This is a genomic window from Nonomuraea sp. NPDC049625 (genome assembly GCF_040675285.1).
In the GTDB taxonomy this organism is placed as follows: Bacteria; Actinomycetota; Actinomycetes; order Streptosporangiales; family Streptosporangiaceae; genus Nonomuraea; species Nonomuraea angiospora_A.
In genome coordinates, this window is the sequence record NZ_JBFAOQ010000002.1 from 960986 (window position 1) to 1018656 (window position 57671).

The 57671-nt window shown below is 70.0% G+C and carries 44 protein-coding genes (2 of these 44 running past the window's edge); 17 read left to right on the forward strand and 27 right to left on the reverse strand.

Annotation, left to right across the window (positions count from 1 at the left end):
* On the reverse strand, positions 1-333 hold the start of the coding sequence (locus AB0J87_RS11845; RefSeq protein WP_363964459.1) for a dihydroxyacetone kinase subunit DhaK. The gene continues 645 nt to the left of window position 1, outside the view; only the first 333 of its 978 coding nucleotides appear in the window; its start codon is at positions 331-333; its stop codon lies beyond the left edge, outside the window.
* 128 nt (positions 334-461) lie between these two features.
* Here AB0J87_RS11845 and AB0J87_RS11850 point away from each other — a divergent pair, with 128 nt between their 5' ends.
* The 9 genes from AB0J87_RS11850 (at position 462) to AB0J87_RS11890 (ending at position 8740) form a co-directional block, all read left to right on the forward strand.
* Positions 462-1349 carry a dihydrodipicolinate synthase family protein gene (locus AB0J87_RS11850; RefSeq protein ID WP_363964461.1) on the forward strand — a complete coding sequence of 296 codons (888 nt, stop codon included), beginning with the start codon at positions 462-464 and terminating at the stop codon, positions 1347-1349.
* 31 nt (positions 1350-1380) lie between these two features.
* On the forward strand, positions 1381-2118 hold the full coding sequence (locus AB0J87_RS11855; RefSeq protein WP_363964463.1) for a GntR family transcriptional regulator: 738 nt from the start codon (positions 1381-1383) through the stop codon (positions 2116-2118).
* 220 nt (positions 2119-2338) lie between these two features.
* Complete coding sequence (locus AB0J87_RS11860) at positions 2339-3280, forward strand: ABC transporter substrate-binding protein (protein WP_363964465.1); 942 nt, start codon at positions 2339-2341, stop codon at positions 3278-3280.
* A gap of 4 nt (positions 3281-3284) precedes the next feature.
* Positions 3285-4205 (forward strand): amino acid ABC transporter permease, encoded by a 921-nt coding sequence (locus tag AB0J87_RS11865; RefSeq protein WP_363964467.1) that lies wholly within the window; start codon positions 3285-3287, stop codon positions 4203-4205.
* 67 nt (positions 4206-4272) lie between these two features.
* On the forward strand, positions 4273-5040 hold the full coding sequence (locus AB0J87_RS11870) for an amino acid ABC transporter ATP-binding protein (protein WP_363964469.1): 768 nt from the start codon (positions 4273-4275) through the stop codon (positions 5038-5040).
* A gap of 34 nt (positions 5041-5074) precedes the next feature.
* A complete protein-coding gene (locus AB0J87_RS11875) occupies positions 5075-6241 on the forward strand; it encodes an aminotransferase class I/II-fold pyridoxal phosphate-dependent enzyme (RefSeq protein WP_363964471.1) in 1167 nt (388 codons plus the stop codon).
* 69 nt (positions 6242-6310) lie between these two features.
* Positions 6311-6973, forward strand: a complete 663-nt coding sequence (locus AB0J87_RS11880) for a GntR family transcriptional regulator (RefSeq protein WP_363964472.1) — start codon at positions 6311-6313, stop codon at positions 6971-6973.
* A 10-nt stretch (positions 6974-6983) separates the two neighbouring features.
* Entirely contained in the window at positions 6984-7991 is a 1008-nt protein-coding gene (locus AB0J87_RS11885) for a 1-aminocyclopropane-1-carboxylate deaminase (protein WP_363964474.1), read from the forward strand.
* Between the two features lie 161 nt (positions 7992-8152).
* Positions 8153-8740: an isochorismatase family protein gene (locus AB0J87_RS11890; protein ID WP_363964476.1), complete on the forward strand. Its 588-nt coding sequence runs from the start codon at positions 8153-8155 to the stop codon at positions 8738-8740.
* 2 nt (positions 8741-8742) lie between these two features.
* On the opposite strand, the gene AB0J87_RS11895 is transcribed toward AB0J87_RS11890, so the two are convergent.
* Positions 8743-9885, reverse strand: a complete 1143-nt coding sequence (locus AB0J87_RS11895) for an ATP-binding protein (protein WP_363964478.1) — start codon at positions 9883-9885, stop codon at positions 8743-8745.
* Positions 9882-10535, reverse strand: coding sequence for a response regulator transcription factor (locus AB0J87_RS11900; RefSeq protein ID WP_363964479.1), 654 nt, complete (start codon positions 10533-10535; stop codon positions 9882-9884). The genes AB0J87_RS11895 and AB0J87_RS11900 overlap by 4 nt, the downstream gene beginning before the upstream one ends.
* A gap of 87 nt (positions 10536-10622) precedes the next feature.
* Between AB0J87_RS11900 and AB0J87_RS11905 the strand changes: the two genes are divergently transcribed.
* Positions 10623-11939 (forward strand): S41 family peptidase, encoded by a 1317-nt coding sequence (locus tag AB0J87_RS11905; protein ID WP_363964480.1) that lies wholly within the window; start codon positions 10623-10625, stop codon positions 11937-11939.
* A 30-nt stretch (positions 11940-11969) separates the two neighbouring features.
* Here the strand turns inward: AB0J87_RS11905 and AB0J87_RS11910 are convergent, their stop codons facing one another.
* From AB0J87_RS11910 to AB0J87_RS11930, 5 genes are read right to left on the reverse strand one after another with little or no spacing between them, the layout of a single operon-like run.
* Positions 11970-14279, reverse strand: coding sequence for an SDR family NAD(P)-dependent oxidoreductase (locus AB0J87_RS11910; RefSeq protein ID WP_363964482.1), 2310 nt, complete (start codon positions 14277-14279; stop codon positions 11970-11972).
* The gene (locus AB0J87_RS11915) at positions 14276-15610 is read right to left on the reverse strand and encodes a cytochrome P450 (RefSeq protein WP_363964484.1); all 1335 of its coding nucleotides are present in this window, start codon (positions 15608-15610) and stop codon (positions 14276-14278) included. Before AB0J87_RS11915 ends, AB0J87_RS11910 begins: the two co-directional genes overlap by 4 nt.
* Positions 15607-18138, reverse strand: a complete 2532-nt coding sequence (locus tag AB0J87_RS11920; RefSeq protein WP_363964486.1) for a KR domain-containing protein — start codon at positions 18136-18138, stop codon at positions 15607-15609. The genes AB0J87_RS11915 and AB0J87_RS11920 overlap by 4 nt, the downstream gene beginning before the upstream one ends.
* Entirely contained in the window at positions 18135-21077 is a 2943-nt protein-coding gene (locus AB0J87_RS11925) for an SDR family oxidoreductase (protein ID WP_363964488.1), read from the reverse strand. The genes AB0J87_RS11920 and AB0J87_RS11925 overlap by 4 nt, the downstream gene beginning before the upstream one ends.
* Positions 21074-22627, reverse strand: coding sequence for an acyltransferase domain-containing protein (locus tag AB0J87_RS11930; RefSeq protein ID WP_363964490.1), 1554 nt, complete (start codon positions 22625-22627; stop codon positions 21074-21076). Before AB0J87_RS11930 ends, AB0J87_RS11925 begins: the two co-directional genes overlap by 4 nt.
* A gap of 356 nt (positions 22628-22983) precedes the next feature.
* Between AB0J87_RS11930 and AB0J87_RS11935 the strand changes: the two genes are divergently transcribed.
* Positions 22984-23703: a methyltransferase domain-containing protein gene (locus AB0J87_RS11935; protein WP_363964491.1), complete on the forward strand. Its 720-nt coding sequence runs from the start codon at positions 22984-22986 to the stop codon at positions 23701-23703.
* A 607-nt stretch (positions 23704-24310) separates the two neighbouring features.
* Here the strand turns inward: AB0J87_RS11935 and AB0J87_RS11940 are convergent.
* Positions 24311-25198 (reverse strand): hypothetical protein, encoded by an 888-nt coding sequence (locus AB0J87_RS11940; protein WP_363964493.1) that lies wholly within the window; start codon positions 25196-25198, stop codon positions 24311-24313.
* An 810-nt stretch (positions 25199-26008) separates the two neighbouring features.
* On the opposite strand from AB0J87_RS11940, the gene AB0J87_RS11945 reads away from it, so the two are divergent.
* The gene (locus AB0J87_RS11945; RefSeq protein ID WP_363964495.1) at positions 26009-26773 is read left to right on the forward strand and encodes a hypothetical protein; all 765 of its coding nucleotides are present in this window, start codon (positions 26009-26011) and stop codon (positions 26771-26773) included.
* Between the two features lie 186 nt (positions 26774-26959).
* Here the strand turns inward: AB0J87_RS11945 and AB0J87_RS11950 are convergent, their stop codons facing one another.
* The 4 genes from AB0J87_RS11950 to AB0J87_RS11965 form a co-directional block, all read right to left on the reverse strand.
* On the reverse strand, positions 26960-27760 hold the full coding sequence (locus AB0J87_RS11950; RefSeq protein WP_363964497.1) for an alpha/beta hydrolase: 801 nt from the start codon (positions 27758-27760) through the stop codon (positions 26960-26962).
* Between the two features lie 25 nt (positions 27761-27785).
* A complete protein-coding gene (locus AB0J87_RS11955) occupies positions 27786-28544 on the reverse strand; it encodes an alpha/beta hydrolase (protein WP_363964499.1) in 759 nt (252 codons plus the stop codon).
* A gap of 62 nt (positions 28545-28606) precedes the next feature.
* A complete protein-coding gene (locus tag AB0J87_RS11960) occupies positions 28607-31354 on the reverse strand; it encodes an AAA family ATPase (protein ID WP_363964501.1) in 2748 nt (915 codons plus the stop codon).
* Positions 31355-31473: 119 nt separating this feature from the next.
* Positions 31474-32307 carry an AraC family transcriptional regulator gene (locus tag AB0J87_RS11965; RefSeq protein WP_363964502.1) on the reverse strand — a complete coding sequence of 278 codons (834 nt, stop codon included), beginning with the start codon at positions 32305-32307 and terminating at the stop codon, positions 31474-31476.
* 80 nt (positions 32308-32387) lie between these two features.
* Here AB0J87_RS11965 and AB0J87_RS11970 point away from each other — a divergent pair, with 80 nt between their 5' ends.
* A complete protein-coding gene (locus AB0J87_RS11970; protein WP_363964504.1) occupies positions 32388-33206 on the forward strand; it encodes a phytanoyl-CoA dioxygenase family protein in 819 nt (272 codons plus the stop codon).
* A 36-nt stretch (positions 33207-33242) separates the two neighbouring features.
* Here AB0J87_RS11970 and AB0J87_RS11975 read toward each other — a convergent pair whose 3' ends face one another.
* The 6 genes from AB0J87_RS11975 to AB0J87_RS12000 form a co-directional block, all read right to left on the reverse strand.
* Entirely contained in the window at positions 33243-34067 is an 825-nt protein-coding gene (locus AB0J87_RS11975; protein ID WP_363964505.1) for a carbohydrate ABC transporter permease, read from the reverse strand.
* Complete coding sequence (locus tag AB0J87_RS11980; protein ID WP_350734863.1) at positions 34064-35044, reverse strand: sugar ABC transporter permease; 981 nt, start codon at positions 35042-35044, stop codon at positions 34064-34066. Before AB0J87_RS11980 ends, AB0J87_RS11975 begins: the two co-directional genes overlap by 4 nt.
* Positions 35045-35048: 4 nt before the next feature.
* Positions 35049-36509 (reverse strand): extracellular solute-binding protein, encoded by a 1461-nt coding sequence (locus AB0J87_RS11985; protein WP_363964508.1) that lies wholly within the window; start codon positions 36507-36509, stop codon positions 35049-35051.
* 38 nt (positions 36510-36547) lie between these two features.
* On the reverse strand, positions 36548-38359 hold the full coding sequence (locus AB0J87_RS11990; RefSeq protein WP_363964510.1) for an endo-1,4-beta-xylanase: 1812 nt from the start codon (positions 38357-38359) through the stop codon (positions 36548-36550).
* Between the two features lie 123 nt (positions 38360-38482).
* A complete protein-coding gene (locus AB0J87_RS11995; RefSeq protein WP_363964512.1) occupies positions 38483-39505 on the reverse strand; it encodes a LacI family DNA-binding transcriptional regulator in 1023 nt (340 codons plus the stop codon).
* A gap of 261 nt (positions 39506-39766) precedes the next feature.
* The gene (locus AB0J87_RS12000) at positions 39767-41749 is read right to left on the reverse strand and encodes a hypothetical protein (protein ID WP_363964513.1); all 1983 of its coding nucleotides are present in this window, start codon (positions 41747-41749) and stop codon (positions 39767-39769) included.
* A gap of 254 nt (positions 41750-42003) precedes the next feature.
* On the opposite strand from AB0J87_RS12000, the gene AB0J87_RS12005 reads away from it, so the two are divergent.
* Genes AB0J87_RS12005 through AB0J87_RS12015 form a run of 3 tightly spaced genes read left to right on the forward strand, consistent with a single transcriptional unit; the run spans position 42004 to position 44759 of the window.
* Positions 42004-42975 carry a Gfo/Idh/MocA family oxidoreductase gene (locus tag AB0J87_RS12005; protein WP_363964515.1) on the forward strand — a complete coding sequence of 324 codons (972 nt, stop codon included), beginning with the start codon at positions 42004-42006 and terminating at the stop codon, positions 42973-42975.
* Positions 42972-43961, forward strand: a complete 990-nt coding sequence (locus AB0J87_RS12010; protein WP_363964517.1) for a Gfo/Idh/MocA family oxidoreductase — start codon at positions 42972-42974, stop codon at positions 43959-43961. Before AB0J87_RS12005 ends, AB0J87_RS12010 begins: the two co-directional genes overlap by 4 nt.
* Before the next feature lie 30 nt (positions 43962-43991).
* Positions 43992-44759 (forward strand): phytanoyl-CoA dioxygenase family protein, encoded by a 768-nt coding sequence (locus tag AB0J87_RS12015; RefSeq protein WP_363964519.1) that lies wholly within the window; start codon positions 43992-43994, stop codon positions 44757-44759.
* 169 nt (positions 44760-44928) lie between these two features.
* Here the strand turns inward: AB0J87_RS12015 and AB0J87_RS12020 are convergent, their stop codons facing one another.
* From AB0J87_RS12020 to AB0J87_RS12055, 8 genes are all read right to left on the reverse strand, one after another.
* Positions 44929-46998: a CHAP domain-containing protein gene (locus tag AB0J87_RS12020; RefSeq protein WP_363964521.1), complete on the reverse strand. Its 2070-nt coding sequence runs from the start codon at positions 46996-46998 to the stop codon at positions 44929-44931.
* Positions 46999-47590: 592 nt separating this feature from the next.
* On the reverse strand, positions 47591-49192 hold the full coding sequence (locus AB0J87_RS12025) for an FAD-dependent oxidoreductase (protein ID WP_363964522.1): 1602 nt from the start codon (positions 49190-49192) through the stop codon (positions 47591-47593).
* 21 nt (positions 49193-49213) lie between these two features.
* Positions 49214-50239: a LacI family DNA-binding transcriptional regulator gene (locus AB0J87_RS12030; RefSeq protein WP_350734880.1), complete on the reverse strand. Its 1026-nt coding sequence runs from the start codon at positions 50237-50239 to the stop codon at positions 49214-49216.
* Positions 50240-50264: 25 nt separating this feature from the next.
* Complete coding sequence (locus AB0J87_RS12035; protein ID WP_363964525.1) at positions 50265-51515, reverse strand: enolase C-terminal domain-like protein; 1251 nt, start codon at positions 51513-51515, stop codon at positions 50265-50267.
* A gap of 2 nt (positions 51516-51517) precedes the next feature.
* Entirely contained in the window at positions 51518-52366 is an 849-nt protein-coding gene (locus AB0J87_RS12040) for an NAD(P)-dependent oxidoreductase (protein WP_363964527.1), read from the reverse strand.
* On the reverse strand, positions 52363-53208 hold the full coding sequence (locus tag AB0J87_RS12045; protein ID WP_350734886.1) for a carbohydrate ABC transporter permease: 846 nt from the start codon (positions 53206-53208) through the stop codon (positions 52363-52365). Before AB0J87_RS12045 ends, AB0J87_RS12040 begins: the two co-directional genes overlap by 4 nt.
* Before the next feature lie 5 nt (positions 53209-53213).
* Positions 53214-54080, reverse strand: a complete 867-nt coding sequence (locus AB0J87_RS12050; protein WP_363964529.1) for a sugar ABC transporter permease — start codon at positions 54078-54080, stop codon at positions 53214-53216.
* Positions 54077-55441 (reverse strand): extracellular solute-binding protein, encoded by a 1365-nt coding sequence (locus AB0J87_RS12055; RefSeq protein WP_363964531.1) that lies wholly within the window; start codon positions 55439-55441, stop codon positions 54077-54079. Before AB0J87_RS12055 ends, AB0J87_RS12050 begins: the two co-directional genes overlap by 4 nt.
* A 172-nt stretch (positions 55442-55613) precedes the next feature.
* Here AB0J87_RS12055 and AB0J87_RS12060 point away from each other — a divergent pair, with 172 nt between their 5' ends.
* Positions 55614-57671 carry the 5' portion of a hypothetical protein gene (locus tag AB0J87_RS12060; protein WP_363964533.1) on the forward strand. The gene runs 231 nt beyond the window's last position, so 2058 of the gene's 2289 nt are visible here — the first part of the coding sequence; the start codon lies at positions 55614-55616; its stop codon lies off the right edge, out of view.

Sequence of the window (57671 nt, forward strand, 5' to 3'; positions counted from 1 at the left end):
GTCGCCGGTGTAGTTCTTCACGATGTGCAGCACGCCGGCCTCCTTGGCCGCCGCGCGTGACGCCTCGTAGATCTGCCGGTTGTGCGGCGAGGCGAAGATCTCACCGGGGACGGCGGCGTCCAGCAGGCCGCGGCCGACCAGGCCGCCGTGCATCGGCTCGTGGCCGGAGCCGCCGCCGGAGACCAGGCCGACCCGGCGTCCCGGGGCGGGGTCGGTGGCGAGCAGGTAACGCGGGTCCGTGCTCAGCCGTACCGTTCCGGCCCGGGCGGCGGCCAGCCCTCGCAGGCTGTCCGCCACCAGATCGTCGGCTGAACGCATGAAGTAGGGGGCCATCGCCGCTCCGTTCGACTTGAAGTACAAACTGGCATTCCACATGCCACGTGCCAGATGCTAGATTCTCAGCCCGGTGGTCGTCCACCCTCCCCCATCCGCCCCGAGTGCCCAGGAAGAAGAGGCGACTCATGAAGTCAGTCAACCTGCGCGGAATCATCTCCACGGTCGTCACCCCGTTCGACGACAACGATCAGGTCGACTACGACCTGCTGCGCTCCGACGTCCGGTACCTGCTCGACTCCGGTGTGCACGGCATCTGCGCGTGCGGCAGCACCGGTGAGGGGCAGACGTTGTCCGCCGAGGAGAGCGCGGAGATCTGCCGGGTCGTCGTCGACGAGGTCGGCGGTGCCGTGCCGGTGGTTGGCGGCATCATCCGCAACTCCACCGCCGAGGTGCTCACGTACGCGCGTGCGCTCAAGGCGGCCGGCGTCGACGCGCTGCAGATCACCCCGGTCCACTACGTCTTCGCGCCGTCCGACGACCAGACCGTCGAGTACTACCGCACCATCGGCGCCGAGATCGGCCTGCCGATCGTCGTCTACAACGTGGTGCCGTGGGCGCTGGTCCGCACGCCGGTGCTGCGCCGGTTGATCGAGATCCCCGAGGTCGTGGCGATCAAGCAGTCGGGTGGCGACATGCACCTTCTCGCCGACATCCTGGCCTTCTACCGCGACGACATCACCGTGCTGGCCGCGCTCGACGACCTGCACTATCCCGCGTTCGCGCTGGGCGCGCACGGAGCGCTGGCCGCCATCCCGACCGTCACGCCCAGGCTCAGCGTCGAGCTGTGGGACGCGGTGCAGGCCGGCGACCACGGGCGGGCCCGCGAGCTGCACGAGGTCATCCTGAGGGTGTGGCGTGAGCTCGACGGCCCCGACCTGCCCGAGCGGCTGAAGGCGGCGCTGAACCTGCAGGGCCGCAAGGTCGGCAACCCGCGGCGCCCCTTCACCCCCGCCGCACCGGACACTGTCGAACGGATCAGGACGGCCCTGGACGCGGCCGGTCTCCTGACTTGAAATCTGGCATGCCAGACGGGAGGATGCGGCAATGGCCGCTGCCAAGCCCCCCAGGGCGCCCAAAGAGCCGAAGACCGTCCGCTTCTTGACGGGCGGCGCCTCCGAGGGTGGGATCGTGGTCGACAAGCTGCCGGACCAGCTCTATTGGGTGCTGCAGAAGCGCATCGTGCACGGCGAGATGCGGCCTGGTCAGCGGATCGACATCCAGGCGCTGATCGACGAGTTCGGCATCTCCAAGACCCCCGTGCGCGACGCGCTCAATCGCCTGGAGTACGACGGCCTGGTCCGCAGCAAGCAGCGCTCCGGCACCTACGTGGTCACCCCGACCATCGATGACGTGACCGAGTTCTGCCAGCTGCGCAAGGCCGTGGAATGGATCTGCACCGGGCTCGCCACCGAGACGATGCCCGAGTCGGTGCTGCGCGACCTGCGTGACGAGATCGTCGAGGCCGAGAATGCCACCAAGAAGGGCGATCTGCAGCCCTTCCTGGACAGCGACTTCCGGCTGCACCGCACGATCATCGCGTGGGCGGGCAACGAGAGGCTGATGCGCGTCCGGCTGTCCGTGGAGCCGTTCCTGAAATGGATCCAGGTGCTCGGCGCCACCGGCATCGACCGGGCGGCGCTGTCCACCAAACGGCACCTGGAGATCGTCGACGCGATGCTCGACCGCGACGCCGAGGCCGCCAGCGCGTTCGCGGCCCTGCACGTCGACGAGGTCGAGACCGCGACCAAGGAGGATCTCCCCAAGGTTCTCGGCGAGCGCTGACCGTCGCTCGTCGATCACGGCCGTGCCGGGCCTCCCGGCCGGTCCGCTCTGTCTGCCTGCGTGAATACGCCTGAAACCGCGGGTTTCTCGCTCGCCGGGAAAACCGCCTTCCTCCCTGGACATGCCTCGCCGGCCGGGTCTAGCATCTGGCCCTAAATATCTGGCATGCCAGATCCTCGAACCTCTCCCCATCCCTCGCCCTCAACGCCCGGAGACCCAGATGAAGAAAACTTGGCAGCTCGCCACTCTGGCCACCGCGGCCTGCCTCGGACTGTCCGCGTGCAGTGGTGGTACGGCAGGCGCCGGCGCGACTGCGCAGGCGGGCGCCGAGGGCGGTCCGCAGGACGTGACCGCGCCGATCGTCAAGGCCGTCACCAAGGACGACAAGCTCGCCGGAAAGGTCGCCGACCTGCAGGGCAAGCCGGTCGTGGTCGGGGCCAACCTGCAGACCCCGCCGAACGGGTTCCTCGCCGCGGACGCCCGTACGCCGATCGGCTTCGAGATCGACCTGATCACCGCGATCAACAAGAAGCTGGGCCTGGAGACCCAGATCCAGAACCTGCCGTTCGACACGCTGATCACCAGCCTGCAGAGCAAGCGGGTCAGCATGACCATCTCGTCGATGAACGACAACGCGACCCGGCAGCAGAAGATCGACTTCGTCGACTACTTCAACTCCGGCATCACGCTGATGGTCAAGAAGGGCAACCCGTCAGGGATCAAGAGCCCCGAGGATCTGTGCGGCAAGAAGGCCAGCACCGCCCCCGGCTCCTCGCAGGAGGAGTGGATGGAGAAGGTCGGCCCGTCGATGTGCCAGGCCAAGGGCAAGCCCGCGATCCAGATCGTCACCAGCAATCTGGACCAGCAGCGGCTCAACGACCTGAAGTCGGGACGCAACGACACCGAGGTCAACGACCTCCCGTACGTGAGCTACGCGACCACCAACTCCGGCAAGGGCCAGGACTTCGAGGCCGTTCCCGGCAAGCCGATCCTCGCCACGCCGTACGGCATCGGCCTCCACAAGGACACCTCCGAGCTGCGTGACGCGGTCCGCGACGCACTGCAGGAGCTGATCGACGACGGCACGTACGGCAAGATTCTCAAGGCCTGGAACGTTTCGAACGGGGCGATCGCGAAGACGGTCGTCAACGGCGGGAAGTAACCCCATGTCCACACCAACCACCGCCCGCCCCGACCTCGCCGGCCCGGTGATGCGCAAACGCAGCCACCCGCTGCGCTGGGTGGCCGGAGTCCTGATCGTCGCCCTGGTCGCCGGGATCGTCTACGCCATGGCCCAGGCGAAGATCATCTGGCCGGACGTCGCGAACTACATCGTCTCGCCGAACATGCTCCAGGCGGTCTGGAAGACGGTGCTGCTCGCGGTGATCTCCCAGGTCATCGCGGTCGTGCTGGGCGTGATCGTGGCCGTGCTGCGCATCTCGGCCAACCCGGTGGCGAACAAGGCGGCCTGGGTCTACATCTGGCTGTTCCGCGGCGTGCCGGTGCTGCTGCAGATCCTCATCTGGTACAACCTGTCGATGGTCGTGGACCGGATCACGATTCCCAGCCCGTTCGGTGGCGCGCTCTACAGCACCACCACCAACGATCTGATGACGCCGTTCATGGCGGCGCTGCTCGGCCTGGCGCTGAACGAGTCCGCCTACATGGCGGAGATCATCCGCGGCGGCATCAAGAGCGTGGACCACGGCCAGGTCGAGGCGGCCGGCGCGCTCGGCATGTCGCCGGCCCGCACCATGTGGAAGATCGTGCTGCCCCAGGCGATGCGGGTCATCATCCCGCCGACCGGCAACGACTTCATCAACATGCTGAAGACCACGTCGCTCGCCTCGGTCATCACGTACGAGGAGCTGCTGCGCGCCGCGCAGAACATCTCCAGCCGCAACCTCCAGGTCATGGAGACGCTGTTCGCCGCGGGCTTCTGGTACATGGTCGTGGTCAGCGTCACCAGCGTCGGCCAGTACTACCTGGAGCGGGCCTACGACGTGTCGGCACCGGGCGCGAGGTCGGGGAGCGCCTCGATCCTGCGTACGATCCTGCGGCCCCCGATGAGGAGGTCCAAGGCATGAGCGAGCGAAGCGAGCGACCAAATGAACACGGCCGTCTGTCGCTCATGCGACCGACGCAGGAGGGCGCATGAGCGACGATCCGATCATCAAGGCCGTCGGCGTGCGCAAGTCGTTCGGCCCGCTTGAGGTCCTGTCCGGCATCGACCTGGAGGTGAACCGCGGCGAGGTGGTGTGCCTGCTCGGCGCCTCCGGCGCCGGCAAGAGCACGTTCCTGCGCGCGATCAACCGGCTGGAGACCATCGACGGCGGCCAGATCTGGGTGGGGGAGCAGCTCATCGGGTACGAGCCGCGCGGCGACCACTACCGGGAGATGACCCCCAAGCAGGTCGCCAGGCAGCGGGTGCCGATCGGCATGGTGTTCCAGCGGTTCAACCTGTTCGCTCACCTGACCGTGCTGCAGAACATCATCGAGGCGCCGCGCGGCGTGCTCGGCCGGCCCAAGGCCGAGGCGAAGCGGCGTGCCGTCGAGCTGCTGGACAGCGTCGGCCTGTCCGACAAGGCGGGCCACTATCCGGCGCAGCTCTCCGGCGGGCAACAGCAGCGCGTGGCGATCGCCCGCGCGCTGGCCATGGACCCCAAGGTGATGCTGTTCGACGAGCCGACGTCGGCGCTCGACCCCGAGCTGGTCGGCGAGGTGCTCAAGGTGATGACCGACCTCGCCAGAGGCGGCATGACCATGGTCGTCGTGACGCACGAGATGGGGTTCGCCCGCCAGGCCGCCGACAGGGTCGTGTTCATGCACCAGGGGTGCATCGTCGAGTCGGCCTCGCCGGAGGAGTTCTTCGACCACCCCCGGCACGAGCGCACCAAGCAGTTCCTCCGCAGCATTCACTGACCGCCGGACGCGGTCCTCCAGGAAAGAGCCAAGCATGCGCGCTGCCCCCGCCGTCGCAGGCATGAAGCACAACGGCATCCGTACGATCATGGATCTGGCGATGTCCGGCACCCGCCCGGACCTGATCCGGCTGGAGATCGGCGAGCCCGGCTTCCCGACGCCCGCGCACGTGGTGCGCGCGGCCGACGAGGCCGCGGCGGCGGGGCGGACCAAGTACACGGCCAACGCCGGGATCCCCGAACTGCGGGCGGCGCTCAGCGACAAGATCAAGCGGGTCAACGGGTTCGACGCCCGCCCCGAGGACATCGTGGTCACGGCCGGCGGGGTGCAGGCGCTGTTCGCCACGCTCACCGCGCTGGTCGAGCCGGGCGACGACATCCTGATCCCGGACCCGGCCTGGCCCAACTACATCGCGTTCGGGAAGATCCTCGGCGCCTCCACCACGGCCTACTCCCTGGCGCCCGAGACCGGGTTCCTCCCCGACCTCGCCGAGCTGGAACGGCTCGTGACGCCGCGCACCAAGGTGCTGATGCTGAACTCGCCGTCCAACCCCGTGGGGTCGGTGTTCCCGGCCGGGACCCTCGCGGAGCTGATCGCCTTCGCCGAGCGGAACGACCTGTGGATCGTCTCCGACGAGTGCTACGACCAGGTCGTGTTCGACGACACCTTCGCCTCCACGGCGGCCGTCGGCGGCGCGGAGCGGACGATCTCGGTGTTCACCTTCTCCAAGACGTACGCGATGACCGGCTGGCGCATCGGCTACCTGGCGGCGCCGCCGTCGCTCGCGGAGATCATCACGCGGTTGCAGGAGCCGATGGTCTCCTGCATCAGCACACCGGGTCAGTACGCGGCACTGGCCGCGCTCACCGGGCCGCAAGACGAGCAGCGCGCGATGGTCGAGACCTACCGGGCCAACCGCGACCTCGCCGTCGGGGAGTTCGCCGCCCACGGATTCGACGTCTACCGGCCGCAGGGCGCCTTCTACCTGTGGATGCGCACCGGCAACCGGGATCTCGACGGCATGGAGATCGCCAAGAGACTGATCACCGAGCACGGCGTCGCGGTCGGCCCCGGCCCGGCCTTCGGCGAACGCTCGGGCGAGTACATCCGCCTGTCGCTCGCGGCCTCCGCCGACGACCTGCGTGAAGGCATCCGCCGCATCTGCGCCAGCGGCCTCCTTCACCCCGCCGGGCGTTCCTGAGACGGGGGCTTGACTCCTCGCGACATGCGTCATGCAATATATTGCATGCCGGTTCCACAGAGCCGAGGAGTGGTCGCCAGGTCGCTTCTCCGGGAGAACGCCTATCGCGCCATCCGAGACGCCATCGTCGACGGCACGCTCGCCCCGGGCGAACGTCTCAACGACGGCGATCTGGCACAGTGGCTGGGCGTGAGCCGCACTCCCGTCCGGGAGGCGCTGACGCGTCTGGAGCAGGCCGGGCTGGTGCGGACCAAGCCCGGCCGTTACACCATCGTCAGCACGGTGGACGTCCGGTCCGTGCGCGCCGCCCAGTCGGTGACGGCCGCCATGCACGAGCTCGCCGTACGGGAGGCGCTGCCGAATCTGTCCGCCGGCGAACTCGACGCCATGCGCGAGGCCAACGCGCGTTTCGCCGATGCCTTGCGCCGCGACGACGCGGACGCGGCGCTCGCCGCCGATGACGCCTTCCACGGCATCCCGGTGATCGCGTCCGCCAATCATGCGATACGCGCCGTTCTCGACCAGTTCACGCCGGTGCTGCGGCGCGTGGAGCGGATGCGGTTCTCCTCCCTGAGCGGCCGGGGCTCGGTCGCGCAACACGAACGGATCATCGCGTTGTGCGCGGCCGGAGACGTGGAGGGGGCGGCGCTCGCCGTGCGTGCCAACTGGGGGACCCTGGTCCCACTCCTCGATGCCATGCCCGCCGCTTCCGAGAACGAGCCTTCAATCTGAGGAGCCGTACATGTCCATCGACGATTTCGAGCGCTATCCGCTGCTCTTCGGTCCCAGCCCCGTCCACTGCCTCGACCGGCTCAGCGACCACCTCGGCGGAGCCCGCGTCTGGGCCAAGCGGGAGGACTGCAACAGCGGGCTGGCGTTCGGCGGGAACAAGACCCGCAAGCTGGAGTACCTGATCCCCGACGCCCTCGCCCAGGGCGCGGACACCCTGGTCAGCATCGGGGGAGTGCAGTCCAACCACACCCGGCAGGTGGCCGCGGTCGCCGCCAAGGTCGGGCTGAAGGCCGTACTCGTGCAGGAGAGCTGGGTGGACTGGCCGGACGCGGTCAACGACAAGGTCGGCAACATCCTGCTGTCGCGCATCATGGGCGCGGACGTCCGCCTGGTCCAGGCCGATTTCGGGATCGGGCTCAAGGACAGCTGGCACGAAGCCCTGGAGGGGGTCACGGCCGCCGGTGGCCGCCCGTACGCGATCCCCGCCGGAGCGTCCGACCATCCGCTGGGCGGTCTCGGCTTCGTCAACTGGGCGTACGAAGTGCAGCGGCAGGAACGCGAGCTCGGCGTCTTCTTCGACACCGTCGTGGTGTGCAGCGTCACCGGGAGCACTCAGGCAGGCATGATCGCCGGCTTCGCGGGCCAGGATCGTCCCCGGCGCGTGCTGGGCATCGACGGCTCGGCCAAGCTCGCCGAGACGCGTGCCCAGGTGGCGAAGATCGCCCGCGCCACGGCCGAGCTCATCGGCCTGGGCCGGGACCTGCACGAGGAGGAGATCACGGTGCTGGAAGGCTGGGCCGGCGACAGGTACGGCATCCCCGTGCAGTCCACCCTCGACGCCATCAGGCTCACCGGACGGCTGGAAGGCATGATCATCGACCCTGTCTACGAGGGCAAGTCGATGGCCGGGCTCATCGACCTGGTCCGCAGCGGCGAGATTCCCCAGGACTCCAACGTCCTGTACGCCCACCTCGGCGGCCAGCCCGCCCTCAACGCCTACAGCGGCGTCTTCCGCTGAGCGTTGGGCCGAGCCGAACGCCATCGGCTGCTCGAACGGCAGGTTGCGGCCCGCGCGGGAGACGGGCGAACGAGCGGCGCGCTCCCTTCTGCCCCCTAACATGAACACGTATAGTGAGATTGGTTGCACTCAATGTCACAATTGGAGGAAAGGGGATTTCCGTGAGTCGTGCACTGATCATCGTCGATGTGCAGAAGGACTTCTGCGAGGGCGGCAGCGTTCCGGTGAAGGGCGGCGCGGATCGAGCCGCCGCCATCGCCGAGCTGGTCCGGCGCGCCGATGGGCAGTATGCCTTCGTCCTCGCCACCCGTGACCACCACATCGATCCGGGCGCCCACTTCTCCGACAACCCCGACTTCCAGCACTCATTCCCCGTGCATTGCGTCGTCGGTAGTGAGGGAGGCGAGTTCCATCCGAATTTCGCGCCCGCCGTCGACTCCGGGCACGTCGACGAGGTCTTCTACAAGGGCGCTCACTCCGCCTCCAAGAGCGGTTTCGAGGGCTCGGCCCAGGACGGCACGACACTGTCCGCCTGGCTGAAGGCCCGTGACATCGCCGAACTCGACGTCGTCGGCATCGCGACCGATCACTGCGTGAAGGCCACGGCACTGGACGGGGCGCGCGCGGGCTTCACGGTGCGGGTCCTGCTCGACTACACGGCCGGCGTCGCCGCCGACACCACGCGTACCGCACTGGACGAAATGCGCCGGGCCGGTGTCGCCCTGACCGGCGAACCTGTCGTCGCCTGAACTCAGGCGCCACGCCCACCATCAGGCTCCACGTTCGGGGGCCGGCACTGGCTGCGGTCGTCCGCGGCAGGCACCGCATCCTCGGATTCCGCGAAGATCACGACGAGCTCCAACCCGCCCCCCGGGTTGGGGCTCGCTCGCACGTCGGCTCCGTGAGCCTTCGCGATCGACGCGACGATCGACAACCCGAGCCCGGCGCCCTGTCCACGGGTCGTCTGCAGCCGCCGGAAGGGCTCGAAGAGATCGCCGAAGCGTTCCTGGGGCACGTGCGGGCCGGTGTTCCGGACCGTCAAGACTCCACGGGAGAGCGTCACCTCGACGGTTCCGCCGGGATGGTTGTAGCGAACCGCGTTGTCGACGAGGTTCGTGACGAGCCGGCTCAGCAGGATCGGATCCCCGTCGACGACCAACGGTTCGATCCGCGTCGTCACGGTGACCTCGTCCGAGCCGCCTTCGGCCAGGACGAGCAGCACCACCTCGTCCAGGGCCACCGGTGTCCTCTTCTCAAGGCCGTGCTCCGCCTGGGCCAGGACCAGCAGGGCGTCGATGAGGCTCTCGGTGCGGTGGTTGTGGAACAGGAGCTTGTCGCGGATCTCACCGACGTCTTCAGGAAGGCCGATCTCGATCGCCGCTCGCTGGACGGCCAAGGGGGTCCGCAGCTCGTGGGACGCGTTCGCGATGAACCGCCGCTGCCCCTCGACGGAGCGTTGGAGGCGGTCGAGCATCGCGTCGAACGTATCGGCCAGTTCCTTCAGCTCGTCCTTCGGCCCGCTGAGCGCGATGCGTTCGTGCAGGGTCGACATGGACAGCCGCTGCGCCGTGGCGGTGATCCGGTGGACGGGCCGCAGGATCCGCCCGGCGACCAGCCAGCCGACGATCACTGATACCAGTGTCAGGATTCCGACCGTCGCCACGGTCACCCCCCACTGGTAGTCGATCACCTCGTCCACCAGATCGGGCAGCGTCGGCAGCTGATGGTCCGCGAGGTCCGGCGCCGCCGGCGCCACCGGGACCGGCCCGATCCGCCCGATCCTCCTGTCCAGCGCGTGGCGCAGCAGCAGGTTGACCGTGACCAGCAGCACGGTCGAGGTCAGCAGGAACAATCCGGAGTAGATCAGGGTGAGTCGTACCCGGACCGTCGTCACAGCACGTATCCCGCGCCGGGAACCGTCTGGATGCAGGGCGGATCGCCCAGCTTCGCGCGTAAGCGGCTGACCACGACCCGCACCACCGTCGTGAACGGGTCGACGTTCTCGTCCCATGCCTCTTCGAGCAGCCGTTCGGAGCTCACGACCGCGCCGTCCGCCCTCATCAGCACCTCAAGGACGGCGAACTCCTTGAGCGACAGATGCAGGTGCCGCCCGTCCCGCGACGCCTGCAGACGGTGGGTGTCGAGCACGATCCCGTGCCGCGTCAGCACCGGCGGCACCTGCGCCTGGCTGCGCCGCCCCAGCGCCTGCACCCGTGCGACCAGCTCGGCGTAGTCGAACGGCTTGGGCAGGTAGTCGTCGGCCCCCATCCCGAGGCCGGCCACCCGCTCCGGCACCGCCGCGGCCGCCGTCATCATCAGGATCCGCGTACGGCTCCCGCGCGCCACCAGCTCACGGCACACGAGGTCGCCGTGCATCTCGGGCAGGTCCCGGTCCAGTACGAGAACGTCGTAGTCGCTCACCGCCAGCCGCTCCGACGCGGCGAGCCCGTCGTACACCACGTCGACGGCCATGGCGTGGCGGCGCAACCCCACCGCCACGAGATCGGCCAGGTCTCGTTCGTCTTCGGCCACCAGAACCCGCATAGCGATGTTCGTACCCGAATCGGGGTAACAGCGGCGTTAACGGATCCGTTCACAGCCGAGCAACCCGCTTCCGGCCACGCTGGCGGCATGATCAAATCCCTCTGCGCCGCCATCCTGATGGCGGCCTGCTCCCTGTCCGCACCCGCCTCCGCGCCTGCCGAGCGCTGCACCGCCCTCACCGGGCCACCGCCGGAGTCGGCGCCGCCGACCTCGGTGAACACGCTCCGGCAGGCGTACTTCTGCGTGCTGGACAACTATTACAGCGGTCCGGCCATGGATGCGAAGGCGCTGCTGAAGAGCGCCTTCGCCGCCTACACCCAGGACCTGATGCGGCGCGGCGCCGATCGGCCCGACCTCCAGCTGCCCGAACTGACCGGGAACCGCGACACCGACTGGGCCGCCTTCGCGAAAGCCCTCGGCGACGGCGACCCCGCCGCCCTGCGCGCCGCGATCACCGGCATGGTCGCCGGACTGCACGACAACCACGCCCGCGCGGTCAGGCCGACTCCTCCACCGGAAGGCGGGCCGGTCGGGACGGGCATCGTGGGTGTGTCGGCCCAGCAGGGCCCGCAACTCGACCCGGCGGCCAAGCCGCCGTTGTTCATCACCCGCGTCCTGCCCGGCAGCCCCGCCGCCAAGGCCGACATCAGGCCCGGCGACATCATCGTCAAGGCCAACGGCATACCGCCGTTCATCGGGGACACCGTGAACCAGAGCATCGTCCAAGCCTTCGCCGCCGGCACGGTGACGCTCACGCTCAAGCGCCCCACGACGGGACGGACCCGCACCGTCGAGCTCAGAGAGGGCCCCGTCACGCAGCAGCCTCCGGCGGTGACGTCGAAGAAGCTCGCCGACGGCGTCACGTACGTCCAACTGCCCGGATTCTACGAAGGCGCCGCCGACCAGGTCATCGCCAAGCTGAAGGACAAGCCGAAGGCGGTGGTCCTCGATCTGCGCGGCAACGGCGGCGGGTCGCCTCGCGAGGTGACGCGGCTGCTCGGCGCGTTCGCGCACGGCAAGGTCACCAGCTACTTCTGCCCGCTCAAGGGCGACTGCGTGCCCAACCGGACCGACGACAGCATCCCGCTGCTCGGCTCGCGCCTGGTCGTCCTCACCGACCGCGGATGCGCCTCGGCCTGCGAGGACTTCAGCGGGGCCGTCAAGGACAACGACCTGGGTACTCTCATCGGGACCCGCACCGCCGGGGCCGTCTCCGGCCCCAGCGACGGATACCTTCTCGACGACGGCAGCATCCTGCTCCTGCCCAAGGTCCGGCACCTCGGGCCCGCCCGCGAGATCATCGACACGATCGGCGTCCCGGCCGACCACTACGCCCCCATGACCGCCCTGGACCTGGCCACCGGGCGCGACCCGGGCGTGGCCAAGGCACTGACGCTTCTTTGACGCGCTCGCCGCAACGGCCCTCGGGCGGGCTCAGGGAGCGGGCAGGGCGGGCCCGGCTGACACCCCCTCGATGGACAGGACCTGGCGGCCTGATCTCAGCCCGGCCCAGCCGCCGGCGACCGGCCGGAGCTCGTCGACCTGCTGCGCCCCTGGATACGGAACGACACGGGCGATCTCGACGACATCGCCCGTCACCGGCCCCGCTCGGCGCACCACGGCGTCGAGCGCGGCGGGGGCGATCCCGTGCTGCGGCGGGAACGGCGACGTCCACAGATCGGCGGCGGTCACGGCGGGCAGCCGGTCTCCCGCGCCGAGCACCAGCCCCGACCAGGCCAGCCGCCCGCCAGAAGCAGCCACGCCGCGCGTGACCGATGGCGGCACGGACGGCGGAGGCGCCGGCGGCGACGACCGGTAGAGCAGTCGCATCGACCCGGCCGTCTCCCCGGTCTCCGCCGTGATCGTGACCTGGACGCTCCAGCCTTCCTCCAGGGTCTCGCCCAGCGCCCGGGTGGTGAACCGGCTCCCGTCCGGGGCCAGGACCAGCGCGGACAGCCGGACCTGCACGTCCCGCACCTCGACCAGGTGCTGCGGCGGCCGGTCCGGCGGCACGACCCAGTCGGCGACCGAGCACGCCTGCTCGATCAGCACCGAGATCGGCAACGCGGCACGCCCGTCCACGGTGAACTCGTTCAGGCACGGATGAGAGCCCGGCGTGTGGATCACGCTGCTGTGGAGCCGGCGAGACGGTTCGAACAGCTCGACGGAGCCCAGGAAATGCGCGAGCCCGTGCAACCTGGGCAGATCCGGATGCCCGGTGAAGAGCCGGAAGCCGCGTAGCTGAGTGGGCACCAGCATGCTGCCGACCTGGCCGATGAACATGACCTCCCCGGTGTGGCCGGAGCGCAGCTCGCGGATCCACCGCCGGACTCCCTCGGCCGGATCGATGGTGGACACGTAGCGGACCGCCGCGTCGTAGTTGGCGATGACCCCGAGCCGCTCCCAGGTCGGCCAGCACAACGTCTGCGCGGGCAGCCCAAGCGTGTTGCGCGCCCAGAACCCGAGTCTGGACAGAGCCTCGTTACCCGCCGCGTAGTCGATCTGCCCGATCATGCCGCCCATGCGTCCGGCCAGCGAGCCGACGTTGCAGAACACCTTGAGCGTGTCCCGCCTCCCGGGAGTGTGGAGCACCGCGCGGGTGAGGTTGGCGAAGCCCGTCACCTTCACGTCGACCGTTCGCACCACGTCTTCCGGGGTCTTGTTGTCGAGCCTGGTCGGCACGTCGATGCCCGCGTTGTGGACGATCACGCTGGGATCGGGGATGCGGGCGAACAGCGCGTCGACCTGTTCCGGCCGCACGCAGTCGCACGGCTCGTACGTGATGCGCAGGCCGTCCCGCCGGGCCGCTGCCAGGTTCGCGCCGACCTGCCGCAGCTCGGCCTCGCGTTTGAGCGCGGCGCGTACGTCCCGGAGTTCCCTGGCGGTGCGGGCGGACCGCACTCTGGCCCGGCAGTAGTCGGAGTAGTCCGCGTCGTCCATGGTCAGCCAGCCGGCGTCGGCCGGAAGCTCGTCGCGGCCGGTCACCACGACCTGGCAGCCGACCTCCTCGGCGAGCCCGCGGGCCAGGGCGAAGCCGACGCCACGGGCGCCCCCCGAGATCAGCACCACGTCGTCGGACCCGAGCTCGACGCGGGGCGGCGGTTCCGGGCTCGGCCGCGCGTTCAAGGCGTGGCGGACTCCCTGCCGGTAGCCGATCTCGAACAGGTCCCAGGCCGCCAGCTCGGCCGTCAGCAGCTGGGCCAGGCGGGCCGGGTCGACGGCGTCGACGTCCAGGACTTTCACCGCGAGGTTGGGCAGCTCGCGGGGCAGGCACTTGGCGAAGCCGGCCCAGATTCCGCCCAGCGGGGAGTCGATCGCCCCGTCGTGGTAACCCATCAGCCCGCCCATGGCGGTGACGGCGACGTAGCAGTACCGGTCGGCGCGGGGGTCGGCTCCCCAGGCGCCGTATCTGCGCTGCACCATCCGGGTCGTCCTGGCCAGTGCGTCCCGCCATTCCCCGCCGTCGAACCGGTAGGGGACGCCCACGACGTTCAGGTCGATGATCCCGTCCCAGTCGTCCCGCTCGGGTTCGCGGCCGGGCACGCAGAGGTCCGCGCCGAGCGCGCGCGCCACCTCCGCGGCCAGCTCTGCGTCGGAGCCGATGACCAGCAGCCGCCGCGCCACAGGAGAGGGAGGCGGAAGTGGGTGGGGTACGGGATCCCAGATCATGCGACGGACCGGCCGGACGAAGGAGGTGGTGTCGAAGGACACCAGGTGCGGGCGGACCGGCGCGGCGGCCGTCATGTCCGCTCCTGCACGACCGCGGGGATCCCGCCGCTGGGGAACAGAGTCACGTAGTGTCCGCTGCGCACCGTGTGCGCACCCGACAGCCGCAGCCGGTAGCGCTGCGACAGGATGGCCACCGCGGTCACCAGCGTGGCCATCGCCAGCCCCTTGCCGATGCACATGCGCCGCCCGCCGCCGAACGGCAGGAAGGCGTACTTGTGCCGCTTGCCCTGGGTGTCGTCGAGGAAACGCCGGGGATCGTAGGCCTCCGGGTCGGACCAGTGCTCCGGTGAGCGGTGCGTGCCGTACACGCTGAGCAGGACCGTCGTCCCCGCCGGCACCGTGCGGCCGGCCAGGCAGTCCGGCTCGACGGCGTCGCGCGGGAACTGCCAGACCGGCGGGTGCAGCCGGAGCGCCTCGTTGATCGCGGCCGTGGTCTGCACCAGTTCGCCCAGCCGGTCGGGTGCGGGCGCCTGGCCCGCGAGCACCTCGTCGACCTCGCGCTCGACGGCGCGGCGGGCCTGCGGGTGCCTGGCCAGTTCGTACATGGTCCAGGCGAGCGCCTGGCCGGTGGTGTCGGAGCCGGCCAGCAGCAGGGTGCGGAGGTTGTCCGACACCTCCGCCTCGGAAAGGCCGGCGCCGAGCAGCTGCCCGGCGGCGTCGGAGCCGTACTCGCCGCTGGCGCGGCGCGAGCTGATCACCCGGTGGATGATGCCGTCGAGCACCCGGTCCGCCCACTTCCGGTCGCGGTGATACCGGGTCGGCACGAAGGAGGGGATCATGGCGGGCAGGCCCATGATCGTGCGGGTGAAGATGACCTTGTTGGCGATCGCGGCGGCTCGCGCGTAGTCGGTGCCCGACAGGTCCTGGCTGATCAGCGCCATGCCCAGGACCCTGGCGGCGATGTCCATCAGGTCGGGTGCCACGTCCACGACGTCGCCGGACTTCGCGTGCGCCGTCCAACGGCGGACGACCTCCTCGGTGGCGCCGACGGCCTCGCGCGCGTTGCTCCGCACGAGCTGCAGGCTGAACGCGGGCTGGACGGCCTTGCGCGGCGCGCGCCACTGGTCGGTGTCGAGCGTCAGCAGGCCGGAGCCCATGACGCCGGAGAATCCGCGGTAGAGCTTGCCCCGTACGTAGTTGTCCGGGTTGGTACGCAGCACCCGCTCGATCGCCTCCGGCTCGGTGACCTGCACGAACGGGATGGGCAGCTTGACCGACACCAGCGAGTCGCGTTCCTGCATGCGCAGGGTGTAGGCCAGCGGGTCCTTGAAGTAGGGGATGGCGTCACCGATCACCGGCAGCCCGGCCGGGCCGTGGGCGACAGGGCAGGTTCCTTGGCGGGTCATGAGCGCTCCTGGCGGTCGAATCGTTCCCTGTCGAGGTATTGGCCGGTCTCCTGGTCCACGTAGCCGACGATGGCGCCCGTGATGTCCTTCACCTGGAGCAGCACCTCGCCGTCGGCGGCCACCGCGATCGCCCGGTTCTCCGGCTCGGGATCCTCCAGGTCGAGGTCGACGGGGGTGACGTAGAGCTCGACCGGTTCGGTCAGCGCGGCGAGCGTCAGGTCGGTGTGGCCGCCGTACAGGTCGATCCGGCGGACCGTGCGCGGGATCGCGACGGGCGTCCAGCGGTCCGCGACGGTGTGGAGGACGGCCACGCGCACCAGACCGTCGAGCGTGACGGAGGGGACCAGCAGGTCGGGGAACCAGCGTCGCAGCGCTGGCGCGTCGAGCGCGAGCCGGCCTCGCCGTCCCAGCGGATGCTCCCGGGTGCCGGTGGTCGACCGGAACACCTCGCGCAGGAGCACGTCCGACCCGGGCGCGTGGTAGGGGTCGCGGAGGGGCCTGCTGCCGTGCTCGTCCCAGTGCGTCCACCTCGGGCCGGGCACGGGAGCGTCGCGCAGCCGTACGGTGACCGAGAAGTGCAGCTTGTCGCGGGCGATGGTCACGCCGTTCGGCGCCACCACGTCGCCCAGCACGCGGACGGCGACCACCGACTCGCGCTCGTCGGTGCGCAGCAGCGTGGCGGTGAGCCGTTTGACCTCGGGCCGGTCCTTCCGGTAGATCCGCAGGAACGACTCCAGCCGCAGGTCCTCGAAGACGACCGGGACCCGGTTCGGCACCAGCGAGACCGCGGCTTGCGCGGCCAGCTCGGGCACGAACGTGCCGGGCAGGGTCGGATAACCGCGTACCTGGTGAAACTCCAGATAACCGTCCCTGTCCAGGGTGAACGTGCGCTCCGCGACCAGCTCCGTGGCGTTGCGGCGCAGCACCGTGTCGATGTACGGCAGCGCGCGCGCCTCGCCCATGCAGAAGTCCAGGAACTCCGGCCGGATGCCCCTGACGAGCTCCCGTTCCTTGTCGCCCAGGAACACCGTGGCCGGCGCGTCCCGCACGGCGGTCAGCTCGGTGAGGAAATGGTCGACGCCTTCCTCGGTCGGCATCGGGGTGTACGCGTCGATCTCGGCGAGGAAGGCGCGCATCAGCGGGGTGGCACCGAGCCCGACGTCGCGCCAGAGCGTCCAGCCGATGGTGAACTCGTTCTCCGCGCTCATCGCGGCCATGTTGAGGAAGTCGTTGGCCGCGGCGTAGTCGGTCTCGCCGCGCTGGCCGGTCAGCCCGATGAACGAGCCGAAGTTGCACCAGCGGCGCGGCTCCCGCCCGCGCAGCGCCTCCTTGAGGTTCAGGTACGTGTGCACCTTGAGGTCACGCACCGTGCGGAAGTCGCCGACGGACTTCGCGGTGACGTCGGAGGCCCGGTTGGTGCCGGCGATGTTGAGCAGGAGGTCGATGGGGCCGTCCACGGAGTCGACGGCGTGCCTGACGGCGTCCGGGTCCCGGAGGTCGCAGCGCAGGTAGCGGACCCGCCCGGGCCCGGACAGCCGCTCCAGCTCGGTGAGCGTGTCCCGGACCTGCCGCTGCTCGCGCAGCCGGTCGAACCTGGCGTTCGCCTCGGCCACGCTGACCCGGTCCGGCCCGTTGAGCTGGGCCCTGATGAACGTGCTGCGCTCGGGCAGTTCCCCGGAGTCGCCGGGCAACCGGGAGCTGCCCAGGATCACGATGCGCGGGCGGTATCGCCCGGCCAGCGCCGTGAGGATGGGTGCGCCGATGCCGCGCGCCCCGCCCGCGGCCACCACCAAGGAGTCCTGGCCCAGCGCCGGCATCCCGTCCGGTGTGGCCTCGGCGGGCACCGCTCGCGGGGTGAGCCGGCGCCCGCCGACGTGATAGGTGACCGGGAGGAGCTGGCCGGCGCCCAGCTCGGCGCTCACCGTGGCCAGCACCTCCTCCAGCGGCGCCGCCGCATGCACGGTGGCGAGCACGTTCGTGTCGGGCAGCTCCAGCGCCAGGCTCTTGACCAGGCCCGTGAACAACCCGGTGACGGGCAGCGGCACCCCCGCCTCGGTGACGCCGCCCACCACGCTCACCACGAACGAGCCGCCCGCCAGGCGTGGCGCGCACTCCTTGGCCGTCATGAACGTGCGCTCGTGCAGCGCGAGCAGCTCGCGGACCGGGTCCGACCAGCGGGCCTCGCGCAGGCTGGGATCGGTGGCGTCCACCAGCACCCGTACGTGCCGGGGTGCCTGGCCGTCCTGGTGGGCCAGCGCGGTGCGGAACGCGGCGGAGTTGGTGAGCACGACGGAGTCCGCCGGGATCGCGGGCGGGGCGGAGCGGATGGGCCGGCGTGGGGCGGGTGCCAGCTCGATCACGTGGCGGTCCAGCAGATTGGCCGCTTTCGGCTGCCTGCTCAGCCGGATCACCCGCGGGCTCGCCTGCCGGTCGGCACTGAGCTCGACCGCCGTCCGGCTCTGCGCGCCGCTCAGGAAGGCGATCAGCTCGCGCCCGCCCTGCGCGCCCAGGAAGTTCGCGCGGGTCATGCGATGGCCTCCAGCATCTCTTCCACGGTGGACTCCACGGACACCTCGGCGAGCACCGGCAGGCCCTCGGCCAGCGCCAGCGACTTCCTGGTGATCGCGAACAGGAACGTCCCCTCGCCGATCTCCCCGCAGCCCAGCAGGCGGCCCCAGGACGTGAGACTGTTGCCGTTGCTCGCGGCGACCAGGACCGCGTCCACGTCGCCGAAGTCCAGGTAGCACTCGGCCACCTCGAAGGCGTCGGCGAGCGAGGCTCCGCCGCCGTCCACGGCGATGTTGAGCCCACGCAGGTCGAAGTAGCTGCACAGCCGGGCGGGGATGACGTTGGGCATCTCGCCGGGGAAGGAGTCCTCGTCCGGCGCGGCGATCAGTCCGGTCACGCGCTCGCGCAGCTCCTGCGCCTTGGGGACGGCCTGGCGGTCGAGCTCGTCGAGGTGGGCGCGGATCGCGTACAGGACCGCGTTCCTGGTGGGCCCGGTGTGGCCCACCACCACTCCGGTGGTACGGCTGTGCCGTTGGCAGAATTCGCGGATCCGGGGGTCCATCCGGTGCATGCACTCGATGATCATGAGCTGGGTGCGGTCGGTCGCCCGGATCGTGGAGGCCGGCAGGCGCAGCCGGGCGAACGGCGGGCTCGGGTAGCCGTCGCCGAAGGAGTTCGGCAGGATGTGCCTGCCCTGTGCCCACTCCGCGATCTGCGCGTTGCTCTCGGCGCCGGGCACGTGCGCCGACCAGCCGACGATCACCATGGGCTCGCCGGTCCTGGCTCCGTAGCCGGCCTTGCCGCGACGGCCCGGCCGGAACTCCTGGATCAGCAGGTGCGCGTTGGTGCCGCCGAAACCGAAGCCGGACACGGCCACGGTGCGCGGCCGGTCCGGCCGCGCCGGCCAGGGCACGGGTCGCTCGGGGATCTCCAGATTGCACGACTCCAGGCCGAAGCTGTCCGGGGCCGCCGAGAAGCGGTGCTGAGCGGGAATGACCTCGTGCCGCAGCCCCAGAAGAGCGTGGATGACCGACACCACCCCGGCCGCCCAGCCCGTGTGGCCGATCAGGGACTTGTTCGAGGTCACCTGGACCGGATGCGTCCCGGCGTAGGCCGCGCGCAGGCTCAGGAACTCGGCCTCGTCGCCCGCCGGGGTTCCGGTGGCGTGCGCGATCACCCAGTCGACCTCGCCGGCTTCCACGCGCGACTTGTCCAGCGCGCGGGCGACGGCCAGTTCCTGGCCCGCGCTGGACGGCGCGTAGATGGCCTTGCCCTTGCCGTCCGCGGACAGGCCGACCCCGGCGACCAGGCCGTACACGGTGTCACCGTCGGCGAGCGCCCTGGACAGCCGCTTCAGTACCACGGCGCCCGCTCCGTCGGAGAACAGCACGCCGTCGGCGGTCCTGTCGAGCGCGCGCACCTCTCCGCTCCTGGACAACCCATACAGCTTGGAGAACAGCACCGACCCGCTGGGGACCAGCGCGAACGCCCCGCCGCACACGGCGACGTCGGCCCGGCCGGACAACAGGTCACGCAGTCCCAGGTCGATCGCGTACAACGAGGACGAGCACGCGGTGTCCACCATGAGCAGCCGGGTGTCCGCCGGCAACAGGCCCTCGATGGCGCTGGCGCCGATCCGGTGCGGGAACGGCTGCGATCGGGTGGCGTCACCGTGCCACAGCACGGAGTCGGGGACCTCGCCCAGCTCCTCGCGGATGAGCGCTTCCTGCAGGTGCTGGCTGCCGTCGGGGGTGAAGCCGAAACAGGCGGTGTACGTGTCCCCGTCCCGCCTGGCCACGCCCTCCAGCGCCTGGTGCACGCTGTGCCGCAGCCACACCGTGGTGAAGTCGAGCCCGTCGTCCGGCCGCTCGGCGGCCAGCTTGGGGTGCGGCGTGAAGCCGGTCATGAAGCCCGAGCGGCGCTGGTAGGTCTTGTCGGCGGCGCTCGAGTCGTCGTCGTGGAAGCCCGCCATCGACCAGCGATCCGCCGGGACGTCGACGAACAGCTCCGCGCCCTCCATGAGCAGCGACCAGAAGCCGTCCGGATCGCTGGCCCCCGGAACGGCCAGCCCCATGCCGACCACCGCGACAGGATCCACGTCTTGATCGGAATACGTCTCCAGCCCTGGCTCAGGCTCCGGGTCTGGCTTCGGCTCCGGTTCTGGTTGCGGCGCCGGCTCTGGTTGCTGCTCCGGGTCTGGGGACGTGGCGCGGCGCTGCAACGACATGCCGCCGTCCGCCACCACGGTCTGCCCGGTGATCCATCCCGCGCCGGGAGAGGCCAGCAGCAGGACCAGGTCGGCCAGGTCGTCCGGGGTGGCCAGCCGCCCCAGCGGGGTGGCCGCCACCAGGTTGGCGCTCACCGACTCGAACCCCGGGAACATGCGGCCGACCGGATTGTCCATGAGCGCGACGGAGGCGGTGTTCACCCGGATGCCGTCCGGGGCGAACTCCGCCGCCAGGTAGCGGGTCAGCGCCTCCAGAGCCGCCTTGGACAGCCCGATCGGCAGGTAGTTGGCCGGGGCGTAAGACGCGCCGAGCGAGGAGACGTTGACGATGCAGCCCGCGCCGGATCGGGCCAGCAGCGGGCGGGCCGCCCTTGCGCACCAGAGCGCGCCCTTGACGTTGACCTCGAACGCCTGGTCCAGGTGCTCCTCCGCGAGCTCGTCCCAGGCGGTGAACGTCCCGCCCGCGGCGTTGTTCACCAGCAGGTCCAGCCGTCCGTGGGTGGCGCTGACCTGGTCGAACATGCGTCGTACCTGATCCGGCTTGGCCACTGACGCCCTGATCACCTCGACGCCGTCGCCCAGCTCGGCCGCGAGGGTCCTGGCCTCGTCGTAGGAGTGGAAGCAGTTGATGATCACCCTGGCGCCGGACTCGGCGAGCGAGCGTACGATGCGCGCGCCCACGCTGCCCGCGCCGCCGGTGACGAGGGCGACGCGGCCCTGGAAGCCCGTCATGTCGTGCCCGCCCTGGCCAGCGAGTCGAGGACGAAGTCCACCACCTGGCCGAACGTCCGGTAATCGGCCATCCGCATGTCGTCAGGCGGCGGGCCCAGCTCGAACAGCACGCCGAGCCTGCCCATCAGCTCCACCCGCTTGACCGAGTCGACGCCGAGGTCGGCCTCCAACTCGGCGCCGTCCTCGAAGACCTCCTCCGGGTACTCCAGCGTGGTGGCGTAGAGGTCACGCACCCGGACGGCGACCGTCTCCCTCGACGTGGGCCCTGCGGGTGTCTCCGCCGGCGGCGTCGGCGCAGAGGGCGCGCTCGTGTCCTGCGGCGGGACCGGGGCGGGAGACGTGCCCGGCTCCGGTGTCACTGCGGGAGGCGTGCTCGGCTCCGGTGTCACTGCGGGAGGCGTGCTCGGCTCCGGTGCCATGGCGGCGGGCGCGGGCGGGTATGCCATGGTCGTGCCGGTGTGCCGGACCGTTCGTGGCTCGGCGGCGGGAGCCAGGAACTGGCCGGTCTCGCGGAGCGTGTCCAGGTCCGGCAGCAGCGGCGTGTGCACGGAGGCGGACGACTCGATCGAGCGGACCCGGGACGTCAGCGCGCGTCCCGCGCCCACCTCCACCCATACGCCGGCGCCCGAGCGATGCAGCCGCTCCACGGCGGGTCCGAACCGCACCGGCGTGACGAGGTGGGAGGCGAGCAGTTCGCCGAGGTCGTCGGAATCACGGTAGTAGCGGCCGAGAACAGGGGAGAAGACGGGAATGCGCAGGCCCCTCCGGCCGTATCCGCTGAGCCGGCGGGCGAGCTCCTGCCGCGCCTGGGCGAGCAGCGGGCTGTGGAACGGATGCGGCGAGTGCAGTGTGGTCGACGGCAGCCCGATCGCGGTGGCGATCGTCGCCGTGCGGCGCAGCGCGTCCGCCCGCCCCGCGACCACCGTCTGCGCCGGTCCGTTGTCCACCGCGATCACGGCGCCGGAGGTCGGCAGCAGGTCGAGGATCTGCTGGGCCCGGTCGGGCTCGCAGCCCAGCGCCAGCAGCCCGCCGCCGCTGGTGTCGTGCTCGCGCAGCACGGTGATCCGGTGGCAGAGGATCTCCGCGCCCTCGGCGACGTCCAGCGCGCCACCGGCGACCAGCGCCGCGATTTCGCCGAGACTGTGCCCGACGAGCACGCTGAACCGCGCTCCCTGATCGGAGAGCGCACGAAAGGCGGCGACCGAAGTGGCGAAAACAGCCAGCTGGAGCACGTCCGGCGCCGCTTCGACCAATTGATCGACGGAATCATCGGAAAAGGCCCGGCTCAGGCCTTTTCCGAGAATGCCGTCGGCCACCGTGTCAATGGTTTCGATCACCTTGGCGGTGCCGGGATCATGTGCGCGTAGCCGTGGCAGAGCGCCCGGCAGATAGGCTCCCTGACCCGGGAAAAGACCCACAACAATTTCGACGGAGCTCAGCATTCCGGTCCCCCTCAGAGCACGGTGTCGGCAAAATTCCCATTCCTGGGATTCGCGTTGAATATTCCGCGTGCGAGCTCGATGAAGCCAAGGTAACCGCGTCACATGCATCGCGGACACCCCTAAAGCAAGTGTGAAGTCAGGGGTGATCGCAAAGCCGAGAAATGGACCTCGGGCCCACGAAGAGCCAACCTGCGGGTTTGGGGCGGCCCGCACGACTGCGGTGGCCGTCTCCTGGCCGATGGGGCGGATCTTGATGTCGGCCTTGCCCAGCCTGAGGATCTGTCGCGGAGCAGGGCAGTGGGGGAGGGGTTGTTGGTGATCCTTGAGGAATTGCCAAGGATCACGCGCCAGGCGATCATCGCTAGGCTGCGACGATGGAACGAGTAACCGACGTGCCCGAGAATGGCGCCATAGGGCATCCTTCCTGGGTTTCGCCCGCAACCCAGCCTGCGGATCCCGACCAGGTGAACGACTACGACGGTTTCGCGGAGGCGTACTCGGCGGAAACCGAGAACAACATCCTGAACGAGTACTGGGCGCGGTACTCGATCCTGGCCCTCGTCGGAGACGTGGCCGGCCGCCGGATCCTGGACGCCGGCTGCGGCTCAGGCCCTCTGGCCGCCGCACTACGCGACCGCGGTGCCGTCGTCACCGGCATCGACTCCAGCGCCGGGATGCTGGCGTTGGCTCGGCGGCGGCTCGGTGACGACGCGAACCTGCAGGTGGCCGACCTGAGCGATCCCCTGCCGTTCGCCGACGGCGCGTTCGACGACGTGGTCGCGTCGCTGGTGCTGCACTACCTGGAGGACTGGGGGCCGGCACTGGCCGAGATACGGCGAGTGCTCAGGCCCGGCGGCCGGCTGATCGCGTCGGTGAACCACCCTTTCGTGGAGCACGTGAGCCAGACTCCTCCTCGGCGCAGCTATTTCGCGACCACCAGCCATACCGACGAGTGGACGTTCGACGGGAAGTCCTTCCCGATGACCTTCTGGCGCAGGCCGTTGCACGCGATGACCGACGCCTTCACCGCCGCCGGCTTCCGCCTTGCCGTCATCAGCGAGCCGCAGCCCGACCCGGCCGCCCGTGAGCTGTTCCCGGACGATTTCCAGGACTTCGCGGACAAGCTTGCCTTCCTGGTCTTCGTCGTCGAGGCACCGCCATCGGATGCCGGCTCGGACGGCTAGTTGACCACGCCAAAAGAGTGAGCGTGTCCGAGTCGCTGTTGGTGACGTACGCGGTGGCCCCGTTCGGGGTGAGGGCGACGCCCCGAGGAACTTGCCGTCGGCGTCCCCGAGCGGGCGGAGGACCGCCCTCGGGCCGATCGCCAGGGAGGAAACGTCGCCGGAGGCCTTCGCGTCTGCGGCACGGAATCGGCGCGACCGGGGACGGCGCACGACGAGCGAAGGCTGCGACGTCGCCGGTACGGGCGGCAACGTCGTCGAAGACGGCCGGCCCCTCGTTTCCTCGACCGGCCCCGCACCGTTCAGGGCCTCGCGAGGCGGCCTGCCCGAGAACACAGCGTGGGCCCGCCGGCTGATGCCGGCGGGCCCACGGTGAATGTATGCGTACCGGTGTGCGTGTCGCCTCTCGGCGAAAGGCGCAACGCGGCTCCAGCCGAACGGTAGTCCGCGAAGGCAATAGGTGAGGCCCGGGGACACTGGGCACACCGGCCACGACAGATGTAACCATCCAGCGGCGCTGGATGTTCCCCTCCTTGCGAGGGGCACGGAGTCCCCTTCTTCGGGGATCAGGCAACGGCGCCATGATCCTGCTGTTCGGCGTCTTCCGCGGCTACCGGGTGTCGGTGAGGCGCAAGACGCCGAGCATGTCGGAGTAGCGCGGATCGCTGCCCGAAGGGTAGAAGGACGCCTCGGCGCCCACCCAGCCGTGGAAGCCGCCGTCGTCGTCGAGGATCTGCAGCAGCGGCTTGACGTGGGAGTTGCCGGTGTAGCAGAACTCGCCGCGCTCCCTGGCCAGGCACGTACACCAGTGCCAGAGCGTGTCGCGCCGGTCGTCGCTGGAGACCTTGACCAGGTAGTACTGGATCGAGCTGTCATTGGTGGCCGTGCCGCCGCCGTAGTTGGGGCAGCCGCCGCTCGCCTGGCACGCGCTCGCCGACGACGGCTGGGCGTAGGTCAGGCACCAGGTCGTCGTCACGCACGTGCGATAGGCCGTGTTGGTGAACACCTGCCCGGCCGAGGTGGTCACGTTCTCCTTCGTCCAGGACGCGAGATCCTGCTTGAGCGTCCCGGGGAAGGCTTGCACGGTGCTCATCGCCCGGCGCGTGGACAGCGCCGCGTTGCTGCCGTAGCCGTAGGCGTGGGTGGCGAAGGTGTTGTACTTGTTTTCCAGCCGGACGAGCGTGCCGTCGCTGTTGGGCCGCAGGTACCACTGTTCGGACCAGTCCTGGGCGAAGTTCCACGTGATGTTCAGGACATCGCCGGCGACGCCGAAGGTCCCGGTGCGCGACTCGGGCGGGGAGCTCATGAACCCGCCCGCCGTCAGAACCTCGCAGTGGCGGGCGCGGGTGTGGCCGACCGCGCCGCTGACGGTCGAGCAACTGTCGAGGTCGGGTGTGGTGCCGGTACCCTCGCGGGCGGCGGGCACGGTCTGCCGCCACAGGTACGTGCGCGCCGTGACGGTGCCGTCGGTCGCGAACTGGTACGTGCCCAGACGCACCCAGTTGTCCCGGACGTCGGCGCGCAGCCGGCCCAGGGTGACGACGTAGTTGGCCTTCCACCGGGGAGGTCAGTGGCGTAGGCAGGGGCCGGGAGCAGCGGTAACAGCAGCAGGACGACGGCAAGGAATCGCATCATGGGCTCCAGATTTCGGCCAAGTCCGAAATGCTCTCTTGAGGCAGAGAATAGCCTCTCCTTGACTTCCGGTCATGACCCTTATTTGCACCCTCCTTCCTGCAGGGCTCGTGGGTCTGCTCCCGCCGCTAATGTCATCGGCGCCTGGCCCGGGAAACCCCTCGTGGGGTTATCCGCGCATCAGCGAGGAGCCGGCGGCCGAGCTTGTCACACCTGTACGGCATGCTGTCCTTGATCATCAACTGCCGCTTGGACGAAGGAAGGGCACCATGGCGCGACTGCTCCGTAGCATCGAGGACGAGTTATACGTGGAGTACGGAGAACTCGGTCTCGCGGACATCGATCTTCCCGCGATCAGCAGCCCAGACCCGGAGGATTACCACAACATCGCCGCCGTCCGCATGGAGGCATGGGACGCCGAGCCACCAGGCGTCGATGACTCATGGACGCAAGTCGATCAGCCGACATTCGTGGCTGACAGCGGAGTGACCCACCTGGTTTCCATGATGGACGGGCGAGGCCACGACTTCCTCATCGGCCCGCCGTACTTCCAGTACGGACTGACCGCGCACATGCGAGCGGTCGACGCGCGGGGTGAGGACGCCCCGACCTGCGATGGCTGTTGCGGTTCTGGCCCATCCGCGATGTTTTCGACCCTCTCATTCATATGCGGGCGATGGAGCGCTTCATCCGGATGCCCAAGGAGTACGTGCCGTTGCCACTCCCGCCCGAGATGCTGCCTCCGCCGCTGGAGCCCCGCCAAGCACTCGTCCCCGTTTCCACGGCGCAGGAGTGGGCCGCCATGCAGCCCGGGGAGTTCGGTGACCGGCTTCGACGGTTGGAGGAACGGCTCGCCGAGACGGGCGTCACGGTCCACGACTGGCTTCGGGAGCAGGGCGCCGACGTCTCCGACGACACGCCCATCACCGAGGACGTCTTCGACGGCCTCAAGGACCGGCCGGGACGCTTCCGCGATCCCTACGTCGATCGCTACTTCGACCGGACTGGGCAGATGTTCGGGCTGCCGCACGGCTTCGACGGCTGGGAACCGCACGTCCAGGAGGAGCGCCTGCGCGAACTCGCCGACGACGAACGCATCGCCAAGGACCTGAACCCCCGACACGCCCGCGAGTTCTCCATGCCCTACCACCAGCGCGGAGTCGAGAGCCTCCAACCCGGGAGCACCCGGCGCCTCTGGCGATGGGAAGACGAGATCATCGACGGCCTGCCGTTCGACGAGAGCCTCGTGGTCGGCCGGCAGGTTCATGCCCGCGACCCCTACACCCGGCAGATCTACGCGTCGGGCATCGTCACGATTCTCCGCCCCGAACGGTACAACGGCCGGGCGAACTGGTACGTCGTGCGAGACGCGGAGCCGCACGAGGCCGCACGCGTCCTGTGCTCTGAGGCGACGTGGCTCGATCCAGACGGTCAACAGTGATCAAAGGCCCCATGGAAGAGGGAGCCGGCTCCTCGGGGAGTCGGCTCCGTTTCGGCCGGACGAATGCCAGGACGTACCCGACCGGTGCAGCAGGCATTCCCTTGCCGGCACCGGTCACCACCGCGATCCTGCCCTGCCGAGGCACGATCCGCGGCGTTGACCGGTGACGGCGATCAACGCTTTCGTCTAAAGGTCGTTCCTGGTGAGCCAGGTCAGGCAGGCGTCGGCGACCTCACGCCAGCCGTGGTCGATGGTCAGGGAGTGGCCGCGGTCGGGGAACTCCTGGAAGTCGGTGATCGCGGTGGAGTCCCGGTACTGCTTGAGGGTCGCCTTGGTGACGGTCTCGGGGACAGTGTGGTCCTTGCCGCCGGCGATCAGGAGCAGCGGCCCCCGGGCGTTGTTGCCGGTGTCGACCTTGGCGGGCGAGTGGGGGGAGAAGTTGGCGGCGGCGGCCTCGAACAGCGGCTTGCCCGGCGCGGGGATGGTCCAGCGTTCGTACAGTTCGGCGGCCTCCTCAGCCGGGATGGCGTTGCCGAACGCGTAGGTGAACTGGTCGAGGGTGAGGGAGACGGCCCGGTGCTTGTTGGCCGGGTTCTTGAACACCGGCAGGGTCGAGCGCAGCGCCGACAGCGGCAGCGGCAGCACTCCCTTGATCTGTGCGGCGTCGATCGCGATCGCGGCCCTGGCCAGGTCCTGCCCGAGCAGCTTCTCGGCGATCATGCCGCCGAAGGAGTGGCCGATCAGGATCGGCTTGACGTCCAGAGCGTTGATGATCTCCGTGTAGTGGGCGACGACGTCGTCGATGCCGTGGTCGGCGATGCTGTCGGGGTCCTTTCTGGACAGTTCGACGGTTTCGCTGTCCCCTGGCCAGCCGGGGGCCGTCGCGTCGTAGCCGGCGGTCGTGAACAGCTCCGTCCAGGAGGACCAGGAGGTGGCGTGTAGCCACAGGCCGTGGATGAAGATGACGGGAATGGTCGGTGCGGTCATCGGTTGCTCCTCAGGAACACGGCTGTCATGCCGGATGGGTGTGCTGGACGGCCTGGGTGACGGCGGCGCGGATGTGGCCGGCCACGGCTGCCGGTTGCGACAGCGCGATCGCGTGTGACGCGTCGACCTCGATGGTGTCGGCCCCGGCGCGTTGGGCCATGAAACGCTGTGCGGCGGGATGGATCGCCTGGTCGGCGGTCGCCACGACGTACCAGGACGGCAGGGTCTTCCAGCTCGCGGCGGGAGAGCTCTCCTCGAACGCCACGGCCGCGATGGGGCGCTGCGCGGCGGCCGCCACCGAGGTGAGGCGCCGGGGCAGGTCGGCGGCGAACACCGCGGGAAACTGGTCGTCCTTGAGATACAGCTCCACGGCCTCCTCTCCATCGCCCGTGCGGAAGACGGCCGGCCGCAGCGCCGGGCCCAGCAGGCTGTCGGGGAAGCGGCCCGTGACGTCCAGCACGCTCTCCCCTTCCTCCAGGGCGAAAGCGGTCACGTAGACCAGCCCGATCACGTTGCCCGGCTGGGCTCCCGCCCGGGTGATGACCACACCGCCGTAGGAGTGACCCACCAGCAGGACCGGACCGTCGATCGCGGCGACGACGCCGGCGAGGTAGGCGGCGTCGGTGGCCGGTCCGCGCAGCGGGTTGGCCACCGCGGTCACGGGGATCCCGGAAGCCTGGAGCTCGGCGATCACGCCCGCCCAGCTCGACGCGTCCGTGAAGGCGCCGTGAACCAGTACGACGGTCGGCGTGCTGCCGTTTCTGAAGGATCTCCCTGTGGTCATGGCCTCACCGTAGGAAGCCCCTTGCGCGCCTCGCGAGCGTCACATGACTGCGTCACCGAGCGTCACACGCGCAGGGCCGTGCTCAACGCCGAGCTCAACGCCGATCGAGAGGTGACCCCCAGCTTGGGGAAGATCCTGTAGAGGTGGGAGCTGACGGTTCGATGAGACAGATAGAGCTTCTCGCCGATCTCCCGGTTCGTCAGGCCGTCGGCCGCCATCTGGGCGATCTGGAGTTCCTGCGCGGTCAGCACGTCGCGCGCTTCGCTGCTGCGCCCGCGGCTGCTCTCGCCGGAGGCCCGCAACTCCTGGCGCGCTCGCTCGCTCCAGGGGATCACCCCCAAGGCGTCGAACGTCTCGCGAGCCGTACGCAAGGGCGCGCGCGACTCGGCCGTACGCCGCTGGCGCCGCAGCCATTCACCGTACGCCAGCTGCACCCGAGCCCGTACGAAGGGCCATCGCCGCAGGTCGGCCCCGAGCGCTGCATCGAAGAAGGGCTCTGCTGCCGCCTCATCGGCCAGGACGGCCCGGGCGCAGCGCAGGTCGGCGTGCAAGGACGGCGACGGCGTGGTGAGCGCCACCGCCTCCAACTCCTCGATGATGCCGGCCACCGCGCGACCTTGACCGCTGTGCACGGCCGCATCTGCGAGTTCGGCCAGGGAAAAGCAGCGCAGCGCCAGGTGGAAGGCTGGATCGGCGGGGTCGTGCATCCGTCGCAGATGGTCGAAGGCGTCGGCGTAACGTCCCTCGCCCAGCGCGGCGAGCCCACGCGCGAGCTGCACCGTGGCCAGCACGGGGCGGGCTCCGACGGGCAGGGCCACCTGCTCGGCCGCCACCGCGAGACTCTCCACGCGATCCTGCTCGCCGCGCAGCGCGGCGAGCACCGCGCCCGAGGCCTGAGCGATGGCGTGCATCAGCGGCTGGGACGTCTCGTGCGCCAGACGGGCGGCCTCCTCGGCCGCGGGGATGGCCACGCTCAGGTCGGCCAGCCGGGCCGCGCTCCACGCCTGTGCCCCGAGGTCTCGTGTCAGAAGGCTGAGCCGGCCCTGCGCGCGCAGGGCCGGCAGCGACGCGGCGCAGAACTCCTCCGACAGGTCGAACGCCCCCACCATCAACGCCGAACTGCCGAGCAGGCGGGCCGCCGGCCGCCCGCCGGTCGGGTGGGCGGCCAGATGGCGTAACCGCTCGATCACGACCTTGCCACGCTCGATCGGAGCCGCGAACGCCAGGACCGTCAGCAGCCGTCCGTCCAGATCGTCGACGGGCAGGCCCTCGGCCACGGTGACGACGCGTTGCCGCGACCGCTCGTCAGCATGAGCCCAGAAACATCGCAGGGACGCACTGGACAGGAGTTTCAGCGCGAGATCGACGTCCCCCTGCGCCGCCATCGTCTCGGCGAGATCGGCCAGAGAGTGCGCTGCCGCGCTGTCGTCCCGGATGCCGTCCTGGAAGCTCTCGCGGATCCACACGATACGGGCCTGCTGCTGGGCCGACAGCTGCAGCTGCTCGTCTTCTCCCAGCAGTCGCATGACGATGTCGCGCCGTCCCATCTCGGCCGCGTACTCGGCAGCTCGTACCAGCCGTTCACACCGGTGAGCGGGATTCTCGCTGAGCCTGACCGCGTGCTCCAGGGCCGCGACGGCCGACAACAGGTCGCCCCGACGTCGCACGCTCTTGGCCGTGGTCTCCAGCTCGACGGCGATGCTCTCATCCGGTCTGGGGGTGGATGCCGCGCGGTGCCAGAGGCGACGGTCCGGCCGGCCGGTGAGGACGTCGGCCAAGGCGGCGTGCGCCGCGTGCCTCTGGGAGATGCTCGCTCCCTGGTAGATCGCCGAGCGCATGAGCGGGTGCCGGAACGACACCGCGGCTTCGTGCACGTCGACCAGCCGTGCGGTGACGGCGGGAGCCAGATCTTCTGCCGTGATCGGTACACCGGTGATCAGCGCGGTGGCGTCGAGGGTCTCGGAAAGGGCGGTGCTGTCGTTGAGCGCGGCCACCAGCAGCACGGTCCGAAGGGTCGACGGCAACCCCGACATGCGGGCGGTGAAGGTCTGTTCCAGCCGGGTGGTCAGCGGGAGCCACCCCGGCGGCAGGGGCCCTTTCCTGTCCCGCGCGGCGATCGGCAGCTCGACGAGGGCCAAGGGGTTTCCCGCAGCCTCCCGCAGCACCCGTGTGCGCACCGCCGGCGTCAGGGTGGGGCTGCAGGAGTCCAGCAAGGCGGTCGCGGCGGTGTCATCGAGCCGATCGAGGAGCAACTCCGGCAGCCCTGCCCCGTCAAGGGGACTCTGGAAACCGTCGCGTATCGCGGCCAGCAGCACGATCGGTTCGGAGTCCAGCCGCCGCGCGACGAACGCGAGCACGTCGGCGCTCGCGCGGTCCAGCCGGTGAGCGTCCTCGACGAGGAGCAGGACGGGCGAGCGGGCGGCGGCCTCGCCCAGGAGGTTCAGCGCCGCCAGGGCGATGAGGAACGGGTCCGGCACCCGGGCGTCGGTCAACCCGAACGCCGCTCCCAGCGCGTCGCGCTGCGGAGCGGGCAGTTCCCCGATCTCGGTACGCAGCGGGAGCAACAGCTGATGCAGACCGGCGAAGGGCATGTGCGTCTCTGATTCCACACCGGCCGTCCGCAAGATGCGCATGCCACGCGCGGCCGCGACCCCCGCCGTGTCCAGCAGCAGGGCCGACTTCCCGATCCCGGCCTCGCCGCGCACCAGCATCGCCCCGCCGCTCTTGCGGACGCCGTCCACGAAATCGCCGAGACGCCGCTGTTCGGACTGCCGTCCGAAGAGTGCTATTCCTAGCTGGTTTGCTGGCATATGAAGCCATGGTCGCGTGCGCTCGGGCTCCCGTCCAGCAACGTGGCCTCCGGGTAGGACCGGACCGGTGAGCCGGGGTCAAGGCATCGCCGACGGAGCCGGCAGCCGTGGTCCCGTTGTCAGGTCCGCCAGAGCGCCCGGTACTCGCGTGGCGACATGCCTCTCAGCTCCCGGAAACGGCGGTTGAAGTTGGACAGGTTGGAGAAGCCGCAGTCGGCGGAGATGCCGGAGACGGTGCGGTCGGTCTCCCTCAGCAACCGGCAGGCGGCGTTGACCCGCAGCATGGTGAGGTAGCCGGTGATCGTGGCGCCGGTGGTGCGGCGGAAGAACCGGCTGGCCGAGGCCGGGGCCAGGTGGGCGGCGCGGGCGACGGCTTCGAGCGTGACCGGCCCGGCGTACTCCTCGTTGAGCAGCCGGACGATCGCGTCGATGCGGTCGCGAGTGGCCCCGTTGAGGGAGGGGACGTACCGGTCGCCGGCCAGCGGGCGCGTGTCGGCGCGACGCGACAGCCGGACGAGCGCGTCGATCAGCGCAAGGGTCCGCTCGGGCGGCGGCATCGCGTCGAGGTCGCCGAGGTCCACGGCGTACGGGGGAAAGCTCAGCCCCCGAGCCGAGCGTTCAAGCAGCGCGGCCACGTCGGCGAACTCGGGGCGGTCGAAGAAGTCCCGTCCCAGGAAGTCCCGGCGGAACTGGGCGACGATCGCCTCGTGCCTGCCGTGACCGGGCACCGACTGGTACGTGTGCGGCAGCTGAGGGCCGATCAGGGTCAGGTCGCCGGGACCGTACTCCTCGACGCAGTCGCCCACGAACCGGGTGCCGGTGCCTTGGGTGATCAGGGTCAGTTCGTATTCGCGGTGGAAGTGCCAGGCGAAGCGGAAGTGCGTCGCCTGGCGGACGTACAGCGTCCAAGAGAGCTGGGAGCTGGCCTCGATGTGCTCGTAGAACGCGCGCATAGTGCTCCGTCGTCATGAAAGTATCGGAATCGGTCATCCGTCGCGTGGCTCGAACACCAGGGTGCGGCGAGGCTGGTCGCATGACGATCACACCCCACGATCTCGAGTCCCGGTACGACCTCGACGCCGCCGCGCTGCGGCATTTCGACGACAACGGCTTCGTGAAACTGCCCGGCGTGCTGGACGCGGGGACGATCGCGGCATACGAACCCGAGATCACCGCGAAGGTCATCGACCTGAACACTCAGCACCTCCCCCTCGCCGAACGCGACACGTACGGCAAGGCGTTCCTCCAGGTCACCAACCTGTGGCGGCACAGCGACCTCGTCCGCGAGTTCGTCTTCTCCCCGCGCCTGGCCCGCATCGCGGCCGAGCTGCTCGGCGTGGACGGCGTCCGGCTCTATCACGACCAGGCGCTGTACAAGGAGCCGGGCGGCGGGTTCACCCCGTGGCACGCCGACCAGTACTACTGGCCGCTGGCCGGCGACCGGACCGTGACGGTCTGGATCCCCCTGCAGGAGACGCCGGCCGAGATGGGGCCGCTGGCCTTCGCCGCCGGCAGCCACCGCTTCGAGTACGGCCGTGACCTGCCCATCAGTGACGAGTCCGAGCGGGAGCTGCAGCGGGCGCTGGCCGAGCGGGACTTCCCGTCGGTCGGGACGCCGTACCGGCTCGGCGAGGTGAGCTACCACCTCGGGTGGACGTTCCACCACGCCGCGCCGAACCGCTCGGACCTCCCGCGCCGGGTCATGACCGTGATCTACATGGACGCCGACATCACGGTCTCCCGGCCGGTCAACGACAACCAGCGGCACGACCTGCGTGCGTGGTTGCCCGGAGCCGAGGTGGGAGCCGTCCCGGACACCCCGCTCAATCCTGTTCTGCACCGGAGAGGGTGACCGGCTCCCCGGGGATGGGACACGGAAACCCTTCTGTCACTGCTTGACGGCGCCGGCGAGTCCGTTCACGAAGAACCGCTGCAGCACCAGGAAGATCGCGATGATGGGGGCGAGCGTGATGACGGAGCCGGCGCACAGCAGCGTCCAGTCGGTGGAGTTCTCGCCGATGAAGGCGTACATCCCGACACCCAGGGTGCGCAGCTCGGGACGGGCGAGGGTGAACACGAGCGGGATGAAGAAGCTGTTCCACGCCGAGATGGCGGTGAACAGGCCGACCGTGGCCAGCATCGGACCCGACAACGGGAGCATGATCCGCCAGAAGACCTGGTGGAAGCCGGCCCCGTCCACCCGGGCGGCGTCCTCCAGCGAGTGGTCGATGGCCCGGAAGTAGCCCATGAACAGGAAGGTGCCGAAGACGATCCCGCCCGCGGACTGCACGATGATGATCGACCAGAGGCTGTTGAGCAGGCCGAGCGCGTCCATGATGTCGAAGATCGGGATGATGGTGTAGCCGTGGGGGAGGAAGACCGTCCCCGCGACCACGACCAGAACGAGCCCCTTGCCGGGGAACTCGGTGCGGGCCAGCGTGTAGCCGGCCATGGCGGTGACGAGCAGGGTGATGACCACCGTGGCGACGGTGATGGTGAGGGTGTTGAGGAAGTACTGGCCGAAGGACGCTCCCTGCCAGGCCTGCCCGTAGTTGGCCCACAGCGGCGTGCCGGGCAGCGGGTTCAGGCCGCGGCCGAAGAACTCGTCGGTGCTCTTCAGCGAGCTGCCCAGCGTCCACAGGAACGGGTACAGCCAGGCGATCCCGCCGAGGAGCAGGAACGCGTGTGTCAGCCACGGCGCGCGCCGGGTCATGCGCGACCTCCCCTGCGCTTGACCAGCACCCGCAGGAAGAGGGCCTGGGCCACGGCGAAGACGATGAGCAGCATCCCGTAGAAGAACGACGCCGCCGAGGCCAGGCCGACGTCCCGCTCGACGCCGGTGCCGCCGAACCCGCCGAACGCCAGGTGGTAGACGTAGGTGTTCACGACCTCGGTGGCGAAGTACGGCCCGCCGTTGGTGAGCACCTGCACGAGGTCGAAGACCTGGAACGAGCCGATGACCGACAGCAGGACGATGACGACCCCCACCGACCTGAGCATGGGGACGGTGATGTAGCGGAAGCTCGCGAGGGCGCCCGCGCCGTCGAGCCGCGCCGCCTCGTACAGCTCGTCGGGGATCGTTTGCAGACCGGCCAGGAAATAGACGAGGTTGTAGCCCAGCGTGTGCCAGATCCCGACCCCGATGATGATGATCATCGCGAAACTCGGGTCGCCGAGCCAGTCCACGTACTCGTCCGTGAGGCCGATCGACATCAGCACGTCGTTGACCACGTCGCCGAAATTGGAGAAGAGCAGCTGGACGACCACGCCGACGACCGCGGCCGACGTCACCACCGGAAGGAAGAAGAGCGTCCGGTACAGAGTCCTCCCGCGCAGCCGGCGGTTGTTCAGCACGAGGGCGAGCGCGAGCGCGAGAACGAGCTGGACGGGCACCACGAGCAGCACGTAGAAGAACGTGTTGCGCAGGGCTCCCCAGAAGATGGAGTCCGTCATCACCCGGGCGAAGTTGGCGAGCCCGACGAAGTCGCCGGGCTCGCCGATCCCGTCCCACCGGTAGAAGGTGTAGCCGAGCGACGCGATGATCGGGTAGATCACGAACGCCAGCAGCAGCACCAGCATCGGCAGGACGTACAGGTAGGACCAGCGCGCCGCGGCGATCCGCCGTCGCAGGCGGGAGGCCCTGCCCGCGATCAGCGCGCGGGGCCGGCCGACCAGTTGGATGTCCGTCATCAGCTCATCCGCGCTTGGTGGTGTACGGCTTGGCGATGTCCCAGTCGGCGAACACGTAGTCGTCCATGCTGACCTTGAGCCCCTGCCCGCGGGCCTTCGACACGGCCTCGCCCAGGGCGCCGTTGAGGCGGTCCTCGAGTTCCTTGAGCGCCTTGGGCGTGTCCTTGAGCTGGCCGGTGTAGATGCCGGCCGCGACGTCCGGGAGGTCCGGCTGGACCGGCGCCACCTCCACCTTGGCGATCTCCGGGTTGCGGATGGCGGGCACCGGGCCGACGAGGGCCGTGTTCGCCATGGCCACGTACTGCTTGAAGGTCGGCGAGGTCACCCCCGCCGGGTCGTTGTTCTCGGGGTAGACCGACAGGCCGTAGCCGCCCTGCACCCAGCGCTTGCCGGCGGCGGGGCTGTAGAACCAGTCGAGCCAGGCCCACGCCTGGTCGGGGTTCCTGGCCTTGGCCGAGATGCCCATCAGGTAGCTGCCCGGGGCCCCGTAGAAGAAGCCCTGCGGGGTGCCGGTCGGCGACGGGAGCGTCATGAGGCTGTAGTCCTTGAAACCGGCCTCCTCCCAGGGTGCCTGGTTCCACACGCCGCCGACGATCATGCCGAACCGGCCCTTCGAGAAGAACGCCCTGGCCTGCTCGTCCGAGATGCTCATCGAGTTCGGGTAGATGAAGCCGCGGCTCTTCCAGTCGAGGAGGAGAGCGAGGAAGTCGGCGTAGTTGCGGTCGGTCCCGTACGTCCATTTCCCGGTGCGGTAGTCGACCGACTGGGTGCCCCCGGGCGACCCGGCGCCGCGGCAGAACAGCTCGATCAGCCACGGCAGGGCCCCCTTCTGCGCGTTGCCGAAGCCGAGCCCGAAGACCTTGCCGCCACTCTTGCTCGTGATCGCCTCGGCGGCGCGGGTGATGTCGTCCCACGTCTTCGGGATGAGCACCGACCCGTCGGGGTTGGTCAGGCCGGCCTCCTTGAAGACCCCGTTGTGGATGTAGAGCTGCAGCGCCGGCGCCAGGCCGCTGAAGGGCGCGGAGTAGACCTTGCCACCGAAGATGTTGACGCCCTCGACGAAACTGTTGGCGGGGAACCTCGACCGCCACTCGGGGGTGGCCCACTTGTCCAGGGGCATCAGCCAGCCCTCGCCGACGTGCGTCTCCAGTTTCGGCTTGGTGGGCAGCAGGAGGACGTCGGGGGCGGTGCCGCTGCGGAAGGCCAGCGCCACGAGGTCGAGGTACTTGTCGGTGACCTGGGTGGTCTTCTTGATCGTGGTCTTGCCGTTGGCCTGCTGGAAGAGCTTGATCTCGTTGTCCACCCACGGCGCCTGGCTGACGTACCAGTCCCAGTACGCCAGCGTGGTGCCCTGCGCCGGGGCGGCGTTCTGCCGGGAGTCGCCGCAGCCGGCGAGGAACGCGGCGCCGCCGGTGGCGACGGCGGCCCCCAGGAGTTGCCGGCGGCTGAGCTGAATGGCTGACATGGACTTTCCTTTCGATGAGCCGACTCGATGTGCTGACGTCAGCCGACGACCACTGTGATCGCCTTGCCGGCGATGGTCGGCATCGAGACGGCGACCTCCTTGGTGACGCCGCCGGCCGTGACCTTGACGGTGTAGTCGCCGAGGAAGCCACGCACCGTGGTCGATCCGGTCGCCCCGGTCGTGGCCGTCGCCCTGGTCCACCACTTGCCGTAGATGAGGTCGCGCCAGGCCACGGCGTTCGGCTTGGGCGTGTAGTCGGTCCGGAACAGGGCCCGCTTGGGATCCCAGGTGTCGCCCTCCCAGAACCCGAACGTGCTGACCCCGGTGACCTGCGGCATGCTGAACATCACGGTGAGGAAGTCACGCGTGTAGTCGGCCTGGAGCTGCTCGTCGGTGGTGCCCACGTCGAACTCGGTGATCGCGACGGGCAGGCCGATCCCGCCGAACTTGTTGATCAGCGTGACCAGGTCCTGCGGCGAGGTGAGCTGCTCACCGGCGAAGTGCCCCTGGATGCCGATCCCGCCGATGGGTGCCCCGCCGTCCTTCAGCGAGCGGGCCAGGGCGGCGAACTGGTCCTGGTGGCGGACCTCCCAGCCGTTGTCCTCGATGATGTCGTAGTCATTGAGGTAGAGCCTGGGGCCCGCGTCGGCCTGCCGGGTCAGCCGGAACCAGCGGTCGATCTCGCCGTCGCCGAGCACGTTCTGCACGTCGTGGTTGGCGTACGGCTCGTTGACCACGTCCCACTCGTCGATCTTGCCGGCGAGCGTGCTCGCCTCGTCGGTGATGTGGGTGTCGATCCTGTTCCGCAGCGCGGCGGGGTCGTTGCGCAGGCCGCAGACGTCGGCGGGCATGTTCCCGCACGACGGCCAGATCAGGGTGTGCCCGCGGACGAACAGGCCGTTGTCGCGTCCCCACTGGAGCGCGGGCAGCGTGTACGTGTTCCGCTCGGTCACGTTCTCCCAGTGGTTCCACTTGAGGTTGTTGCCGAGCGTGAACTGGTTGAAGTTGGCCAGCAGCGTGTCGCGGTACTTCTGCCCCGCGGTGTTCTGGGTCATCAGCCGCACACCGTCCGCGGCCGAGCCGAACTTGAAGGCGTGCCTGGTCATCTCCGCCTGAACGGTGGCGCCTGGGACGAGGTGGCCCTGGGAGTCGACGACCTTGACGTAGATGTTGCCCTTGCGGTCGCGTTCGATCCGGTCGGCGGCGGCGGCCCGCCAGGACGCGGCCGCGTCGCGACCGGCGTAGGTGGCCTGCGGCCACCCGGCCGGGGTCCCCGGTCCGTACCGCAGCACCGACACGCCCGCGATCTGCAGCACCTGCGGCCCGTACCCGAGCCAGAAGTTGACGCGGACCTGCCCGGCCGCGTAGTCGGCGGCCATCCGGAACGGCAGCTGGAAGCGCTGCCACACGGCCCCGAACTTCATCGCCGCCTGGGTGGACTTGCTGTAGCTCCCGCCGTTCTGCTCGAACACGAAGTGGGCCAGGCCGGATCCGGACGGGGTCGGCGTGACCGACCGTGCCCAGAAGGTGGCCAGCATCGCCTCGCCCTTGACCGTGGGCTGCGCGGACGGGACGCCCACGCCGAAGGAGTACTCGCCGTCCAGGCCGGACGAGCTCGGCTGCCCGGTCACCGTGACCTGCAGCGCCTGGTCGAAGTCCGGCTGCCCTTGAACGGTGACTAACTTCGTCTGGGGTGCGGGATTACCCGTGAACTGGGTGAACGATTCGAGGACGTCGGCCGGCATGACCTCGGTCGGTGCGGCGGCGGTCGCGGGCGCCGCCGGTCCCATCAGCGCCGCGAGCAGCGCTCCGGGGATCACGTACGCCAGCGCCTTGGTGAAGCGACCCATGAGGGGGCCTTTCTTTCGACGGGCAGGGGGGATCATGACCGGTGCCGCCAGGGCGCCGGTCTTCGCTTCGTCGATGTGAAAGTGGAGGTGAAAGTCGAGGTGAGAGTCGAGGTGAGATGCTTGTCAGGCGGGAGCGGGGCCCGTGCTGTCCCGGACGACGAGAGTGGTCGGCAGTTGGATGCGGGTGGGCGGTGGCGGGTCTTCCCCGGACCCAGGGGAGACGATGGCGAGCAGCATCCGGGCCGCCTGCTGGCCCATCGCCTCGAACGGCTGGCCGACCGTGGTGAGGGCGGGCTTGACGTGCGCCGACGACGGTATGTCGTCGAATCCGACCACTGACAGGTCCTCGGGCACCCGCAGACCGCGGTCGGCGGCGGCCTCCATGGCGGCGTAGGCGGTGACGTCGTTGTGCGCGAACACCGCCGTCGGCCGGTCGGCGCGATCCAGCAGCTCGCGCACCAGCTCGCGGGCCCGCGGCGGCTCGAACGCGCTCTGCGCGGTGAGCGAGGCGTCGATCGGGACTCCGGCCTCGGTCAGCGAGTCCTCGTAGCCGCGCTGCCGGTCCTGGCAGCACGGGTACGTCATCGGCCCGGCCAGCGACGCGATCCGCCGGTGACCGAGGTCCAGCAGGTGGCGGACCGCGCCGCGGGCGCCCTCGTAGTTGTCGGCCTCGACCGACGGCAGGTCGAAGTGGGAGCCGAGGGTGTTGATGAGGACCACGGGCACGCCCTGCCCGTGCAGGTCGAGCAGGGGCTTCATGGGCTGGTCCTGGTTGATCACCAGGACCCCGGCCGACAACCCCGAGGCGAGCATGCGGTCGATGACCGGCCCGTAGTCGCGGTCGTTGGTGCTCGTGTAGAGGATGATCTCGTACGGCGTGCGCTCGATGACGGAGGCGACCCCGAAGTTCAGCGGGGCCACCATCCGCCACGTCAGCCCGGGCACGATCATGCCGATGAACGGCGGCCGCCCCTTCGCCAGCGCGCTCGCGGTGGCGCTGGGCACGTAGTTGTGGCGGGTGATGACCGCCAGCACGCGCCGCCGGGTGGCCGGGTCGACCCGCGGGCTGTTGTTGATCACCAGCGACACCGTGGATTTCGATACGCCGGCCAGCCGTGCTATATCGCGGATCGTGATTTTCTCCATGCCCGTTCCCCAACTGCGTCCGGCCTTTTGTCAAACCGGTCCAACACCATTTCCTGGGACGGTAGCGCTGGACCGGTTCGATGGCAATACTTCGACGAAAAACAGGAGTAACTCGCCCGTAACTCTTGCGACGAATACGGGCGATGGCGTGCCGGCTCGGCGGTCGTGCCGCCCGGCATGAGCGGCCCGGCCACCTGGGCGCTGACCCGTAGCCCCCCGCCGTGTGCCCGCGGCTCTGGCCGGTGCAACCCGGCGTTGCCGTTACTCGATCACCTCGCCGGCCTTGCGCGGACGGCCGTCGACGGTGACGACGCCTGAGGCGGTCGAGACGTCGATCATGCGCCCCCGGTGGACCAGCCCGGTCAGCTCCACGTCCCCGTCGGGGAGCGCCGCCGGGGTGACGACCAGGCTGCCGTCGAGCCGGAAGCGCACGCCCGCCGCGCCGGTCAGGATCGCCTCCGCGCCGGCCAGCCCGGCGACGATGTTGACCCGGCGGCCTGCGGGCGGTGCCGCCGGGCGGTCGCAGTAGTGCTCCTGGGGGTAGTACGGGAAGTGCTGCCCCATCCAGAGCAGCCGTCGCATGACACTCCAGGCGAGGGACGGCTCGCCGTGCTCCCAGAGCGTCAGGGCGAGCTGCGGGCCCTCCCCCGTGTACGCCCCGCCGCCCGACCAGTCGGTGTCGCCGAGCTCGTAGTGCAGCCGGTCGTCCGCGGCCACGGCGCTGACGCCGTACGGTGCGAGGAACGAGCCGTCACGCAGCCGCCTCAGCATGGCCGAGGCCATCTCCGGCGTGCAGGCGCCGTTCCGCATCGCGTCGAACGCCTGGACGTGCTGGACGAGCTCGGTGTGCCCGTCGGGGTAACGGCAGCGGAACCAGCCCTCGCGCTCGTCCCACAGCTCGCGGGCGATCGCGTGCCTGATGTCACGGGCGCGGGAGCGCAACTCACCGACGGGCAGCCGCGCGCCGGACACCTCGGCCAGCTCGGCGAGCCGGTCGAGACACCAGGCGCGTTCGGCGTTGGGGCTGGCGACCACGTGCTCCCAGCCGGTGCCGCGCATCTCCAGCAGGTTGTGCTGGGTGCCGTAGTCGCGTAGCGCCCCGGCCGGGGTGAAGCGGGCGTCCAGCCCCTCGACCAGCTCGTGGAGCTGGGTGACCAGGGCGGGGGAGATGCCCTGGTGGGCGGCGACGGCGGTGGCGAGGGTGACCAGGGACCAGCCGCTGTAGGCGTACGGGACGCCCTGGCCCGTGCCGTCGGGAGCGATCGCGTAGTGGCTGGTGAGGTCCACCTTCATGAGGGATTCCAGAACAGTGGTGGTGGCGTCGCCGAGCATGAGGGAGAGCAGGTGGGGGGCGTACCCGCCGGTGTCCCACGCGTAGGAGCACAGCGCCCCGCCGTCCAGCCCGGAGGTGGCCACGAAGGGCGAGGTGATGAAGCCGGGGTTGTCCCAGAGACAGGCCAGCCCGCTGGACAGAGAGCCGCGCCAGTACGCCTCCAGCCCCGGGATGTCGCTGGACAGCCGCGGCACCCGCGCCAGCGCCGCGGCCAGCCGGCGCTCCGACTGGCCGCGGGATTCGGCGGCCCGCTCCCGCAGCCGCCCGGGCGGCGTTCCCGCGCCGGCGCGAACGGCCAGCGTGAACACCGCGCTCCCGCCCGCCGGGACGTCCTGCTGGAGTCCCTCGTGGGAGAGCTCGACGGTGACGTCCCCGGCCTGCCAGGTACACGGTCCCGTGCGCGTGGCCTCCGGACCGGGTTCGGGCGGGACCCAGCCCCATTCGCCGAGCGAGACACGGCGGGGGCCGCCGGGATCGGCGCGCGGGTGCAGGGTCACGGCGACGTCGTGCTCAGACCGGTTGGTGATCTCCACCTCCAGGACGAACCCGGCCTGGCCGTACAGCGGGGTGAGGGTGCTCCGCACCCCGAACGACACGAGTTCGCCGTGGTGGCGGCGGTGGTATGTGCCCTGCCTCTCGATCCGGCCAGGCCACCAGGTGCCGCCCGCGTGGAGCAGGCCCACTCCGGCCACGCCGGGCGCCGCGCCGTCGGCGATCCGGTGCCCGTCCACGTCCAGTTCGACGGCCAGCGCGGCGTCGGGGGCCGCGTACGGTGGCGCGAACCACCCGCCGACCCCGCACACCGAGCCCGGTGGGGCGTGGACGGTGGTCCAGCCGCTGGTGACCCAGGTGTGGCCGGGCGCCACGCTCTGGCGCAGGTCGAAGGCGAACTCGTCAACTGCGTAAGGCATGCGTCAATCCCTTGCCTGACGGGTGGCTGGGTGGGGAGATCTCTCCGAAGGGCGCGGACGACCGGCGCTCGTGACCGATGCTGACATCGGCCCTTATTCATCGCAAGAGTTGCCGCAGTATTACAGCCGTTTTTCGTTCAAGTATTGCCATCGAACCGGTCCAGGGCTACCGTCCCAGGTAGGGTTTTGGACCGGTTCGACAAAGGTACGGCCACCTCCGAAGGCTGAATCCACCCATAACGCAAGGATCATTCGTGCCCCTGCGCCTCGCCATCCTCAGCTTCTGGCACGTGCACGCTCCCGACTACGCTCGCCAGGCATCCGAGCACCCCGGCACCGAGATCACCGCCGTCTGGGACGAGGACGCCGCCCGCGGGCGGGCCTGGGCCGACGACCTCGGCGCCGACTTCCATCCCGACCTCGGCGGACTACTCGCGCGCGGTGACGTCGACGCCGTGGTCGTCACCTGCCCGACCACCGTGCACCGCGAGGTCATCACGGCCGCCGCGGCGGCCGGCAAGCACATCTTCACCGAGAAGGTCCTGGCCCCGACCACGGCCGAGTGCGCGGAGATCACCGCCGCCGCGGAGAAGTCCGGCGTCGCGCTGATGCTCGCGCTCCCCAGGCTGTACGACGGCTACACGACGGCCATCCGCAAGGTGCTGGCCGACGGCGAACTCGGCCGCCTCACCCTTGTCCGGATCCGCCTGGCCCACGGCGGCTCGGTCGGCGAGGGCTGGCTCCCCGAGCACTTCTACGACCCGGCCGCCACCGCGGGCGGCGCCCTCATCGACCTCGGCTGCCACCCCATGTACCTGGCCCGGCTGTTCCTCGGCCGCATGCCCGAGACCGTGACCGGGTCCTTCGGCCATGTGACGAAGCGCGCCGTCGAGGACAACGCCGTCGCGGTGCTGCGCTGCGCGGACGGCACGCTTGGCGTGGTGGAGGCGTCCTTCGTCGCACCGGCCTCCCCGTTCACCATCGAGCTGCACGGCACCGAAGGCTCCCTGGTGTACGGGATGCCCGAGCCGCGGATGCTGCTCAGCAGCGGCGGCGCCTGGCGCGAACTGCCCGTGCCGCCGCGTACCGGCACGCCGTTCGAGCTGTTCGTACGCCATGTCGCCGACGGCACCCGTGACGAGGAGAACCTCGCCCTCGGCCTCGACCTGACCCGCTTGATGGTCGCCGCCACCCGCGACAGCCGCGAGGAAGGAAGCCGCATATGACCCTCTCCATCGGCCTCATCGGCTGCGGGAACATCTCCCGCTCCCATCTGCGCGGCTATCTCGCCGTCCCGGACGAGGCGGTCGTCACCGCCGTCGCCGACGTGGACCTCGACACCGCCACCGAGCGCGCCCAGCAGGCGGGTGGCGCCCAGGCGTACCGCTCCTACGAGCGCATGCTGGAGGAGGCCCCCGTCGACGCCGTCGACATCTGTCTGCCCCACCATCTGCATGCCGACGCCGTCATCGCCGCCGCCAAGGCCGGCAAGCACATCCTGTGCGAGAAGCCGCTGTGCCTGACGATCGCCGAGGCCGAGCGGATCGCCGACGCGGTGGGCACAGCCGGAGTCACCCTGATGTGCGCGCACAACCAGCTCACCTTGCCCGCGGTCGCCCACGCCCGCGAGCTCATCGACTCCGGCGCGCTGGGCCGGGTGTACGAACTGCGCACCACCGACAGCTTCTTCAACGACTTCGACCCGTCGACGATGGGCTGGCGCGCCCATGCGGCCACCAGCGGCGGCGGCGAGCTCATCGACACCGGCTACCACCCCACCTACCTGCTGCTGTACCTGGCCTCCGCCCGCCCGGCCGCGGTGACGGCGATGCTCAGCACCCACCGGCTGGCGTTCATGGAGGGCGAGGATTCCGCCCGGGTGCTGGTGCGCTTCGCCGACGGCGCGGTGGGGGAGGTGGTGACCAGCTGGGCGTACGAGGCGGCGCCGTTCACCGAGAAGTTCTCGGCGGTCGGCGAGCTCGGCAGCCTGTGGAGCGACGGCACGACGCTGTGCCACAAGCCACGCGGCGGGGCCGCCACCACGCTCGAATTTCCGGCCGTCGACTCCATTCCGGCCGTCTGCGCCGACTTCGTCCGCCGGATACGTGATGGATCGCGGCCGGTGCACACCCACGAAGAGGGCACGGACGTGCTCAAGGTCATTCTCGCGGCCTACCGGTCCGCGCAGGAGAAACGAGAGATCACCCTGTGACGGGCCCGTTGCGCATTCCGGGAGAGCCTTATGAGTGACGTCCTCGAGCGATTCGACCGCGACGGCTACGCCGTCTTCCGCGATGTCATCGACCGGGAGCTGGTGCGGGAGGCGGCCGGCCACGTCGACTGGCTCCAGCGCCGCCACCCGGACCTGCGGCCCGAACATCTGGGCCACACGCTGCTGCGCGACGACCCGTTCTGGCTGCGGTTGATCTCGGACGACCGGCTGCTGGACATCGCGCAGACCTTCATCGGCCCGAACATCGCGCTGTTCGCCTCGCACTACATCAGCAAGCCGCCGTACTCCGGGCAGCCGGTGCTCTGGCACCAGGACGCGGCGTTCTGGCCGCTGGAGCCGATGCGGGTGGTCACGCTCTGGCTGGCCATCGACCACTCGACGCCGGGGAACGGCTGCGTACGGCTGATCCCCGGCAGCCACCGCGGTGACATCCAGGCGATGCGCCCCAACACGACGGTGGACAATGTGCTCGGCGAAGAGATCGCGGCCGAGGTGGAGGAGTCGGCGGCCGTGGACATGGTGCTGGCGCCGGGCGACGTCGAGGTGCACCACCCGAACATCGTGCACGGCAGCAACGCGAACACCTCGCCAGAGCGGCGATGCGGGCTGACCATCCGCTACATCCCGACCTCGACCCGCATCACGGCGGACGAGCAGCCTTACCCGAGCGCGTTCCACCTGCGTGGCGAACCCGGCGTGAACGCCTATCAGCCATGGCCCGACTTCGACCCGGCACGGCACTACCGTTTCGCGGGGGCGGAGGTCACGCGGCGGTAGAAGCAGACGGGATCGTACCGGCGTGCGGCAACGACGGCCGCAGGCCGGTACGTAGGTCCCGCCGTACGGCACGAGACCGGGATGCGCTGTCCGACCCGGCGTCGGAGGCACGGACGATCTCCCGCACGGCGGGCGGCAACGTGCCGACGGTCAGGAGCGGGCGCTCAAGCTAGAGCGCGTCGGGGGCCGGGGGTTTCTTCCCGCCGGTGACATCCTCGTCGCCGGCGTGCTGGTCGCTGCGCCCATCGCGGGCGGCGTCGGGGACGTTCTCGTCCGTGGACTCGGCCGGGGTGAAGGCGTTGAACGGGCTCGTCGCCGCGGGGATGACGATGTCCTCGATGGGCCCGGTGTCGACGGTCGACTCCAATGGCCCAGGGTTGACGATCGACTCCAGCGGCTCGGTCAAGGCGTCATCCTCCTGAGGGCCGAGAGCGGGGTCGGGTCGCCGGTTCTCCTGCCGGGAGGGGGTGCTGTCCTGCTCGCCGGGTGGGGTGGTGTCGAGGGCTACGGCAGCCTCGATGGCTTCCAGGAGCTCCCATCTCCACACCGTGCTCTCGTCCGGCTCGGCGACGCCGTGCCGCGGGCCGACCGGGACGGGCGGGCTCGGGGGAGCGTACCCGGCGGTGGCGGCGGCGGTGGCGGCCGAGCGGGCGCCGGCGCGCGTCTTGAGCACCACGAACACCGCGAGCAGAACCACGACGGTGACCACGGCCGAGGTGACCAACGCCGGAGTGGACAGGCTGGGCAGCGGGCCGCTGACCGAGGCCTGGAGGTGCGTGGGGAACGCCGTCGCGACCGCGGTGTCAGCCGCTTTCGGCGCGGCAGGGGTGCTCTCCTCGGGGACCGGCTCGGCCGAGAAGGGGGCGGCGGTCGGCGTGGGGGTGGCAGTCGGCTCGGACTGGGACGTGGTTGCCGCCTCCGTCGGGGAAGCGGTCGGCTCAGGTTCGGGAGAAGCGGTCGGCTCGGCGGTGGTGGCGGTCGGCGAAGGGGTTTCCGAAGCCGTCTGCGGCACCGATGCGCTGGCCGTGGCCGTGGATGTGGCCGTGGATGTGGCCGGGGTCGTCGTCGGGGGTGTGGTCGACGGTGTGGCAGAGGGCGCGTCGGAGGTCGGGGTCGCGCTGGCTGTCGGGGGTGTCTCGGAGACGGATGGCGTTGGGATGGCGGTGGCCGTGGCCGAGGGCGTGTCGGAGGTCGGGGTGACCGTGGCGGTCGGAGTGTCGGAAGTCGGAGTGGGGGTGCCGGTCGGGGTGGGGGTGGTGGACGGGGTGTCCGATGTCGGACTGGCGCTCGAGTTGTCGGAGGAACTCGGGGCCGGAGCAACCGTGGCGTGGGTGCCCGGTCCGTCGGCGGTGTTCCGGCCCGGGTCGTCAGCCCCGGGCCGGGCGCCTGACGGAGCCGCGTGGTCGTCGGTGGCCTGAGGGTTCTGGTCGTGGGGGCTTTGGAGTGTCTTGTCGCCGAACGGCTGCTCTTGTCCCGTGAGATCGCTGGATGGCTGCTCTTGTCCCGTGTGATCGCCGGAGGGCTGGCGGGGTGCCCGGTCGGAGGGTTGGTCGTTGGTCGTGTCCGCGTCGGGCCGCGAGTCAGTGGGCCGGTGACCGGGTTGTTCCTGGTTCTTGTGGATGTCGCGTGATGCCTCAGACGTCTGGTCGGCGTATTGATCTTGCCGCGTCTGGGACCCGGGTCGTGCTTCGGCGGACCAGTCGCCGGCCGCCTGCTGCGGCGCCTCGGGTCCGGGCCGCGCCTGAACCAGCTGGAGCTCGGACTTGGTCGCGTCCAGGTTGGCCTTGACCCGTTCCGGATAGCCGTACCCGACGACACTGCTCGTGCTGCGCTCTTTGCTCTCCACGACGCCGCCGTCGGTGTTGCCCTCGATCGTGAAGATCGTGTCGCCTCGCACCTTCGTCACGACGCCGACGTGGTCGATGTCGTCGATCTTGCCGGAGCCGCTCCAGTCGAAGAAGACCAACGCGCCGGGCGTCGGAACCTTCCCCCACGCGTGCTGTTCCTTGAACCACTTCGCGTGTGCAACCGTCCACGCGAACTGGCCGACCCATGCCTGGTAGCCGAGCTTGTGCGCCGCCCACGAGATGTACATGTCGCACCACGGGGCCGAGCTGTAGTCGGCGTCGAACTCGATGTTGCTGCCGTACCATTCGCCGAACTTGGTGCTCGCGCCCTTGTCGGCATAGCCGAGCTGGCGCTGGAGCAGTTCGATGAACCTCTGCGTCTCTGGCGTCATGGAAGTGAGGGAACCTCCTGAACAAGACCGGATATATGCACATTGATCCTGACAAAATTGGTAATCTTGTGACAAATGTGAATAAACCGGAAGTCTGCGATAGGGCGAGGGTAGCCTGATGTTTCCGCAGGTCAAGTGCGCCCCAAGGAGGGTTCAACGCTTCCGGCGAAGGTAAAGTCCCAGGTAGAAGGCGGTGTCCGATGTGTCGCCTGATGGGAGATATATGGAAAGATCTACCTAAATTCGCTAACAAGCACCCGTCAGCGGGTCTCACCCGTGGTGTCGGACTCACGTGTGCCGAGTGGCTTCGCGACAGGCGCGAGGCGCCATGCCCGTACCGGTCGTGAACGGGCCTTTCGCGGGCTCCGGCGGCACAGGCCCCGCCTGAGGGTCGGCCGCGCCGTCGTCGATGAGCGCTTCGACGCGCTGGGCTGCGACGCCGCCTCCCGAGGGCTTGGCGCTCACGCGGGTCAGATGTCCCAGTGGGCCCCCTGGCCACCAAGGTCGAGGCGGGTGATCAGCCGATCTCGGCTATGGCGGCCAGGCGGGGGCTGGTCATGAGCTCGGCGTCTTCGATGCCGCGGGCCGAGGGTCAGTAGCCCGCCGGTGCCGGCCAGTGGCGTTCGATCCCGATCGTGTCCAGTTCCCCGGTGAACTCCTCCAGCAAGGTCTCCTTCTCCCTGACCTCCTGCGGTTCCACCTCCCGGCGCAGGCAGTACGAGGCCAGCTGGCCCGCGACCTCGCCTACATTCCATTCCACAGGATGCAGGCGAAAACACCCGTTGGAGATGTGCGTGGTGCCGATGTTCTTCCCCGCGGGCAGCAGGTTGCGCATCCTGACAGGCAGCAACGCGCCGAGCGGGATCTCGAAGGGCACGCTGGCGATGTCGATGTAGTTGTCCCCACCGGTCGACGGGTGCAGGTCGATGCGGTACGCGCCGACTCCGACGGAGTCATGGTGCCGCAGCGTGCCGCGATCGCCGCGGACGGCCCTGGAGACATGGTGCTCGGTGACGGTGGTGACCGCGCGGATGCGCCTCGACTCCCTGACGTAGGCGGACTTCGCCAATCCGTCCGCGGTGCCGACCACGTCATGGCGGAGCCGGAGCCCGGGAAAGCCGGTGCCGCCGTCGGGGCGGGGCGCTTCGGTCTGGAGCCAGTACAGCAGCGACAGCGACAGTTGCCTGGCCTCCCTGTGCGCCAGTGCCGCCGTGTCGGCGTCCACCTCGATGATCGGGCGCAGCCAGTAGTCGTTCAGCGGCCAGTTGACCAGAGTGATGTCAGAAGCGGCGAAGCCGGGCTCGAACAGGTCGCGGGCGAGGATCCTGCGGAACATCCACAGGTCCTTGTCCCCCGATTGGGCGCTCTGGTCGGCCAGCACCCCGCGGGGATCACCGGGCGGGTTGGGGTCGAACCAGCGGGCTTCGGGCTCCAGGGTGCGTGGGTCCGGTGCGCTGAAGCCGAGCAGCGGCCCGGGCCAGAAGCCGGGCCGGTAATCGCGCCAGAATCCGTAGTCCGAAGGCCGGTCGATGACATGGTTCTCACCGTCGTGGTGGGAGACGGCGAAGCAGTAGGTGATGCCCTGCATGTTCAGCGGCTGGTACTCGTCCGGAGCGTGCGGCTCGTCGTGCTCGCCGCGGGCCTCCGCGCCCGTGACGTACTCCGTCCTCGCCAGCGGCAGCAGATCGCCGGTCTCCGTCGCGTCGAGGACATAGGCGGCGGCGATGGTGTGTGAGTCGCCGGAGCGGAGGTCCAGCAGTGTGACGGCTCTGACGCGGTCACGGTCCACCTCGACATCGACGGGGCGGTGTTCAAGGAGGACGCGCAGGCGCCCGGCGGCCACGTGGGGAGCCAGCATGGCCTGCAGGATCGCCAGGGAGACGCGTGGTTCGTGGCACAACTTGCTGACATATCCGGCGCCGGGGTTCAGCTCGCGCCAGCGCTGCGCGCCGCCGGTCATGGGGTACCAGCGCCGGTAGTAGTCGCGGATGGAGCCGCGCACGTCACGATAGGCAGCGGTGGAGCCGTAGCTCTCGATCCACGGGTGCTCGTCGGGGGGTACGGCCTGCGCGGTGAGCTGGCCACCGATCCAGTCCGTCTCCTCGGTGAGGACGACGTCGTGGCCCGCATGGCAGGCGGCCAGGGCTGCGGCGACGCCGCCCAGCCCACCGCCGACGATGAGGATGTCGGTCATGGGTGATGCCTTTCGAGAGGGCTAGCGGGGAGGCGCCGCGGTCTCGCCTGGCTCGAGCTCGCAGGTCAGGAGCTGATGCCTGGGGACCGTACGGTCTCCCGCGATGAGTTTCGTGAGCAACCGGACGGCCGCGGCCCCCATCTCGCGACGGGGCACGGCGAAGCCGGTGAGCCCTGCCGCGCGGTCGCGGGGGTCGCCGAACGTGGCCAGGGAGAGGTCGTCGGGGAAGCGGAGCCCCGCGCGCTCGGCGGCCGCCAGGAGGGCGCGGTGGGCGGCGTCGGTGTCGGTGGCCTCGGTGACCACCGCGGTGATGCCCTGGTCGCGCCAGGCGCGCAGCCGGTCGGGGGTCAGGTCGGCGCCGTCGGTGCGCACCACCTCGGCTGCCAGCCCGCACTCTTCCATGCCGCTCCGGAAGCCCGCCTCCCTGTCGACGGAGGTGATCGCCTCGTCGGCTTCGCGCACGTACAGGATGCGCTCGTGGCCCAGCCCCGCCAGATGCCGCACCACGGCGGCGCCGGCGGACACGTAGTCGGCGCCGATGTAGGCCAGGCGGTCGCCGAATTCGTCGTGCCGCCCTATGTAGACGACAGGCAGATCGGTGGCCAGCAGGCGGTCCATCTCCCGCACGGGCAGGTGCCTGCCCAGGAACAGGCAGCCGTCGGCCAGTCGCACCCGGTTGAGCACCTGGGCGTGCGGGCGCTCGCCCGTGGTGCTGGAGGCGATGAACATCAGCAGGTCGTAGCCCTGCGCCGCCGACTCCTCCTCGATACCCACCAGGAACGGGTAGTAGGCGTGGGATATCTCATTGGGGAAGGTCGAGGTGAAGGTGTAGAGGCCGAGCAGGTTGTTCTGCCCGGCCGCCAGGCGGGTGGCGATCGGGTCGGGCACGTACCCGAGTTGCTCGGCGGCCTCCATGACCTTGCGCTGGGTCTCCTGGGCGATGCCCATGGCAGCGGCGCCGCCGCCGAGGATCAGGGACACGGTCGGCTGTGAGACGCCGGCCAGTCGAGCGATGTCCGCCTGACGAGGGCGACCGCTGGGTCTCATGGCATATCCCCCAAGAAGTAGTAGATCACGGAGCCTCGATCCCGCCGTCGGGCCTGCGCACCCGCGCGGCCCACCGCTCGTGCAGGTGCGTTTCCGGTGGGTATCGCTTGGCGGCGTTCTCGTCGAGGTCGACGCCCCAGCCGGGTCGATCAGAGGGGGCGATGTAGCCGTTCACCGTCCTCAATGTTCCCGGGAACACCTCGTGCACGGTCTCCGGGTAGACATGCGCCTCCTGGATCCCGAACGCGGGGCTGGTGACGTCGAGCGTGACGTTGGCCGCCGCGCCCACCGGTGACACGTCGGGCGGCCCGTGCCAGGCCGTCCGCACCCCGGTCAGCTCGCACAGCGCGGCGAGCTTGCGCACGGGCGTCAGCCCGCCGACGGCCGAGACGTGCAGGCGCAGGTAGTCGACGCCGCCGGAGGTGATGAGGCGCGCCGCGTCGGTCACCGAGGAGACCAGCTCGCCGGAGGCGATCGGCATCGGCGCGGCCGCCCGCACCTCGGGCAGCCGGTCGAAGTGCTCGGGTGCGAGCGGGTCCTCCAGGAAGAACAGCCGGTACGGCTCCAGCGACCGCGCGAGCGCCACGGCCTCCTTCGGCGTGAGCCGGTTGTGCGCGTCGTGCAGCAGGCCGAGCTCCTCGCCGAGGACCTCGCGGGCACGCTCGAACAACTTCGGCGTGCTCCGCAGGTAGTGGCCGACGTCCCAGCCGTCGGGATGAGGGCTGCCCGGATACCCGCCGGGCGTGCCGACGCCACCGTACGTGCCGAGCCCCGGCCCGCCCGCCTGCAGCCGCACGTAACGGTAGCCCTGCTCGGCGAGCGCGGCGGCCCGCTCGATCGACTCCTCGACCTCGCCACCGCGAGCCCCGGTGTAGACGGCGGCAGCCGCCCTGACCCGCCCGCCCAGCAGCTCGTACACCGGCACGCCGAAGCGTTTGCCCGCGATGTCCCACAACGCCTGGTCGATGCCGGACAGCGCGTTGTTGTGCACAGGCCCGCCCCGCCAGTACGAGGAGTAGTGCAGCATCCGGCCGATGTCCTCGATGTCGGCCGGGTGCCGGCCGATGACCATGGGAGCGAGGTGCCGCTCGATCGCGGCGACCACGGCGTGGAAGCGCTGGGTGAAGGTGGCGCAGCCCAGGCCGTACAACCCGGGTTCCGAGGTGTCGATCCGCACGACGACGAGCGGAACCCCGCCTGGAGCGGTGACGATCGCGCGCACACCGGTGATGCGCAGCCCGTCCCTGGCCTGCCACGGCGCCTGCGTCTCCGGCATGATCATGATTGTCGCCCCTCTGGGAACGGATGCCGAGCAGTGAATCCCAGCAGTCGCCTGGCCGGCTCGAGATCGATGGCCACGGTCCTGCCGGGCAATGCCGTACGGCACGGCACGCCGGGGTGGTGCGCCGCGAGCAACTCCTCGGTCGGGCTCTCCACGAGCGTCTCGTCCGCGGCGACGAAGATGACCGGCGCGCCGTGCAGCGGGGCCGTCAGCCCGAGCAGGCAGGCACGCGCGGCGTCGCGCAGGTCGAGGTAGCTCCACACCTCCGCGGCCCCGGCCGCGGGATCCCCGGCCAGCCGCTCCGCGCGCGCGGCGAGCCTGGCCTGGTCGCCGAGGAAGGGGAAGCGCAGCGCGGCCACGGTCATGCCGTGCCGCCGGTGCATCATCGCCGCCGTCGCCTCGTCCACCTGCTTGGACAGCGCGTACGGGTCCTCGATCTGCAACGGCACCCGCTCGTCCAGCGGCAGGTACGGCGGGCTCGGGCGCGACCTGGCGAACGGCAGGCCGGTGACCGACAGGCTGCCGGCGATCACGGCCCGCCGTACCCCCTGCTCTCCCGTCTCGTTCAGCACCACGAACGTCGCCTGCGTGTTGGCCGAGAACACCACCTCGGGCGCCGCCACCTCGGGCGAGGCCAGCGCCGCCGTGTGAATGACGGCGTCGGCCCCTTCGAGGGCCGCGCGGACGGCGGCCGGGTCGCGGGCGTCGCCCACGACGACCCGCTCCGCCGCCAGCGGGCCGGGATCCTGCGCGACGAGCGCGGTCACGGCGATGTCCCGCGACGCGAGCTCTGCCAGTACGGCGGAGCCGAGGCGGCCGGCCGCACCGGTGACCAGGACCCTCATCCCTTCAGCCCCGTGAAGGCGATGCCCCGGATGATCTGCCGCTGGAACAGCAGGAACACCAGGACGGGCGGGATGATCGCGATCAGCATCCCGGCGATGAGCAGGGCCTGGTCCGAGGTGTCCGCCAGCCGGGGCAGGGCCACCGCCAGCGGCTGGCTCTCGGTGTCGGTGATGGCGATCATGGGCCAGAGGAAGTCCTTCCACGCGTTCATGACAGCCAGCAGTGATACCACGGCCAGGATCGGACGCGACATCGGCAGCACCACCCGGGTGAAGATCCGCCATGGTCCCGCGCCGTCGAGGCGCGCCGCCTCGAACAACTCCTTGGGTATGCCGTCGAAGAACTGCTTGACCAGCAGGACGTTGAAGGCGTGCGCCCCGGCGGGCAACCACACCGACAGCGGGGTGTTGGCGATGGACAGGTCCAGGACGGTCAGGTACAGCGAGACCATCGAGACGGTGCCGGGCAGGAACAGCGTCGCCAGGACCGCGCCGTAGACGTACCTGCCGTAGGAGGGTCGCAGGACCGACAGCGCGTAGGCGCCTGTCGTCGCGACGAACAGCTGCGTGAACCAGGAGCCGCCGACGAGTACGACGGTGTTCGTCAGGTAGTGGCCGACCTCCAGGGTCGTCCACGCCTCCGCCAGGTTCGACCATCGCACGTCCGCCGGCCACAGGGCCAGCGGACGGCGTAGCGACTCCTGGGTGGAGGAGATCGCGCCCTTGAAGATCCAGTAGATCGGCCCGGCGCCCTCCAGGAGCAGGGCCACGATGAGCAGCACCTGGGTGGTGCCCAGTCCGAGGCGCATCCCGCGCCCACGCCGTTCGGTGTCGGAGATCACTCCCCTCACTTCGTCCCCCAAGCTCTGGTGAGCCGCAGGTACACGGCGGACAGCACCGCCAGCACCACGGCCAGGCTCACGCTCAACGCCGCCGCCGTGCCGTAGTCGCCGTTGACGAACGCGTACCTGTAGATCAGTAGCAGCACCGTGACCGTCGAGTCCTCCGGCCCGCCGTCGGTCAGCACGAACGGCTCGGTGAACACCTGGAAGGTGTTGATCACCTGGAGCAGCAGCATGATCAGCAGGATGGGCCGGAGTTGCGGCAGCGTCACATGCCACAACCTGCGCCACACCGACGCTCCGTCCAGCTCGGCCGCCTCGTACAGCTCGGTCGGCACGCTGGACAGCGCGGCCAGGTAGATGAGCACGACGCCGCCGGCGCCCGCCCAGGTGGCCTCCAGGATCAGGCTCGGCATCGCCATGCCCGTGGACTGCAACCAGGGGTACGGTCCCAGCCCGACCAGCCCGAGCAGTTGGTTGAACAGGCCGGAGTCCGGGTCGTAGAACCACTTCCACATCAGCACGGCCACCACCGGCGGCACCACCACCGGCAGGTAGACCAGCACCCGCATCAGCCCGGAGCCGCGCCGCAGCTCCGACATCAGCACCGCCAGGAGGAGCGGCAGCGGAAAGCCGATCAGCAGGGCCAGGCCGGTGAACAGCAGGGTGTTGCGCACCGCCGTGCCCAGCAGGGGGTCGGCGAGCAGGGTGCGGAAATTGTCCAGGCCCGCGAAGGTCGCCGCCTCGACCAGGTTGGTCTGCTGGAATCCGAGCACCACGCTGCGGATGATCGGCCACCACGAGAACAGGCCGAAGACCAGCACCGTCGGGATGAGGAACAGCGCGGCCGCGACGCCTTTGCCCCGGGTCACTGGGCTTTCTCGAGCAGCGGCGCGACCCGTGCCGCCGCCTTGGTCAGCTCGTCGCGCGGGTCGGCGTCCTTGCGGGTCAGAACGGCCTGCACGGCGGTGTCGAGTGCGCCGTACAGGTCCTGGGCGGCGACGGGGGGTTCGACGACGTACTCCAGCTTGTCGGTGTCCTTCACGTAGGGCGCGAAGTTCGACACCGGGATGTTGCCGTGCTTGGCGATCGCGGCGTTCACCGGGCCTGACACCGACGTGCCGTAGAACGGGAGCGTGGGCAGGCCGACGGCCAGTTTGTCCGCGGCGTTGGCCACGGCCAGCTGCTCGGCGGCCGCCGGGTCGTAGTTGGGTTTGAGGTAGTAGAAGTCGATCCACTTCACCGCGGCGGCTCGCTGCGCGGCCGTGGCTTTGGCGTTGACGGCCGCGACCAGCCCGCCCAGCAGTGTCGCCTTGCCGCCGCCCTGCTGCGGCAGCGCCGCGATGCCGAAGTCGTCCGGCTTGCCGGAGTAGAGGGTGGTGTAGCGGCTGTAGCTGTTGACGGTGCCGATCATCATGCCGATCTTGCCGGCGGCGAAGTCGCGCTCCGCGTCCTGCTGGGTGCGCAGTTGGTTGGCGCCCATGGAGTCGTCCTGCCACCGCATCGTGGACAGGTGCCGGAGCGCCTGCTCCGCCGGGCCGTCCAGGAGCGCGGGCACGTACCTGTCGCCCTCCTGCTTCTCCATCCGCCCGCCGAAGGAGTAGGTCATCGCGGTCAGGATCCAGCCGCCGGTGTTCTTGACCGTCATCTGCGTGTATCCCGCGGCTCCCGTCCCGGCGATCTTCTTGGCCGCCGCCCTGACCTCGTCCCACGTGGCGGGTGGCCGGTCCGGGTCGAGCCCCGCCTTCGTGAACAGGGCGCGGTTGTAGACCAGGCCCAGCGCGTACTCGGTGACGGGCAGGCCGTAGACCTTGCCGTCCGCGCCGGTCGCGGGAGCCAGCGCGCGGGGGTCGAAGTCTCCCGCGTGCGGCAGGCTCTTGATCTCGGCGCTGAGGTCGGCGACCTGGCGCCGGGCGATGAGCCCCGGCGGCTCGGTGAGCGGCACGGTCAGCACCGTCTCCGCGTTTCCGCCGGCCAGCCTGGTCGCGAACGTCCTGGCGTCCCACTGCGTGTCGGTCGGCTTGATCTTGATGGTGGGGTTGGCCTTCTCGAACGCGGCGACCGCGTCGAGGAACTGCGTGCGGGTCTTCGCGGCGGTCGTGGGAGGCATGCCCGCCACGGTGATCGTGGTCTTGCCCGAGTCCTCACCCGACGAGCCGGACGAGCAGCCCGCCGTCGCGGCGGCGAGCACGAGCGCCCCCGCCATCCACCTTCTGGGGGCTGGCACATCCATGGCTACTCCTCTGGGTTAATGCGGATTAGGTGGCATCTAATCCGCATTAGGAGGGTGTGTCAAGGCGTTACCGGCAGATTACGTGATGCACACAAATCGCCCTTGACACTCTCGTTCCGGCCGGAGTACACCTCTTCCTAATCCGCATTAGGTCGACAGGGAAGAGATCTTCATGTCCGACATCCCCCGACGCCGTTTCCTCGGCGGAGCCGTAGCGGCCGGACTCGCAGGGGCGCTGGTTCCCGCGGCACAAGCCCAGGCCGACACCCCTTCGATCTCCGCCGACGGCATCACGCTGACCGCGGCCACCGACGGCGGCATCACCGTCCGCGACGGCGGTGGCGTCGAGCGGGTCAGGCTCACCGGGTTCATGGCCAAGGACTCCGTCACCGGCATCCAGCGCACCACCGGCGGAACGCCGTCGCTCCTCACGCTCCAGGACGGCACGCAGGCCATCCAGGTCGACTACACGCTCCCCGGCACGGCCGCCGGAATCACCGTCCGCGGCGTCTTCAGCGTGGCGCCGCACCGCGCGAAGCTCCGCTGGGAGGTCGGCGGCTCGACCACGCTGATCCCTGCCGGTTTCATGCTCGGCCGCACCGTCGTCTCTCCCTCGGCGCCCGAGTCCTTCGCCGCGCTGACGACGTGGAACCGCGACGCCGGGGGAGGAGTGCCGTACGAAGGCAATGCCGGGGTCGTCTACCAGGAGACCTGGGCCGACACCCGCGCCTACTTCCGGCTGGCCACCACCACCCCTGCCTGGACCAACGCCACCTGGATCCACGCGCCGGGCACCGGGACCGCGAGCGCGGCCGTGACGGAGGCCGACCTGGTGCTCGGCTCGATGCGGCCCGCGGCTGGCGGCACCATGGGCGCGGGCCTTCCCCTCGGCGTGGAGGTCTGGACGGACCAGCCCTTCTCCCTCTGGGACGCCGGCGGCCGGCCGATGGCCCTGCACGCGGAGGTCGCCAACGGGGGGAAGGCCGCCCGCAACGTCAAGCTGTCGTGGTGGGCGCGCGACTTCGACGGCAAGACGCTGGCCAGCGGCAGCGTGACCGGCACGGTCGCGGCGGGAGCCGCGTGGAAACAGACCTTCACCGTCACCTCGCCACCCCGCGGGATCGTGTTCACCGAGGTGAGCGCCACCGCGGGCACCGACAGCGCGTTCGCCCGCACCAACCTCGCCGTCCTGCCGCCGCACACCTACCAGGCGGGCGCCGACAGCATGTTCGGCATCGCCAACTACCCCTGGCTGCTCAAGCCCGACACCGCCGCCGTCGTGGGACTGATGCAACGCCTGGGCATCCAGCGTGTCCGCATCTCCTACGACGGCGGGCCGGGTCTCCCGCCCGCCACCCTCGACGCGGCGGGGATCAGTCACAACATCGAGCTCGCCGGGATCCCCCTGGGCGGAACGGCCGCCGAGGTCGCCGCCTGGGCCGACGCGAACACGCAGAAGGCGATCGGGTCGGGTGCCGGCTACTTCGAGGTCGCCAACGAGGTGAACAAGCCTTGGATGAGCGGCGAGACCGCCGCCGCCTACGTGCGGGACGGACTGCGCCCGGTACGCGACCGGCTGACCGCCGCGGGAGCGCCCACCAAGGTGCTCAACGCCGGCCTGGCCGGCATGGATCACGTCTGGACCAAGAACTTCCACGACGCCGGCGGCTGGGACCTCATCGACGGGTTCGCCTTCCACCCGGGCAGGGGCAACTTCACGCCGGACTACGCGCCGCCTCCTGAGGAATGGACGCAGGGCAGCAACGGCTCCTACTGGAACTTCCTCGGCGGCCTGCGCAAGGCCCGCGAGATGATCGCGGAGTACGGGCACAAGGAGTTGTGGCTGACCGAGGCCTACGCCTGCACGAAGCCGAACAGCTGGTGGCACGACACCTACCGGCAGGCCGCGGAGAACGTCCTGCTCACCCTGGCGCTGGCCAAGGCCGAGGGGGTGCGCTGCGTGAACTGGTACCAGCTGCACGACAGCGTCCTCGGCAAGCCGCAGATGGCCGACCCGGCCAACCCCGAGTACCACTACGGGCTCATGAACCGCGACACCAGCGCCAAGCCGTCCATGCTCGCCTACGCCACGGCCGCGCAGGTGCTGGACAGGGCGACGTTCGTACGCTGGTTGGAGCTGGCCGACCCCGACCTGAAGGGACTGCTGTTCAGCACGCCGGACGGACCCGTCTCGATCCTGTGGAGCAGGAAGGACGGATACCTGCTCAAC

Coding starts and splice junctions, on each gene's coding strand:
- AB0J87_RS11910 (WP_363964482.1), bottom strand. CDS start 14,279: ATGACGGCCGCCGCGCCGGTCCGCCCGCACCTGGTGTCCTTCGACACC.
- AB0J87_RS11865 (WP_363964467.1), top strand. CDS start 3,285: ATGTCCACACCAACCACCGCCCGCCCCGACCTCGCCGGCCCGGTGATG.
- AB0J87_RS11965 (WP_363964502.1), bottom strand. CDS start 32,307: ATGCGCGCGTTCTACGAGCACATCGAGGCCAGCTCCCAGCTCTCTTGG.
- AB0J87_RS12055 (WP_363964531.1), bottom strand. CDS start 55,441: ATGGATGTGCCAGCCCCCAGAAGGTGGATGGCGGGGGCGCTCGTGCTC.
- AB0J87_RS11985 (WP_363964508.1), bottom strand. CDS start 36,509: ATGTCAGCCATTCAGCTCAGCCGCCGGCAACTCCTGGGGGCCGCCGTC.
- AB0J87_RS11960 (WP_363964501.1), bottom strand. CDS start 31,354: ATGCCAGCAAACCAGCTAGGAATAGCACTCTTCGGACGGCAGTCCGAA.
- AB0J87_RS12030 (WP_350734880.1), bottom strand. CDS start 50,239: ATGAGACCCAGCGGTCGCCCTCGTCAGGCGGACATCGCTCGACTGGCC.
- AB0J87_RS11850 (WP_363964461.1), top strand. CDS start 462: ATGAAGTCAGTCAACCTGCGCGGAATCATCTCCACGGTCGTCACCCCG.
- AB0J87_RS11930 (WP_363964490.1), bottom strand. CDS start 22,627: ATGCATGTGACGCGGTTACCTTGGCTTCATCGAGCTCGCACGCGGAAT.
- AB0J87_RS11980 (WP_350734863.1), bottom strand. CDS start 35,044: ATGACGGACATCCAACTGGTCGGCCGGCCCCGCGCGCTGATCGCGGGC.
- AB0J87_RS12000 (WP_363964513.1), bottom strand. CDS start 41,749: ATGCCTTACGCAGTTGACGAGTTCGCCTTCGACCTGCGCCAGAGCGTG.
- AB0J87_RS11860 (WP_363964465.1), top strand. CDS start 2,339: ATGAAGAAAACTTGGCAGCTCGCCACTCTGGCCACCGCGGCCTGCCTC.
- AB0J87_RS11915 (WP_363964484.1), bottom strand. CDS start 15,610: ATGACCCGCCAAGGAACCTGCCCTGTCGCCCACGGCCCGGCCGGGCTG.
- AB0J87_RS12020 (WP_363964521.1), bottom strand. CDS start 46,998: ATGACGCCAGAGACGCAGAGGTTCATCGAACTGCTCCAGCGCCAGCTC.
- AB0J87_RS11905 (WP_363964480.1), top strand. CDS start 10,623: ATGATCAAATCCCTCTGCGCCGCCATCCTGATGGCGGCCTGCTCCCTG.
- AB0J87_RS11885 (WP_363964474.1), top strand. CDS start 6,984: ATGTCCATCGACGATTTCGAGCGCTATCCGCTGCTCTTCGGTCCCAGC.
- AB0J87_RS11920 (WP_363964486.1), bottom strand. CDS start 18,138: ATGACCCGCGCGAACTTCCTGGGCGCGCAGGGCGGGCGCGAGCTGATC.
- AB0J87_RS12035 (WP_363964525.1), bottom strand. CDS start 51,515: ATGCCGGAGACGCAGGCGCCGTGGCAGGCCAGGGACGGGCTGCGCATC.
- AB0J87_RS11870 (WP_363964469.1), top strand. CDS start 4,273: ATGAGCGACGATCCGATCATCAAGGCCGTCGGCGTGCGCAAGTCGTTC.
- AB0J87_RS11900 (WP_363964479.1), bottom strand. CDS start 10,535: ATGCGGGTTCTGGTGGCCGAAGACGAACGAGACCTGGCCGATCTCGTG.
- AB0J87_RS11990 (WP_363964510.1), bottom strand. CDS start 38,359: ATGGGTCGCTTCACCAAGGCGCTGGCGTACGTGATCCCCGGAGCGCTG.
- AB0J87_RS11875 (WP_363964471.1), top strand. CDS start 5,075: ATGCGCGCTGCCCCCGCCGTCGCAGGCATGAAGCACAACGGCATCCGT.
- AB0J87_RS11975 (WP_363964505.1), bottom strand. CDS start 34,067: ATGACCCGGCGCGCGCCGTGGCTGACACACGCGTTCCTGCTCCTCGGC.
- AB0J87_RS11955 (WP_363964499.1), bottom strand. CDS start 28,544: ATGACCACAGGGAGATCCTTCAGAAACGGCAGCACGCCGACCGTCGTA.
- AB0J87_RS11925 (WP_363964488.1), bottom strand. CDS start 21,077: ATGACGGGCTTCCAGGGCCGCGTCGCCCTCGTCACCGGCGGCGCGGGC.
- AB0J87_RS12015 (WP_363964519.1), top strand. CDS start 43,992: ATGAGTGACGTCCTCGAGCGATTCGACCGCGACGGCTACGCCGTCTTC.
- AB0J87_RS11970 (WP_363964504.1), top strand. CDS start 32,388: ATGACGATCACACCCCACGATCTCGAGTCCCGGTACGACCTCGACGCC.
- AB0J87_RS11950 (WP_363964497.1), bottom strand. CDS start 27,760: ATGACCGCACCGACCATTCCCGTCATCTTCATCCACGGCCTGTGGCTA.
- AB0J87_RS12010 (WP_363964517.1), top strand. CDS start 42,972: ATGACCCTCTCCATCGGCCTCATCGGCTGCGGGAACATCTCCCGCTCC.
- AB0J87_RS11855 (WP_363964463.1), top strand. CDS start 1,381: ATGGCCGCTGCCAAGCCCCCCAGGGCGCCCAAAGAGCCGAAGACCGTC.
- AB0J87_RS12040 (WP_363964527.1), bottom strand. CDS start 52,366: ATGAGGGTCCTGGTCACCGGTGCGGCCGGCCGCCTCGGCTCCGCCGTA.
- AB0J87_RS11995 (WP_363964512.1), bottom strand. CDS start 39,505: ATGGAGAAAATCACGATCCGCGATATAGCACGGCTGGCCGGCGTATCG.
- AB0J87_RS11945 (WP_363964495.1), top strand. CDS start 26,009: ATGGAGCGCTTCATCCGGATGCCCAAGGAGTACGTGCCGTTGCCACTC.
- AB0J87_RS12025 (WP_363964522.1), bottom strand. CDS start 49,192: ATGACCGACATCCTCATCGTCGGCGGTGGGCTGGGCGGCGTCGCCGCA.